Annotated in this window: 53 protein-coding genes (2 of these 53 cut by a window edge); 16 read left to right on the top strand and 37 right to left on the bottom strand. The window is 44.7% G+C overall.

All coding sequences use genetic code 11. The annotated features are described in order from the left end of the window. The 21 genes from rpsD to AC27EZ_RS14785 form a co-directional block, all read right to left on the bottom strand. Window positions 1-495, bottom strand: the 5' portion of a protein-coding gene (gene rpsD, locus AC27EZ_RS14885) for a 30S ribosomal protein S4 (RefSeq protein ID WP_032094884.1). It extends 126 nt beyond the left edge of the window; only the first 495 of its 621 coding nucleotides appear in the window; it begins with the start codon at window positions 493-495; its stop codon lies beyond the left edge, outside the window. Window positions 496-519: 24 nt separating this feature from the next. Then, the gene (rpsK, locus tag AC27EZ_RS14880) at window positions 520-912 is read right to left on the bottom strand and encodes a 30S ribosomal protein S11 (RefSeq protein WP_013786215.1); all 393 of its coding nucleotides are present in this window, start codon (window positions 910-912) and stop codon (window positions 520-522) included. Window positions 913-926: 14 nt separating this feature from the next. Continuing rightward, window positions 927-1283 carry a 30S ribosomal protein S13 gene (gene rpsM, locus AC27EZ_RS14875; RefSeq protein WP_012519216.1) on the bottom strand — a complete coding sequence of 119 codons (357 nt, stop codon included), beginning with the start codon at window positions 1281-1283 and terminating at the stop codon, window positions 927-929. Between the two features lie 173 nt (window positions 1284-1456). Continuing rightward, window positions 1457-1570 carry a 50S ribosomal protein L36 gene (rpmJ, locus tag AC27EZ_RS14870; RefSeq protein WP_013786217.1) on the bottom strand — a complete coding sequence of 38 codons (114 nt, stop codon included), beginning with the start codon at window positions 1568-1570 and terminating at the stop codon, window positions 1457-1459. Between the two features lie 24 nt (window positions 1571-1594). Continuing rightward, window positions 1595-2914, bottom strand: coding sequence for a preprotein translocase subunit SecY (secY, locus tag AC27EZ_RS14865; protein WP_421132589.1), 1320 nt, complete (start codon window positions 2912-2914; stop codon window positions 1595-1597). 5 nt (window positions 2915-2919) lie between these two features. Then, on the bottom strand, window positions 2920-3354 hold the full coding sequence (gene rplO, locus AC27EZ_RS14860; RefSeq protein ID WP_421132590.1) for a 50S ribosomal protein L15: 435 nt from the start codon (window positions 3352-3354) through the stop codon (window positions 2920-2922). Window positions 3355-3358: 4 nt separating this feature from the next. Further along, window positions 3359-3538: a 50S ribosomal protein L30 gene (gene rpmD / locus AC27EZ_RS14855; protein ID WP_487136069.1), complete on the bottom strand. Its 180-nt coding sequence runs from the start codon at window positions 3536-3538 to the stop codon at window positions 3359-3361. A gap of 6 nt (window positions 3539-3544) precedes the next feature. Next, window positions 3545-4045: a 30S ribosomal protein S5 gene (rpsE, locus tag AC27EZ_RS14850; protein WP_487136068.1), complete on the bottom strand. Its 501-nt coding sequence runs from the start codon at window positions 4043-4045 to the stop codon at window positions 3545-3547. Window positions 4046-4054: 9 nt separating this feature from the next. Continuing rightward, on the bottom strand, window positions 4055-4408 hold the full coding sequence (rplR, locus tag AC27EZ_RS14845; RefSeq protein WP_487136067.1) for a 50S ribosomal protein L18: 354 nt from the start codon (window positions 4406-4408) through the stop codon (window positions 4055-4057). Window positions 4409-4420: 12 nt separating this feature from the next. Then, window positions 4421-4954, bottom strand: a complete 534-nt coding sequence (gene rplF, locus AC27EZ_RS14840; protein ID WP_487136066.1) for a 50S ribosomal protein L6 — start codon at window positions 4952-4954, stop codon at window positions 4421-4423. 13 nt (window positions 4955-4967) lie between these two features. After that, window positions 4968-5360 carry a 30S ribosomal protein S8 gene (gene rpsH / locus AC27EZ_RS14835; protein WP_421132595.1) on the bottom strand — a complete coding sequence of 131 codons (393 nt, stop codon included), beginning with the start codon at window positions 5358-5360 and terminating at the stop codon, window positions 4968-4970. 12 nt (window positions 5361-5372) lie between these two features. After that, entirely contained in the window at window positions 5373-5678 is a 306-nt protein-coding gene (gene rpsN, locus AC27EZ_RS14830; RefSeq protein ID WP_044058210.1) for a 30S ribosomal protein S14, read from the bottom strand. A gap of 12 nt (window positions 5679-5690) precedes the next feature. Then, window positions 5691-6230 carry a 50S ribosomal protein L5 gene (rplE, locus tag AC27EZ_RS14825; RefSeq protein WP_032094893.1) on the bottom strand — a complete coding sequence of 180 codons (540 nt, stop codon included), beginning with the start codon at window positions 6228-6230 and terminating at the stop codon, window positions 5691-5693. 17 nt (window positions 6231-6247) lie between these two features. After that, a complete protein-coding gene (gene rplX / locus AC27EZ_RS14820; RefSeq protein ID WP_487136065.1) occupies window positions 6248-6562 on the bottom strand; it encodes a 50S ribosomal protein L24 in 315 nt (104 codons plus the stop codon). A gap of 12 nt (window positions 6563-6574) precedes the next feature. After that, a complete protein-coding gene (gene rplN, locus AC27EZ_RS14815; protein WP_421132597.1) occupies window positions 6575-6943 on the bottom strand; it encodes a 50S ribosomal protein L14 in 369 nt (122 codons plus the stop codon). Window positions 6944-7241: 298 nt separating this feature from the next. Beyond that, on the bottom strand, window positions 7242-9362 hold the full coding sequence (locus tag AC27EZ_RS14810) for a GAF domain-containing hybrid sensor histidine kinase/response regulator (RefSeq protein ID WP_487136064.1): 2121 nt from the start codon (window positions 9360-9362) through the stop codon (window positions 7242-7244). Window positions 9363-9483: 121 nt separating this feature from the next. Then, the gene (locus tag AC27EZ_RS14805) at window positions 9484-10863 is read right to left on the bottom strand and encodes a DUF4397 domain-containing protein (protein ID WP_487136063.1); all 1380 of its coding nucleotides are present in this window, start codon (window positions 10861-10863) and stop codon (window positions 9484-9486) included. A 248-nt stretch (window positions 10864-11111) separates the two neighbouring features. Next, the gene (locus AC27EZ_RS14800; RefSeq protein WP_487136106.1) at window positions 11112-12761 is read right to left on the bottom strand and encodes a S8 family serine peptidase; all 1650 of its coding nucleotides are present in this window, start codon (window positions 12759-12761) and stop codon (window positions 11112-11114) included. A 670-nt stretch (window positions 12762-13431) separates the two neighbouring features. Then, window positions 13432-14172, bottom strand: coding sequence for a 23S rRNA (guanosine(2251)-2'-O)-methyltransferase RlmB (gene rlmB / locus AC27EZ_RS14795; RefSeq protein WP_487136062.1), 741 nt, complete (start codon window positions 14170-14172; stop codon window positions 13432-13434). A 6-nt stretch (window positions 14173-14178) separates the two neighbouring features. After that, on the bottom strand, window positions 14179-16497 hold the full coding sequence (gene rnr / locus AC27EZ_RS14790; RefSeq protein WP_487136061.1) for a ribonuclease R: 2319 nt from the start codon (window positions 16495-16497) through the stop codon (window positions 14179-14181). A gap of 307 nt (window positions 16498-16804) precedes the next feature. After that, the gene (locus AC27EZ_RS14785; RefSeq protein ID WP_487136060.1) at window positions 16805-19168 is read right to left on the bottom strand and encodes a TonB-dependent receptor; all 2364 of its coding nucleotides are present in this window, start codon (window positions 19166-19168) and stop codon (window positions 16805-16807) included. Between the two features lie 268 nt (window positions 19169-19436). On the opposite strand from AC27EZ_RS14785, the gene AC27EZ_RS14780 reads away from it, so the two are divergent. Continuing rightward, complete coding sequence (locus tag AC27EZ_RS14780; RefSeq protein ID WP_487136059.1) at window positions 19437-19721, top strand: PepSY domain-containing protein; 285 nt, start codon at window positions 19437-19439, stop codon at window positions 19719-19721. 80 nt (window positions 19722-19801) lie between these two features. After that, on the top strand, window positions 19802-20341 hold the full coding sequence (locus AC27EZ_RS14775) for a cytochrome b/b6 domain-containing protein (protein ID WP_487136058.1): 540 nt from the start codon (window positions 19802-19804) through the stop codon (window positions 20339-20341). A gap of 19 nt (window positions 20342-20360) precedes the next feature. Here the strand turns inward: AC27EZ_RS14775 and AC27EZ_RS14770 are convergent, their stop codons facing one another. Together AC27EZ_RS14770 and AC27EZ_RS14765 are read right to left on the bottom strand one after the other, a co-directional pair. Continuing rightward, a complete protein-coding gene (locus tag AC27EZ_RS14770) occupies window positions 20361-21008 on the bottom strand; it encodes a tetratricopeptide repeat protein (RefSeq protein WP_487136057.1) in 648 nt (215 codons plus the stop codon). Window positions 21009-21118: 110 nt separating this feature from the next. Continuing rightward, complete coding sequence (locus tag AC27EZ_RS14765) at window positions 21119-21370, bottom strand: TIGR02647 family protein (RefSeq protein ID WP_421132605.1); 252 nt, start codon at window positions 21368-21370, stop codon at window positions 21119-21121. A 241-nt stretch (window positions 21371-21611) separates the two neighbouring features. Here AC27EZ_RS14765 and ubiD point away from each other — a divergent pair, with 241 nt between their 5' ends. From ubiD to AC27EZ_RS14745, 4 genes are all read left to right on the top strand, one after another. Further along, window positions 21612-23099 carry a 4-hydroxy-3-polyprenylbenzoate decarboxylase gene (gene ubiD / locus AC27EZ_RS14760; RefSeq protein ID WP_487136056.1) on the top strand — a complete coding sequence of 496 codons (1488 nt, stop codon included), beginning with the start codon at window positions 21612-21614 and terminating at the stop codon, window positions 23097-23099. Window positions 23100-23122: 23 nt separating this feature from the next. Further along, window positions 23123-23818 (top strand): NAD(P)H-flavin reductase, encoded by a 696-nt coding sequence (gene fre / locus AC27EZ_RS14755; RefSeq protein ID WP_487136055.1) that lies wholly within the window; start codon window positions 23123-23125, stop codon window positions 23816-23818. 170 nt (window positions 23819-23988) lie between these two features. Further along, window positions 23989-25380: a M28 family metallopeptidase gene (locus AC27EZ_RS14750; RefSeq protein WP_487136054.1), complete on the top strand. Its 1392-nt coding sequence runs from the start codon at window positions 23989-23991 to the stop codon at window positions 25378-25380. 236 nt (window positions 25381-25616) lie between these two features. Continuing rightward, entirely contained in the window at window positions 25617-26591 is a 975-nt protein-coding gene (locus AC27EZ_RS14745; protein ID WP_487136053.1) for a substrate-binding periplasmic protein, read from the top strand. Window positions 26592-26627: 36 nt separating this feature from the next. Here the strand turns inward: AC27EZ_RS14745 and AC27EZ_RS14740 are convergent, their stop codons facing one another. Continuing rightward, window positions 26628-29342 (bottom strand): ATP-binding protein, encoded by a 2715-nt coding sequence (locus AC27EZ_RS14740; protein WP_487136052.1) that lies wholly within the window; start codon window positions 29340-29342, stop codon window positions 26628-26630. Between the two features lie 276 nt (window positions 29343-29618). On the opposite strand from AC27EZ_RS14740, the gene AC27EZ_RS14735 reads away from it, so the two are divergent. Genes AC27EZ_RS14735 through AC27EZ_RS14725 form a run of 3 tightly spaced genes read left to right on the top strand, consistent with a single transcriptional unit; the run spans window position 29619 to window position 32564 of the window. Next, window positions 29619-30176 (top strand): GbsR/MarR family transcriptional regulator, encoded by a 558-nt coding sequence (locus AC27EZ_RS14735; RefSeq protein WP_421132611.1) that lies wholly within the window; start codon window positions 29619-29621, stop codon window positions 30174-30176. A gap of 9 nt (window positions 30177-30185) precedes the next feature. Beyond that, window positions 30186-31547: a cytochrome ubiquinol oxidase subunit I gene (locus tag AC27EZ_RS14730; protein WP_487136051.1), complete on the top strand. Its 1362-nt coding sequence runs from the start codon at window positions 30186-30188 to the stop codon at window positions 31545-31547. Between the two features lie 9 nt (window positions 31548-31556). Further along, window positions 31557-32564: a cytochrome d ubiquinol oxidase subunit II gene (locus tag AC27EZ_RS14725; RefSeq protein ID WP_487136050.1), complete on the top strand. Its 1008-nt coding sequence runs from the start codon at window positions 31557-31559 to the stop codon at window positions 32562-32564. A gap of 342 nt (window positions 32565-32906) precedes the next feature. Here the strand turns inward: AC27EZ_RS14725 and AC27EZ_RS14720 are convergent, their stop codons facing one another. The 3 genes from AC27EZ_RS14720 to AC27EZ_RS14710 all read right to left on the bottom strand — a co-directional run bounded on the left by AC27EZ_RS14720 (window position 32907) and on the right by AC27EZ_RS14710 (window position 36469). Beyond that, on the bottom strand, window positions 32907-34496 hold the full coding sequence (locus AC27EZ_RS14720) for a methyl-accepting chemotaxis protein (protein WP_487136049.1): 1590 nt from the start codon (window positions 34494-34496) through the stop codon (window positions 32907-32909). Window positions 34497-34654: 158 nt separating this feature from the next. After that, a complete protein-coding gene (locus tag AC27EZ_RS14715) occupies window positions 34655-35836 on the bottom strand; it encodes an acyl-CoA dehydrogenase (protein ID WP_487136048.1) in 1182 nt (393 codons plus the stop codon). 174 nt (window positions 35837-36010) lie between these two features. Beyond that, the gene (locus AC27EZ_RS14710; protein ID WP_487136047.1) at window positions 36011-36469 is read right to left on the bottom strand and encodes an Lrp/AsnC family transcriptional regulator; all 459 of its coding nucleotides are present in this window, start codon (window positions 36467-36469) and stop codon (window positions 36011-36013) included. Between the two features lie 136 nt (window positions 36470-36605). Here AC27EZ_RS14710 and AC27EZ_RS14705 point away from each other — a divergent pair, with 136 nt between their 5' ends. Continuing rightward, complete coding sequence (locus tag AC27EZ_RS14705) at window positions 36606-37562, top strand: PLP-dependent cysteine synthase family protein (RefSeq protein ID WP_487136046.1); 957 nt, start codon at window positions 36606-36608, stop codon at window positions 37560-37562. A gap of 83 nt (window positions 37563-37645) precedes the next feature. On the opposite strand, the gene AC27EZ_RS14700 is transcribed toward AC27EZ_RS14705, so the two are convergent. From AC27EZ_RS14700 to prlC, 7 genes are all read right to left on the bottom strand, one after another. Next, window positions 37646-38272, bottom strand: a complete 627-nt coding sequence (locus AC27EZ_RS14700; protein ID WP_487136045.1) for a hypothetical protein — start codon at window positions 38270-38272, stop codon at window positions 37646-37648. A gap of 131 nt (window positions 38273-38403) precedes the next feature. After that, window positions 38404-38613, bottom strand: coding sequence for a transcription antiterminator/RNA stability regulator CspE (gene cspE, locus AC27EZ_RS14695; RefSeq protein WP_269520052.1), 210 nt, complete (start codon window positions 38611-38613; stop codon window positions 38404-38406). Between the two features lie 297 nt (window positions 38614-38910). Beyond that, on the bottom strand, window positions 38911-40539 hold the full coding sequence (gene ubiB, locus AC27EZ_RS14690) for a ubiquinone biosynthesis regulatory protein kinase UbiB (protein ID WP_487136044.1): 1629 nt from the start codon (window positions 40537-40539) through the stop codon (window positions 38911-38913). Between the two features lie 9 nt (window positions 40540-40548). After that, entirely contained in the window at window positions 40549-41184 is a 636-nt protein-coding gene (locus AC27EZ_RS14685) for a ubiquinone biosynthesis accessory factor UbiJ (RefSeq protein ID WP_487136043.1), read from the bottom strand. After that, window positions 41184-41969 carry a bifunctional demethylmenaquinone methyltransferase/2-methoxy-6-polyprenyl-1,4-benzoquinol methylase UbiE gene (gene ubiE, locus AC27EZ_RS14680; protein WP_487136042.1) on the bottom strand — a complete coding sequence of 262 codons (786 nt, stop codon included), beginning with the start codon at window positions 41967-41969 and terminating at the stop codon, window positions 41184-41186. The genes AC27EZ_RS14685 and ubiE overlap by 1 nt, the downstream gene beginning before the upstream one ends. Before the next feature lie 120 nt (window positions 41970-42089). After that, window positions 42090-42779, bottom strand: coding sequence for a DNA-3-methyladenine glycosylase I (locus tag AC27EZ_RS14675; RefSeq protein ID WP_487136041.1), 690 nt, complete (start codon window positions 42777-42779; stop codon window positions 42090-42092). Beyond that, window positions 42779-44815, bottom strand: coding sequence for an oligopeptidase A (gene prlC, locus AC27EZ_RS14670; protein WP_487136040.1), 2037 nt, complete (start codon window positions 44813-44815; stop codon window positions 42779-42781). Before prlC ends, AC27EZ_RS14675 begins: the two co-directional genes overlap by 1 nt. A 300-nt stretch (window positions 44816-45115) precedes the next feature. Between prlC and AC27EZ_RS14665 the strand changes: the two genes are divergently transcribed. The 5 genes from AC27EZ_RS14665 (at window position 45116) to gorA (ending at window position 51114) form a co-directional block, all read left to right on the top strand. Then, the gene (locus AC27EZ_RS14665) at window positions 45116-45679 is read left to right on the top strand and encodes a response regulator (RefSeq protein ID WP_487136039.1); all 564 of its coding nucleotides are present in this window, start codon (window positions 45116-45118) and stop codon (window positions 45677-45679) included. 34 nt (window positions 45680-45713) lie between these two features. Beyond that, entirely contained in the window at window positions 45714-46529 is an 816-nt protein-coding gene (locus tag AC27EZ_RS14660; protein WP_487136038.1) for a phosphate/phosphite/phosphonate ABC transporter substrate-binding protein, read from the top strand. Window positions 46530-46540: 11 nt separating this feature from the next. Continuing rightward, entirely contained in the window at window positions 46541-48214 is a 1674-nt protein-coding gene (locus AC27EZ_RS14655) for a sensor histidine kinase (protein ID WP_487136037.1), read from the top strand. A 51-nt stretch (window positions 48215-48265) separates the two neighbouring features. Next, window positions 48266-49567, top strand: coding sequence for a response regulator c-di-GMP phosphodiesterase, NosR family (gene nosR, locus AC27EZ_RS14650; RefSeq protein ID WP_487136036.1), 1302 nt, complete (start codon window positions 48266-48268; stop codon window positions 49565-49567). 197 nt (window positions 49568-49764) lie between these two features. Beyond that, complete coding sequence (gene gorA, locus AC27EZ_RS14645) at window positions 49765-51114, top strand: glutathione-disulfide reductase (protein WP_487136035.1); 1350 nt, start codon at window positions 49765-49767, stop codon at window positions 51112-51114. Between the two features lie 60 nt (window positions 51115-51174). On the opposite strand, the gene AC27EZ_RS14640 is transcribed toward gorA, so the two are convergent. Then, a complete protein-coding gene (locus AC27EZ_RS14640; RefSeq protein WP_487136034.1) occupies window positions 51175-52317 on the bottom strand; it encodes a response regulator in 1143 nt (380 codons plus the stop codon). A 494-nt stretch (window positions 52318-52811) separates the two neighbouring features. Between AC27EZ_RS14640 and AC27EZ_RS14635 the strand changes: the two genes are divergently transcribed. Next, window positions 52812-56132, top strand: coding sequence for an amidohydrolase family protein (locus AC27EZ_RS14635; RefSeq protein ID WP_487136033.1), 3321 nt, complete (start codon window positions 52812-52814; stop codon window positions 56130-56132). Between the two features lie 149 nt (window positions 56133-56281). On the opposite strand, the gene arsB is transcribed toward AC27EZ_RS14635, so the two are convergent. Continuing rightward, entirely contained in the window at window positions 56282-57325 is a 1044-nt protein-coding gene (arsB, locus tag AC27EZ_RS14630) for an ACR3 family arsenite efflux transporter (protein WP_487136032.1), read from the bottom strand. A gap of 59 nt (window positions 57326-57384) precedes the next feature. Then, window positions 57385-57671, bottom strand: the 3' portion of a protein-coding gene (locus AC27EZ_RS14625) for an arsenate reductase ArsC (RefSeq protein WP_487136031.1). It continues 181 nt past the right edge of the window; 287 of the gene's 468 nt are visible here — the last part of the coding sequence; the start codon falls outside the window, past its right edge; the stop codon is at window positions 57385-57387.

Below are 57671 nucleotides of genomic sequence, written 5' to 3'. Positions count from 1 at the left end.
ACGTTGGTCAGCCAGTTCTAAAGCAGCAACGATACGCGCTTGCTTTTTAGCTTTTTCACGAACAGAAACCACGTCTTCGGCAGAAACGTTAAACGATGGAATGTTCACAACTTGACCATTTACCATGATCGCCTTGTGGCTTACTAGCTGACGTGCTTCAGCACGTGTACTAGCAAATCCCATACGATAAACTACGTTATCAAGACGCTGTTCCAAAAGCTGTAACAAGTTTTCACCTGTGTTGCCTTTTAGACGTGCAGCTTCTTTGTAGTAGTTACGGAATTGCTTTTCAAGTACGCCAAACATACGACGAACTTTTTGTTTTTCACGCAACTGAACACCGTAGTCAGACAAACGGCCACGACGGGCACCATGCTGACCAGGCGCAGTATCGATTTTACATTTAGAATCGATTGCGCGAACGCCGCTCTTAAGAAACAAGTCTGTTCCTTCGCGACGGCTAAGTTTGAGTTTTGGACCCAAATATCTTGCCATGATCTTTCTCCAACTGTCCGCAGATTAAACGCGACGTTTTTTCGGTGGACGACAACCGTTGTGAGGAATAGGAGTCACATCGGTAATGTTTGTGATCTTATAACCAGTTGCGTTAAGTGCACGGATCGCAGACTCACGGCCTGGACCTGGACCTTTAACGAAAACTTCAAGGTTCTTAAGACCGTACTCTTGTGCAGCTACACCTGCACGCTCAGCAGCAACCTGTGCAGCAAATGGGGTAGATTTACGTGAACCACGGAAACCTGAACCACCAGATGTCGCCCATGCTAATGCATTGCCTTGACGGTCTGTAATAGTCACAATTGTGTTGTTGAAAGACGCATGGATATGAGCCATACCGTCTGCAACCTGACGTTTAGCGCGCTTACGCGTGCTACGAGCTGGTGCTTTTGCCATAACTTACTCCCCGCTTACTTCTTAATTGGCTTACGAGGACCTTTACGGGTACGCGCATTAGTTTTAGTGCGCTGACCACGTAGAGGCAAGCTACGACGGTGGCGAATACCACGGAAGCAACCCAGGTCCATCAAACGTTTGATGCTCATAGAGACTTCACGACGTAGATCACCTTCAACAGTAAACTTCGCCACTTCGTCACGAAGCTTATCAATTGTCGCTTCGTCTAGCTCTTTGATTTTTGTATTTTCTGCAACACCAGCACCCGCACAAATGCTTTTCGCACGTGTGGGACCAACGCCGTAGATCGCCTGGATAGCGATTACAGCATGCTTGTGCTCAGGAATGTTAATGCCAGCGATACGGGCCATTAACAGCACTCCTCTTGTTTATTTGTCGACGACCTAAAAAGCCCGATAGGATACTTATCCGTCGACCAAATTGCAAATAATAGGTGCAAAATACTTATAAACAAAACTGCAGAACCTGATAAGTATAAGTCAGGTTCTGCTCTTAGCTTTGCAAATATTCTGTACCGCTTAGATTAGCCTTGCCTTTGCTTATGCTTTGGCTCTGTACAAATTACGCGCACAACACCGTTGCGTTTGATAACTTTACAGTTACGGCAAATCTTTTTAACTGATGCACGAACTTTCATTACATCACTCCGTAGTAGGCTAACTTAACGACCGTAGCCTTTAAGGTTAGCTTTCTTCAGAACAGACTCATATTGACTACTCATCAAATGCGTCTGCACCTGTGCCATAAAGTCCATGATAACCACCACAATAATTAGAAGCGACGTACCACCGAAGTAGAACGGCACATTCCAGGCAATTAGCATGAATTCAGGCACCAAACAAATAAAGGTTATGTACAGTGCGCCAGCCAATGTGAGGCGAGTCATTACCTTATCAATGTAACGCGACGTTTGTTCACCCGGACGGATACCTGGGATGAACGCACCAGACTTCTTCAAGTTATCTGCTGTATCACGCGGGTTGAATACCAACGCCGTGTAGAAGAAGCAGAAGAAGATAATAGCTGCTGCATATAACATCACGTACAGCGGCTGACCTGGAGATAGCATTAATGCTACATCCTGCAACCACGCTGTTGATTCATTCTGCCCAAACCATCCTGCGATAGTCCCTGGGAACAGAATAATACTGGAAGCAAAGATTGGTGGAATAACACCAGCAATGTTGACTTTCAGTGGCAAATGCGTGCTTTGCGCAGCAAAAACCTGACGGCCTTGCTGACGTTTTGCGTAGTTTACCACAATTCTGCGCTGTCCGCGCTCTACAAATACAACTAGGTATGTAAGAGCAATGACAATTGCGCCAATCAACAACAAGAACAACAAGTTAATGTCGCCTTGTCTCGCTTGTTCCGCTGTCTGACCTATCGCTGTTGGCAGACCGGCAACAATACCAGCAAAAATCAAGATAGAAATACCGTTGCCGATACCTCGTTCGGTAATTTGCTCACCTAACCACATAAGGAACATAGTTCCTGTGACTAAGCTCACTACTGCCGTAAAGTAGAATCCGAAGCCAGGGTTCAATACCAATCCATTAATTAGGTTTGGCAGACCAGTCGAAATACCAATTGACTGGAAGACAGCCAGTATCAACGTTAAATAACGCGTGTACTGACTAATCTTACGACGACCTGCCTCGCCTTCTTTTTTAAGCTCTACCATCGGTGGGTGAACCACCGAGAGCAACTGCATGATAATGGATGCAGTAATGTATGGCATAATGCCCAAAGCCAGAACGGATGCACGCTCAAGCGCACCACCAGAGAACATGTTAAACATTTCTACAATGGTGCCTTTCTGTTGCTCGAACAAGTCAGCAAGTACAGCTGGATCGATGCCCGGAATAGGAACATATGAACCCAATCTGAAAACAACAATCGCACCAAGTACGAACAACAATCTTGCTTTAAGCTCACTCAAGCCACTTTTTGCGCCTGAATCCAATCCTGGTTTAGCCATCTAGCTTATTCCTCTACTTTACCGCCAGCAGCTTCAATCGCTTCTTTAGCGCCTTTAGTAACCTTTAACCCGCTTACTGTAACAGCACGTGAAACTTCACCGCTCTTGATAACTTTAACGAACTGGATTTCTTTTTTAACAAGACCAGCTGCTTTAAGTGTTTCAAGAGAAGCAGTATCACCATCAACCTTTGCGATTTCTGCAAGTGTTACTTCATCAGTAACAAAGCTCTTGCGTGAAGTGAAACCGAATTTAGGAAGACGACGCTGTAATGGCATCTGACCACCTTCGAATCCTGGCTTAACGCGGCCACCTGAACGGCTTTTTTGACCTTTGTGACCGTGGCCACTCGTTTTACCAAGACCTGAGCCGATACCACGACCAGTACGCTTACCAGATTGTTTAGCTCCTGGTGCAGGAGCAATAGTATTTAAACGCATGTTCTTACTCCTCCACTATCTCAACCATGTAATATACACGGTTGATCATGCCACGGACGCTTGGGGTATCTTCCAGTTCACGAACATGGTTGATTTTACGAAGGCCTAAACCTTTAAGCGTAGCTTTGTGCTTTGGCAAGCGGCCAATCGCACTTTTAGTTTGCTTTACTTTAATCGTTGCCATGTCTGATTACCCCAAAATTTCTGCTACAGACAATCCACGTTTCGCAGCAACTTTCGCTGGAGAATTCATCTCTGTCAGCGCGTTGATTGTTGCACGAACAACGTTGATTGGGTTTGTAGAACCGTAACATTTTGAAAGTACGTTCTGTACACCAGCTACTTCAAGTACTGCACGCATTGCACCGCCGGCGATGATACCGGTACCTTCTGATGCAGGTTGCATGTAAACTTTAGAGCCAGAGTGACGACCTTTAATTGGGTGCTGTAACGTGTGGCCGTTAAGGTCAACGTCAACCATATTGCGACGTGCCTTTTCCATAGCTTTCTGGATTGCAGCAGGCACTTCACGTGCTTTACCGTAACCAAAACCTACGCGACCATTACCGTCACCCACTACTGTCAATGCAGTGAAACTAAAGATACGACCACCTTTAACCACTTTAGATACGCGGTTTACAGCAATCAATTTCTCTAATAGTTCACCGTTCTGAACTTCTTGTTTAGCCATTATAAACTCCTAGAACTGAAGGCCAGCTTCGCGAGCTGCATCAGCTAATGCCTTAACGCGACCGTGGTATTGAAAGCCACTACGATCGAAAGCCACTGCTTTAATGCCTTTCTCAAGAGCGCGTTCTGCGATTGCTTTACCGACTACCGCCGCTGCTTCAGCGTTACCTGTAGATTTAAGATCTTTTGAAAGACCTTGTTCAACAGTTGAAGCCGCCGCTAACACTTCAGAACCGCTAGGAGCGATTAACTGAGCGTAGATGTGGCGAGGTGTACGGTTAACTACCAAGCGATGCGCGGCCAGTTCACGAATTTTTGCGCGTGCGCGTGTTGCGCGGCGAATGCGAGCTGTTTTCTTATCCATCGTATCACCCACCTACTTTTTCTTAGCTTCTTTACGACGTACATTTTCGTCAGCATAACGTACACCTTTGCCTTTGTAAGGCTCTGGTGGACGGTAGCCACGGATGTTCGCCGCAACCTGTCCTACCATCTGCTTATCGGCGCCTTTGACGACGATTTCAGTTTGGCTAGGAGTTTCAACGGTAATGCCTTCAGGCATCTCGTATACTACTGAGTGTGAGAAACCTAGTGTTAGGTTAAGTTTGCTACCTTGTGCTTGTGCACGGTAACCAACACCTAATAACTGAAGCTTTTTCTCAAAACCTTGTGAAACACCTTGAACCATTGCACTAACAAGAGAGCGAGCAGTACCTGCTTGCGCCCAACCGTCAGCGAAACCTTCACGTGGAAGTGCTTTAAGTTGGTTCTCTTCTTGTACAACTTCTACTGCGTCGTTAAGAACGCGAGTCAAAGTGCCTTTACTACCTTTAACAGTAATTTCTTGGCCAGAGATTGTAATTTCTACACCTGATACCAAGTCTACTGGGGCTTTTGCTACTCGTGACATTTCAACTCCTCCGTTATGCTACATAACCGATGATCTCACCGCCCATGCCTGCGTTACGCGCTGCACGGTCAGTCATCACACCTTTTGAAGTTGACACGATAGCAACACCTAAACCACCCATTACTTTTGGAAGCTCATCTTTTTTCTTATAGATGCGCAGACCAGGACGGCTTACACGTTCGATAGTGTCAATTACTTGCTTGCCTTCGAAGTACTTAAGTGTAACTTCTAAAACAGGCTTAACGTCACCAGAAACAGCGAAGTCAGTTACATAACCTTCAGCCTTCAATACTTCACAGATAGAAACGCGAAGCTTAGAAGACGGCATAGTTACAGAAACTTTCTGTGCCATTTGGCCGTTACGGATGCGGGTAAACATATCCGCGATAGGATCTTGCATGCTCATTTCAGCTACTCCTTACCAGCTGGCTTTTTTAAGGCCAGGGACTTCGCCACGCATCGCAGCTTCACGAAGCTTGATACGGCTAAGACCGAATTTGCGTAGGTAACCATGTGGACGACCAGTTACACGACAGCGGTTACGCTGACGAGATGCACTAGAGTCACGTGGCAGTTGTTGTAGCTTCAGAACAGCGTCCCAACGCTCATCTTCAGAAGCGTTAACATCGCTGATAATCGCTTTAAGTGCGGCGCGCTTTTCAGCATACTTAGCTACTAGCTTAGTACGCTTAGCTTCACGTGCCTTCATTGATTCTTTTGCCATAACCCTACACCCCTACTTTTTGAATGGGAAGTTAAACGCGTCCAGCAGGGCACGTGCTTCGTCATTAGAGTTCGCGCTGGTAGTGATAGTAATATCCATACCACGAACCTTATCCACTTTATCGAAATCGATTTCAGGGAAAATGATTTGCTCACGCACGCCCATGCTGTAGTTACCACGACCGTCGAATGATTTTGGATTCAAACCACGGAAATCGCGAATACGCGGGATAGCGATTGAAATCAAACGCTCTAGGAATTCCCACATACGCTCGCCACGTAGGGTTACTTTACAGCCAATCGGATAACCTTCACGGATTTTAAAGCCCGCTACTGATTTTCTTGCAACTGTGACAATCGGCTTCTGACCGGCGATAGCCGTCATGTCAGCTTGAGCATTCTCAAGCACCTTCTTGTCAGCAACTGCTTCACCTAAACCCATGTTTAGAGTGATTTTTTCAATCCGAGGGACTTGCATGACGCTTTTGTATCCGAACTGCTTAGCAAGTTCAGCTACTACTGTTTCTTTATAGAAATCATGCAGTTTCGCCATCGTACTCTCCAATATAATTAAACAAGTTCGCCGTTAGATTTGAAGAAACGAACTTTCTTCTCATCTTCAATACGGAAACCAACGCGATCTGCTTTGCCCGTTGCCGGGTTAACAATCGCAACATTAGAAACGTGAATAGAAGCTTCTTTCTCAACAATACCACCAGCAACACCCAATTGAGGGTTAGGCTTAGTGTGTTTCTTGACGAGATTAACGCCTTCTATAATTACACGGTCATCAGCCATAAGCACACGAAGGACTTTGCCTTGTTTGCCTTTGTCTTTACCCGCTAATACGACTACTTCATCATCACGACGAATTTTATTAGCCATTATCGTGACTCCTTATAGTACCTCTGGGGCCAATGAGATGATTTTCATGAAGTTTTCACTTCTCAACTCACGGGTTACCGGGCCAAAGATACGCGTACCAATTGGTTGCTTGTTTGCATTAAGCAAAACAGCCGCGTTACCGTCAAAACGAATGGTAGAACCATCTGCACGACGAACGCCTTTTCTAGTACGCACCACCACTGCATTCAGTACGTCACCTTTTTTAACTTTACCGCGAGGAATTGCTTCCTTAACAGTAACTTTGATGATGTCACCGATACCTGCATAACGGCGATGCGAGCCACCAAGAACCTTAATACACTGAACCCTGCGAGCGCCGCTGTTGTCTGCAACGTCCAGGTTAGTTTGCATTTGGATCATGTTAGTGCTCCGCTCTAAAAATTAAGACTCTCCCGAGTCGTTAGTGCTGCTAAAAACAACTGGATATCGTTGCTTTTATATACATACCCCCATAAAAAGGGCGCGAAACTATAACAGAAAAACTGGGGAAGAGATAGCAGTAAATTGAATTAATTTTAGACGATGGCAATGTTTTTTACGTACGGACGGAAATAACCGCAGCAGTGAGCACAAAAGGCCACTTGAGGTCCGTCATACTAACATAGGTTGCATAAAAAAGCCCCAGTTAAAAAACTGGGGCCGATAACCACGTTAGGGGTTATCTAGCAGGACCGGTACTTTGCATTAAAAATGGGTTTAATCGGCGTTTTTTAGCTGCTATATGATGAAGAATACATTGCTTTAACTTTTTTGCGCCTACCGGCTTTGACATAAAATCATTCATTCCTGCGCTTAAACAGCGCTCTTTTTCGCCATTTAGCGCGTTAGCGGTAAGTGCAACTATGGGTAAGTCTTTAATACTGTCATGTTCAATGGCACGAATGTGCTTTACGGCGGTTAAACCGTCCATGACTGGCATTTGGCAATCCATAAACACCATGTCGAACTCTGCCTTTTTGGTAATAGACTGTTTTATCGCGTCTACCCCTTCTTGCCCATTGTTGGCCAATTCACATCGAATGCCCATGTCGGACAACTGTTCTTTAATTACTATCTGGTTTATTTCATTATCTTCGACAACCAGTATGTACCGCCCCTCTAACTGTTCTTTATTGAATGCATAGTTATTAAGCGATGCAACAGACACCTCTCGTTTCTCGGCAACTGCATTTGGTAATGTTAAGGAAATAACGAATCTCGACCCTTCGCCGGGCTCGCTTGCGACTGCAATATTACCGCCGTAGTGATTGACGATACTTTTTACGATAGCGAGCCCTAGCCCCGTTCCCCCGAACCGGCGTTGGGTTGACTCTTCAGCTTGCAGAAACGGCGCAAAAATCACGTCACGCTGTTCTTCATTCATGCCGATGCCCGTATCTGCAACGATAATTTTCACTGTACTTTCGTCGCGCTCTAAAGGGCTCACGCGCGCCGAAATACGCACACCACCATGGGCAGTGAATTTTAGCGCGTTATTCACAAGGTTCATGACGATTTGATTAATACGAAGACTGTCTCCTAAAAAGAGTTTACCTTCTAATGCGCTAGTATCGCTTTCTAAGTAAAGACCCTTGTTGCTCGCCATACGGAAGAACATGGGCAGTTGCTGCTGAATGATTTCATCGATATCAATGGCCTTGGACTCATAATGCATCAAACCCGCATCAATTTTCGAGAAATCAAGGATATCGTTAACCACACCAAGTAACGATTCCGCGCTTTTCATCGCTACTCGGGTATATTCACTTTGCTTGGTGGTTAGCGATGTAGTGCTGAGTGACTCCAACATACCTTGAACACCGTGAATGGGGGTTCTAATTTCATGGCTCATATTAGCAAGGAAGTCGCTTCGCGCTTTTAATGCGCGTTCGGCAATCTCGGTTTTATCTTTTAACGTTTGGGTTGTCTCGATGATACGGGTAATATCGCGAGTCGCGCCTATTATCTTCACACATTTCCCATCATGATAAAGTGGGTGAGCTCGGCTCTCTACCCAAAGGTGTTGTCCATTCTTTGTTGTTACTTCAAGCTCATATGCCCAATCGTTACCCGTTCTAATAATGTCTTTAAATTCTTCAACAAATCGAACCTTTTCTTCTGACCGAAGGATATAGCTCACGACAATATCAACAGACACCATAGATTGCGCGTCTAACCCGAACATATCTTTGAGCTTATTAGACCACTGTAATGATCCTGTGGTGATGTCTAATTCCCACGTACCAATGCCGGCTAACTCGGCAATTTGATTTAAAAGTACGTTTCGTTCTTCAATTTCATCTCGCTGCGCTTTTAACTCAGCTATTTGCTCGTGCTTTGATAGCGTTGTTGATATCCAACCGGCAACGCTATAAACGTAGTCTACCTCTTCATCAGAAAAAGGCAGATTTCGGGGTTCAAGCGACGAGAAGTTCAATGTTCCATACGTTTCTCCATTAACTTCTAGAGGCAGAGAAAAGTAACTTCGCATTGGGTATTTTTCGTAACAGGGGTGCGCTGCACCAGGGTGTTCGTTAATATTGTGATACATCAACGCATCACTTTTTCTTAAGGCGTCTACGCAGTAGGTATCGGCAAGTGAAAATTGCGCACCCTTAACAATATCAGGATTTGGAGAAACGACATGGGCAACGGTGTAAGTGTTATCGGTGACCCGACTTACAATGGCAGTTTCAAGGTTAAGCTTTTCAGTACCTATCTTGAGAAACGCGGCGACTTTTTGGTCAAACGTTAATTGCCTGTTAGTTGAGACTGTATACAACTCTTTTACCGCACTCATCGACATTCCTTCAATAGTGAATAGACAGGGTAACGTTGCAGCTACCCCTGTCTAAAAGACTACTCTAGATTTTCAATAAAGAAAGAAAACAGCCCTTATTAATTAGTCTAAAAACGGCGCCCTAGGGTAATATATTCACCTCATACCCGGTTGGTGTATTGGCGGGTTCTACCGTGACAATATAGTTTTTATCTTCAACAAAGCCGTGTAAAGCAGTACGGTCTAACAGTACTTGCTCGTTGTTATCATCTTCGTACACCGCAATAACTTCATAATAATCTGCGGGTAAAACTTCGTCGGCGCTTTCTGCAAAAGTGAGGTTTTGCACGTCGTACTCGGCGGTATCTATCGTTTCATCGTTTCGAACCAGATAAAAATCTACATCGTCAAAATCGGGAACCAAATTAATAAAGTTAACCGTTTTGTCGTAAGCCTGAGGTAAGCCACTTTCAACAAAGGTAGCAGCACCTAACTGGCCATCTTTTTCGTATACTAAAATAGCTTTGCTTTCACCCTGATTTAGCGTGATGAGCTTATTGTTAAGCGATAAGGCCTCACCACTGCTATCACTGACTGTTACACGGTAATCGCCGTACCTGATTGCAGAGAATGCTGATATTTCACCTTCACCTAATGTAAAAGACACATCGTCTTCATCGGTGTTGCCACCGAACGTAACGGTTAAAGGCGTACTAATGTCAGTAGCATTATAAATGCGATATTGCGCATCAGCCTCTACATCGGTAAGTGCGGTTACTGAAGAGGAATTTAGAATGGTGTCTACGATAAGCCCGTCTTGTATGGCGCCACTGACATCGCGAAGCGTTAATAGGTATTCGGTTGAATAGATAAAGTTTAGGGTTTGCGATTCGAAAACAACATCACTTGTACCTGGGTGCGTAAGATAGATAGTGTATTCACCTTGGTCAAAATCATCGCTGTCGTCATCGGCATCCCAATAATCGAATGCCACCATGCCATCAGCGGTCACCGAGCCAAGGAAGTGCGCTGCTTCAAACGGGTCGCCTGATTCGCTGAGATAAAAATCATATGCGCTGTTATCCACGGTCACCGACAAACCAAACAGCCTAAAATGATCCTCTAAGGTTTCTCGCTCATAACTGTATTCTGTGATAATTGGATTAGCGAAGTCACCGCTCATGACTACAATGGTTTTGTGCCCTGTTGTTAACGTGACCGAGTACGTATCGATGTACACTTCCTGATCATCTGCGTCGGTGCGAATAAACTCAAGCTCAAGCGTACCAGACTCCATTGAGTACATTGATGTAGTGTCACCAAACTGCGCGAAACCGAAACTGTCACCATCGACTTCTCGCATTTCTACATTTGCACCGTTTGGTGATGCATTGTAAAACTGTATATAAGCAAATTCGTAGTCAGACTCCGTGCTATCTGACCCACCACACGCTGTTATTCCTAACAGAACAAATACCACCAAGAATATACTTCTGAGGTAGACCGAAAATCTAAATTGCATATGCTAACTATCCTTTACGTATTTTTTAATAATGCAGATGTATGGCTGGGCGATTGGCCCGACTGGCGCACACGGTACGTGGATATGGCTAGCAATATAATAAACAGTTCACGCCTTTACACATTCTTTGCATTTATTTTGCAAAACTGACAAATAGGCTGGCGAACACTAATAAAATTCATGTGAGTTAGCATTAAAAAAGCCCGCTTATGCGGGCTTTACGTCAGGAAGAATAGTATTTACTTTGTTTATTCGTAACCGTAATTAAGCGTTACACCACTGTAAGTAGAATAAGCTCGGATACCAATGTGCCATGTGCCCGCAGCGGGTGCTTCTAAGGTACACACTTCACTGTTTCCATTTCGATAAGGACGACAATCGAAGCTATTTGTCTCAGGTTGTGAACCAAACTTCATGTACAAGTCAGCATCACCCGAACCGCCACCAATGCTTACCGTCATTGTGGTTACGCCTTCAGGCACCGACCAGGTATAGCGATTCCAGTTATTACGTGAGGCCGACAACCCCGTTAACTGTCCAGACACAGGTTCAACGCCTGGGTCTGTACCTGGGTTTCCACCACCGTTACCATCACATCCGTTGTTGTTAAGGTAGCTGTAGGTGTCAGCAAGCTGCATAAGCCCGTGACCGTAGAAGTTATCTTTACCTGCCGCGCCTTTATCTTCAGCGGTAGCCGTAAGTGCACTTCTAATTTGTGTATTAGTACATTGTGGGAAGTAGCTCCATACCAACGCCGCACCGCCAGCAACATGCGGTGTAGCCATAGACGTACCGCTTAACGATGCATAAGTATTAGTAGGGTACGTTGATTGAACCGCACTGCCAGGCGCAGCAATTTCAACTTGGTCATTATATTGGCTGTAGCTAGCACGGTTTTCGTTGGCGTCTACCGCTGCAACCGACATGACTGCATCATAGGAAGCAGGATACGATTTCGCGCTGTTACCGTCATTACCCGCGGCGGCAACTAAAAGCATGCCCGCATCGGTGAAACTTTGCATGGCGTTGCGCTCAGTGGTTGAAGCACTTCCACCACCTAAGCTCATGTTTACTACATTAGAGCCTGCATTCTGACACTGCGAAATGGCGTCAATAAGATCAGAGGCATACGTCCACTGCCCATTGTCATTGAATATTTTAACGATATGGAGGTCTACGCCTGGATAAACACCAATTACGCCATCGTTGTTATCATAGGCTGCGATAGTGCCGGCCACGTGTGTACCGTGTCCATTGCCGTCGTTATACCAATTCCCCACTGCTGAGTTGTTTGCATTTCCAGTTACCCCATCGTTGGTACCTGGAAGGTCAGGGTGACCGAGGTTGTAACCAGTATCGATAACGCAGACTTTGCGAGCGGTGGTGTCGGCTTGAGCAAACTGATTTGCCTGAACCATGGTGTAACCATATGGCGTAGTTTGTGCCATAGGTTTACGCTTAGCATCAATTTCAATGCTCTCTACGTTAGGGTTATTACGCAATGCATTCAGTGCTTTGCGATCGAGTTGCGCAGCCATAATACGATGCTTATTAAGCGCCTTTTTAACACTCCCCCCTGCGCGCGTAATATCATTTTTTGCCGCTTGAACGTTGAACGCTTTTTTCTGTTTGCCAAATTTCAATGCGCCACGGCCGCTAAGTGTTGCTTCACCCGGCGCGCCCATCAATGCATCTGAGGTCATTTCACTTTTAAATTTGACGATATAGCGCTGACTGTCGCTAAGTTCGATAGTTCCCCGACCAATACTACCGAAACGCTTAGCAAATGCTGAAGCAAAAGACTGCTTTTTCGTTTCAACTTTTACAGGTGCATTGTCTTGTGCAATGGCTGTTTGACTTGTAAATGCCATAGATACGGCTAATGCTGCCGCTGTCATACATGTGTGTTTTTTATTCAAAATTTATTTCCTGTTTCTTCTGTCTTGTTGTGTTTCAGTACTTTTTTCTGGTCTTTACGCCAACGTACTTTGAAACGCTTTTTTATAAATCGACATACAGGTTAACCGTACTTCTTACGAAATATCTCTTCCTTGGCTGCATCCGCAAACCGCTTACCCACTTGCCAGGTAACGTAGAAGCAGTGCTAGGAACACTGCAACCACAACGCCCATAATAAGAGAGTTATCAATAATTTAAGTATGCTACAGCGTTACATTCATACATATTTGATACGTATAAATGGCGTATGCACTGCGCGGTTTTACCTCTAACTCTTGTCACACTTAGGGTATGGACGCATTCATACTAGGAATAAATATTGATAATTTATATGAATCGAGCTTGTCAATTTGTAAGCAAATGTAAAAAGTAAGTTTATTTTTTCTTAATTTTGTATGAGGAGATGGGGCATGGAACACACCACTAAAGGCTTCGCCTTGGGTGTGGGAAAAATTGAATAAATCTATGGCGAGAAATAAATACTAAAGGAAAAGATAACAAATAACGTTATTTTTTGAGTGTGATTAGTTAGCGAATGGTATCAACAATACAAAAATAAAAAACGGGCGTTTGTGCCACGCCCGTTTTTATTATTTCAAAGACTTCGGATTACAGCCCACGTTGTCTCACTATCTCATAAAGGCACACACCGGTGGCGACCGATACGTTTAAGCTACTTACACTGCCGGCCATTGGAAGTTTAACCAACTCGTCGCAATTTTCTTTTGTTAGCCTACGCATGCCTTTGCCCTCTGCGCCCATAACTAGCGCGGTTGGCCCGTCTAGTTTTATGTCGTAAAGGGTTTTATCGGTTTCCCCTGCCGTCCCTACTACCCACACCCCTTTATCTTGAAGGTGTTTAAGCGTACGAGACAAGTTAGTGACTTGAATCAGTGGGATAACCTCAGCGGCGCCGCAAGCGACTTTACTTACCGTACCGTTTAAGCTGGCAGATTTGTCTTTAGGCACCACAACAGCGTGAACACCTGCACCGTCAGCGGTGCGAAGGCATGCTCCCAAATTGTGCGGGTCGGTGATCCCATCAAGGACTAACAGAAGCGGCGATGACTGTTTCTCTAGAATAAGATCTAAGTCAGATTCATCACGCACGCGGCCTGGTTTTGCGCGGGCAACTACACCTTGGTGTTGCTCGCCATTCACCTTTTCATCCAGCACTTTGCGATGACAAAATTGCACCGAAATGCCAAAACGACGGGCTTGGTTAATAATATTCGTTAACCTATCGTCATTTCGCCCTTTTAATACCAATACCTCGATTACACGCTCGGGTTCATTTTCAATAACCGACTGCATGGCATGAAGACCATATAACCATTCTTGCTGTGCCATAACCGCCTACCTCTTTTTACCGCGTTGTTTGGACTTCTTATCAGTGGCTTGTTTATCCGCAGGTGCACCTGCTTTACCACTGCGTCTTGGCTTACTTGCCGCCTTTTTGATGGTTTTTACTTTCACTTTTTTACCACCGGGGGCGCGCAGCATAGACTTATCCAATAATAAATCAATCTTTCTTTCATCGAGATTAACCGCGGCTACTTTTACTTCTACCGTATCACCTAATCTAAATTGGCGATGACCGGATTCGCCAACCAATGCTTGTTTAACATCGTCATAGCGGTAGTAATCATCATCAAGGGACGTAATATGTACCAGCCCATCAATATGGTATTCCGTAATACGGATAAACAACCCAAAGTTTGTTACCGAGCTTACAACGCCCTCGAACGTATCGCCTACGTGGTCAAGCATGAACTCGCATTTAAGCCAATCTGCCACGTCGCGTGTTGCATCGTCGGCACGGCGCTCCGTCATTGAGCACTGCTCACCTAACTGCTCAATCTCTGCGACTGAATATTGTTTAGCACCTGATACCGCTTTCTTCCCTTGTTGTTTTGCAATGATGCCTTTTAAGGCACGATGCACAACTAAATCAGGATAGCGGCGAATAGGAGAAGTAAAGTGTGCGTAAGCTTGCAGCGCTAGCCCGAAGTGCCCCACATTCTCACCATCATAAATAGCTTGCTTCATCGAGCGAAGTAACATGGTTTGAATAAGCTCTTCGTCAACCCGCCCTCGCGTTTTTAACACCACGTCGGTGAAGGCTGAAGGCTCTGCGTCATCAGTAATACGGTGAGGGATACCAATTTCACTTAAATAACTGGTAAATGACGTAAGACGATCGGCATCTGGCTTGTCGTGCACGCGGTACAATGCTGGCGCTTCATGCTTTTCAAGCATAAGGGCAGCACTAACATTCGCCATGATCATGCATTCTTCAATGAGCTTATGCGCATCGTTTCTCACTAACGGCACAATGTTTTCAATTTTACGCTGCGCGTTGAAAACAAACTTCACTTCTTGGGTTTCGAACTCGATGGCACCGCGCTGTTGGCGTGCTTTTTTAAGACCACGATACAAATCGTGTAAGTTACGTAAGTGTGGCACATGTGCTTCGTAGCGCTGGTGAAGCTCTTTATCGCCTTGAAGTATATTCCACACTTTATTGTAGGTCAGTCGTGCATGCGAGTTCATGACCGCTTCGTAAAACTGATATTCTTCTAACTGACCTTGTGCAGAAATCGTCATCTCACATACCATACACAAACGGTCAACTTCTGGGTTCAATGAACACAAGCCGTTTGATAATACTTCAGGCAACATGGGAATAACTTGGTCAGGGAAATACACTGAGTTTCCGCGCTTTTGCGCTTCATCATCCAGCGCAGAGCCAGTTCTTACGTAGTGGCTAACGTCGGCAATGGCTACCCACAATTGCCAACCGCCATCGTCTAATGGCTCGCAATACACCGCATCATCAAAATCTCTGGCATCTTCACCATCAATAGTAACAAGGGGAAGCTGACGTAAATCTATACGGCCTGCTTTAGCGTCTTCTGGCACTGACTCAGATAGCGTTTCAATTTGCTTAGTAACGCCTTTTGGCCACTCATGAGGAATATCAAATGTGCGAAGCGCCATTTCAATTTCCATACCCGGCGCCATATGTTCGCCAAGCACTTCCACTATTTTGCCTACTGGGCTCATTTTTCTGCGTGGGCGCTGTGTTAGCTCAACCACAACAACTTGGCCCATTCGCGCGCCGTTTGTGCTTTCTGGCGGTATGACAATTTCGTGCTGAAGACGGCTGTCATCAGGCACCACCATGCCAAAGCCTTGCTCTACAAAGTAGCGCCCAACAATTGGCTCGCTTCTTGGTTCGACAACTTGCGTCACAAACGCTTCTTTTCGACCACGTCGGTCTGTACCGCTTATTCTTGCTTCTACCACGTCATCGTGAAGAAACAAATTCATTTGCCCGCCACTAATAAATAAATCACCGCTTCTATCTTCAGGGCGCAGAAAACCAAAGCCGTCACGATGGCCAATAATGCGGCCTTTTACTAATTCATCGCGGTCTTGCAGAATGTACTTTTTCTGCTTGGTGAATTGCACTTGCCCTTCTCGCTCCATGGCGCGAAGTCGGCGTTGAATACCAATTCGTGCATCTTCACTTGTGGCATTCACTATTCCACAAATATCTAAGAAGGAAAGGGGTTTACCTTCCTCCTTCAGTACATCCATTAAGAACTCTCGGCTTGCTACCGGGTTTTCGTATTTTTCTTTCTCACGCTGAAAATGCGGATCGTCACTCATGTATTTGTAATTTACCTTTTGTTTTTTAAATATATTAGCCGAAGCTACTATCAACAGCGCATGTAAACTGCCGCTGCCAATATCATCAATACTGCTTATTGATAAGATTCATTGTTCAACCCTATGCGTTAAAAAAACACTAGATGGTTGTTTGCTGCACAGTATAACAGCAATTGCATTAAAACATTACGTTATAAAAGCGACATAGTTGTGTAACACGCCACCAGTTATCGATGGCAAAAAAAAACCGCTATGTCTTAATAAACAAAGCGGCTTGGTTGTGTCGAATCATTGCGCTACGCGTTAGTTAAAAGTCGTAGTACAAACGCACTCCGGCAATCCGCGGCATACCTCGAACAAAAGTCGGAATACCCAAACCGCCTCCCGTGTTGCCAGCATCAATCAAATAGTCTTTATCAAGCAGGTTATTTACATAAACCTCGAACGCCACACGACTATTCTCTTGATGAAGCTTCAATGACACATCGGTGAGCGAGTATGTATCTTGCGACATACCTGGGTAATTACTGCTTTCAAAAAATACTTCTGATTGGAAGCTAGTCAGCCAGTTTACGTCGACAACCCAGTCATTAACGTTAAACACTTTGTTTATATTGAACGCCCCACTTACCTCAGGCGCTAATCGGAATTTGTTACCCCCATATTGGAAGGGTGAGCCATCTGCCGTATTGTCAGAAAATTCTGCATCTAAGAAGCCAAGACTTGCAGTTAGCGTCAAGCTATCGCTGTAATTGTACGTCGCCATCCCCTCAATACCCGACATAGTAGAATCGCCCACGGTGACCGTGATGGACTGCAAGGTGTCCTGATCGGTGTAGCTTTGCTGATAGTCGCTGTATTCATAAGTAAAAATAGCACCTGAGAATATGAAGTTGGCACTTTGATATTTTACGCCTATATCGTAGCTATCGACCATTTCAGCTTTGGTAATATTCACACCACCTGCGTCGGCATTGACCACTGGCGAACGACGCCCCTTTGCATAGTTCGCATATACATTCCAGTTATTACCCACATCATAACTTATCGCAACGCGCGGAAGCGTATCATCAAAGTCACCTTCTCCCTCAAACACAAAGGTGCCTGCCGGCAGTGTGTATGTGTTACGGGTATAACGCGTTTCATCTATATAACGTACACCAGCGGTAATATTGATATCATCGGTGATAAAATATGATGCCTCTGCAACATAAGAAGCAATATCTAGCTCTGCTTCAAAAATATAGGGACCTTGAATAAGAATAGGTGGCAAGTCAGGGTTTGATATTGGTGAGCCATCGGCATTGAAAAGCGACGACACCAATATACTACGTAATGCCTGAATCTCCTCAAGCGATGCATCGGTCGCAATATTTTGATTAAGAGGAATATCTGATGTGGCTTCAAGTTGTGACCTTACTGCGTCGAAAGTACCTCGAATAAACGGGTCTACCATTATGTAATACGGCAAAATAGAATCATCTTTCGAGTAAGACGCACCTATAAACCCAGCAAACTTGTCACCTGAGTCATACACTAAGCGCATTGAGCCGCCACTCAATTTCGCGTCGTTATTAAAATAGGCGTCCTGAATTCGAAGTGCACTGCCGTCGGCATCAAACCCTTCACTAACTTCAACGTCTTTGTAATACGCGTCGGCATGAAGACTTAGCATATCATTAACGCTGTAATTAACGGCTATATCGTAGGCCTGTAATGTACGCTCAATACCAAGCTCACTGCCAAGGCTGAACTCAGCAGCGGTGTAAGGACTTGTATTGCCATTATTAGGTGCAATAGAGCCTGACTTAAACGCAATACCTGGCTGGTCATTGTACTCAAGCGATGCGCGGCCTATCACTTCTACGTTGTCATACTCTGCTTTCCATGTGGCGCGAAGCGCTTGCACAGATACACCCTGTAAGTCTTCGCTGTTACACGGCACGCTGTTACCAAGATGGTCGTACATATTTACGTTGCCATAGTACGAATCATCACTGCACGCATTGTTTTCAACAATACCGTCCATTTCACGATAAAGCCCTGCTATGCGAACACTATGGTTATCATTCAAAGGCCTGTTATACATGAACTCGACTTCCTTGCCTTGTTCACTGTTGTAGCCTACTTGTACCTTTCCTTCTTGTATGTCGGAAGGCAGTTGAGAATGAATACTAATTGCACCATTCGCGGCTGCCACACCAAATAAGGTTGGCTGCGGACCTTTCAGCACCTCAACGCGTGCAATATCATAAAGTGCCACACTCGCTACCGTTTTCTTACTAATATCGAAACCATCTTGATACACCGAAATGCGCGGAGTAGCTGACACTGCCGATACATCATCGGTTACACCTCGAATATTGAATGACGGTAAGCTAACGGCCTGTTCTTGAATTTGAACGTTAGGAAGTATGCGCGACAATTCGTCTAACTCCATAATATTGGTGCGCTCTAGAAACTCGCTGCCTATAACATCCATAGTAACCGGCACATCCATCACCGACTGCTCACGCATTTGTGCAGTCACCGTGATTTCTTCAATGTAATCGTTAGCGTTATTACCGGCGTCAGGCGTAGTGACATCGTCGGCATTTGCTGTGCTTTGGGCGAAAGAAGACGTAGCGAGAGCGCATAGAACCGCGCTTGCTATAAACGAGCGAGTGTACATTAGTGTATTCCTTTAAGTGTGTGCAAAGATAAAACTCGCAGCGCTTTAGTCGTTTTATTACTGCGAAGTGGCACAAAAGGTAGAGGGAGAATGCGACGTTTCAATGACGTAACGGTGACAAATAAAAGGCACTTAAATGACAGTTTGATTATCAATAAAAACCATTGATATCAGCGCATTACATTCATATATAGTACTGACATATAAAAGCGTGTTACGCTGTTGATAACACACGCGAAATACCTAAAACATGCCGAAGGAGAAAGAAATGAAAAAAGCGATCATGCTTTTCACTGCCATGGGTGCAGCAACGTTACTAAGCGCGTGCAGTGCTGAGCACGGTACCACACAGTGCACCACCGCGCCGCAATCTGAATGGCAAAACCAAGACGCGTTTCAAGCGCAACTGCTTGCCAAGGGTTACAAAATTAATGAATTTAAAGTGACCGATGGTAACTGCTATGAAATCTATGGCTTTGATATGAAAGAAAACAAAGTTGAAATTTACTTTAACCCAGTAGATGGAAGCATTGTTAAAGAAGAAAGCCATTAGCTAGTGACGCTACCGCGCGGTGACATCGCAGCGTGGTAGCGCCTTTTTATTTGCCATTTAAAACACGTTAAGAACGAACAATGAACTCCAACCCGCCACTGTATATTTGGGATAGCATAGTAAGGCTTTGCCACTGGGGCGTTGTAGTATGCTTTGTTGTTAACTATTTTATCGTTGAACCCGGCAGGCTTATTCACGAAATTGCAGGCTATGGTGCAGTGGCGCTGCTTACCTTAAGAATAGTATGGGGGGTTACTCGCCCGGCGAGCTCTTTTGCTAGCCTGAAACACATCGACCTTTCTCGTCACGCATTTAAAACCCACCTAACGCATATCAAACACCGTAGTACACCGGTTCACTCTGGCCATAACCCATTGGGATGGTTAATGGTTATGTTGGTGGTAGTGCTTTTCGTTATTTTAGGCGTAACGGGGTTTATGATGGAGGAGATAGACGCCTTCTTTGGCAACAGCACACTTGACCAAATTCATAGCGTTACCGCCGATATTTTGTATGGTGCGGCGTGCATACACGTTCTTGCGGTTTTAATCGTACAGTGGCGAGGTAATATTTCGCTTATCAAACCCATGATATCGGGCAAACGCTTCCCACCACGATAACGCAGTAATGCGCTGGTAACTAACTGTCTAAGGGGCGTTTCGCTTCGCGCACTGCTCTTGGATGCATCAGCTTTTCAAGTTCTACTAGTTGCGACGCAATTTTTTTATGCTGCGCTTTATCATTAGTAATGGCGTTATACAGCCAGTGATATGCATCTTCATAGTCGTAGGGGCTGCCGTGCCCTTCCAGGAAAAGTTCCACTAATTGAATTTGTGCTTTTAAGCTTTGCAAGGCCGATGCTTCTCGCAAGTACACCACGGCCCGCGCTTTGTCCTGCTGGACTAACGTGCCCGATGCATAATATCGGCCTAACTGTTCAAGAGCTGCGGGTAACCCTTGGCTAGCGGCATCTTCCATATAGCCAATGCCACGTGATGGCTCGGCATCAATGCATACTCCCCACGCTAACATGTCGCCCCACAAAAACTGATACGCAGGCACTTTTAACACGTCGGCGCGGGCTTCAATATCTTGTACCAGCTGACACCGGTCTGCCACAACCTGATCAAGGTGAGTGTTTTCGTTAATCATCTTTATAAGGGCGTCTTGGCTATACAATTGAACCGCGCGGATTTCATCAAGGGTTTCCCCTTCTAGCGCGACAGCACTTTTTAGCGAAAAAGCACTCAGTAATACGGTAAAAATGAAAAATGAAAAGTGTTTCATAGCCGGTGATCTTCGTAACGCATGAAAAGGATTAGTAATGATATCGGCGGCGGTACGAATAACTTAACCCGTACTGCCGCGTCTTTAACTTTTAACCCGTAATGTTGCGTTTAGTGGCTACCGTTATGGCTGCCTAACGCAGATTGAATATGACGGGCATGGTCGGCTAAATCAATCCCAAGGTCAGTAAGATAACCTCCATCAGGCTGAGTAATTAAGCCTTTTGCATAAAGCCTTGATGCCGCATTAACCGTGGATTGGCTAGCGTCATGATGAATTTTTAAACCTTGAAGCAAACTATCTGATGGAAATTTAAGCAATAAATTTAATTCGTCGAGCATCTCGTGATCGAATGTCGTCATATACCCACCTTAGGCAAAGGGTTGTTGTTATGGCGCGATAGCGTTCTTTGTGTTTCATCACCAATATCACATTTAATTAACATTGCTGTCCAGTTCAAATTGCGCTTAGCGGTTAGTTAACACCTTATCCTGCATTTGCTGGCACACGTTTCGTCTACTTTCATTGTTGGAATTGATCGGACTTTGCCAACAAATAGTATACTCTTGCCATAACTGTAGTTTGTGGATACCCCCTGTTCAAATGAAGTATAAAGATTTACGTGACTTTATTCGCCAATTGGAAGCCAAAGGTGAGTTGGTACGCATTACCCAGCCCATCGATACCGATTTGGAAATGACAGAAATTGCTGACAGAACCTTGCGTGCTGGCGGCCCCGCACTGTTGTTCGAAAACCCCAAAAACCATGACATGCCGGTGCTAGCCAACTTATTTGGTACCCCCCAACGTGTGGCTATGGGCATGGGTCAAGACTCGGTTGAAGCGCTGCGAGAAGTCGGAAAGTTATTGGCTTACTTAAAAGAGCCAGAGCCACCAAAAGGGCTTAAAGATTTATGGAGCAAGCTGCCTGTATTTAAGCAGGTGCTCAACATGCCCGCCAAGGTACTGAAAAAAGCGCCCTGCCAAGAAGTCATATTAACAGGTGATGACGTAGATTTATCAAAAATTCCGGTTCAGCGCTGCTGGCCGGGTGATGCTGCCCCCTTAGTCACGTGGGGATTGAGCGTCACTCGCGGGCCGCACAAAAAACGTCAGAATTTAGGTATTTATCGCCAACAGGTGATTGGCAAGAATAAGCTCATTATGCGCTGGTTATCTCACCGTGGTGGAGCCCTTGATTTCAGAGAGTGGTGTCAAACCCACCCTGGCGAGCCTTATCCTGTATCGGTAGCGTTAGGGGCAGACCCAGCCACCATATTAGGTGCTGTTACGCCAGTACCCGACACACTGTCAGAGTATGCATTTGCTGGCCTACTTCGCGGTGACAAAACAGAAGTGGTCAAATCGATTAGCAATGATTTACAAGTACCAGCAAGTGCTGAAATTGTATTGGAAGGCTATATTGCACAAGATGAAGTGGCGCCTGAAGGGCCTTATGGCGATCATACCGGTTATTACAACGAAGTAGACGACTTCCCTGTATTTACCGTCACTCACATTACGCACAGAAAAGACCCAATTTATCATTCTACGTATACCGGCCGTCCACCTGATGAGCCGGCAATTTTGGGCGTTGCGCTTAATGAAGTTTTTGTGCCTATCTTGCAAAAGCAATTCCCAGAGATCGTCGACTTTTATTTACCTCCCGAGGGCTGCTCTTACCGTATGGCCGTGGTGACCATGAAGAAGCAATACCCTGGGCATGCAAAACGCGTGATGATGGGAGTATGGTCTTTCCTTCGCCAGTTCATGTACACAAAGTTTGTTATTGTGTGCGATGACGATGTGAATGCACGAGATTGGAACGATGTCATTTGGGCTATTACCACCCGTATGGACCCTGCTCGCGATACGGTGATGATTGAAAACACCCCTATTGATTATCTTGATTTCGCATCACCCGTTTCTGGCCTTGGTTCGAAAATGGGTATGGATGCCACAAACAAAATGCCTGGTGAGACCGACCGTGAATGGGGTGTACCCATTGTCATGGATGAAGACGTGAAAAAACGGGTAGATGATATCTGGGACGAACTTGGTATTATGGACATACCAAAGGCGACACGCTAAAACCAAAAGGTAATAAAAAATACATGTCAGAATTAAAATGTCAGGTTGCAAGCATCACGCCTTTAACCGATGTAATACACAAAGTTGAACTTACGCTACCTACTGCCGTTTCATTTAAGGCAGGCCAATATGCCATGGTAGTCATGGGCGAAAAAGATTTGCGCCCTTTCTCTATCGCAAACGCGGCGTTTGATAATACGCGCATTGAACTTCATATTGGTGCAGAGCCCGGTAACAGCTATGCCGGTGAAGTATTAGCGCGTATGCAAGACGAGAAAGAGATAACCCTAAACATTGGCCACGGCGATGCCTTTTTACAAAGTAATGGGTTGCCGATGATATTAATCGCAGGCGGTACGGGTTTCTCGTACACCTATTCTATTTTGCAAGAACACCTTAAAAATGGTGATAGCACCCCTCTTACGCTTTACTGGGGGGCTAAACACGCATCAGATTTGTATTTGGCTGACACATTACAGGCACTGGCCGATACTAACGACCACTTTACCTTTGTTCCTGTTGTTGAATTTGCCGCAGACGATTGGACAGGCAGAACCGGATGGGTGCACCATGCTGTAATGGCAGACCACGCCGACTTTGCTCAACTGCAAGTGTATGTTGCAGGGCGCTTCGAAATGGCGAAAACCGTTCGTGATGATTTTACCGCTCGCGGTTTGCAGGCAACTAATCTCTTTGGTGATGCCTTCGCATTTATTTAACAGCCACGCGTGCTGATAAAGGGCTTTCTTCGGAAGGCCTTTTTTCTTTCAGATAGCGCCGTTGGTTGAATAGGCGGGGTTATTCGATAACTAACGTTTCGGTGCGTTTACTCTAATTGTTCATGCTCTTCGTATTGGTTATGGTGAAAAGATAACCATTGGAGAGAATAATGATAAGACAATTACCCGCCACATTAAAAACACTCAGTGTTACGGCCTTGTCGCTAACGGTTTTTGCAAGCCCTGCAGCGAATGCTGACGAGACAGAACAAAAAGCGGCACTGTACGATATTGCTGAGGCTATTTCCCCTAAACGAATTGAAAGTGACATTACCACGTTAGTTAATTTCGGTACGCGACATACTTTATCCGAAACCGAGTCAGACACACGCGGTATTGGTGCTGCCCGCCGTTGGATAAAGGCCGAGTTTGATAAGATTTCAGCCGAGTGTGGCGGTTGTTTAGAGGTGTACTATCAATCAGAAATCATCAGCGGGGAAAAGCGTATTCCCGACCCTGTTGAAGTGGTAAGCGTTATTGCCATTCAGCGAGGAAGTACCGATCCTGGCCGATATGTGATCATGTCTGGCGATATTGATTCTCGCGTATCAGACGTAATGGATTTCACCTCTGACTCACCTGGCGCTAACGACAACGCGTCGGGCGTAGCCGGTACTCTGGAAGCGGCGCGCGTATTATCTAAATACAAATTCAACGGCAGTATAGTGTATGCCGCCCTCGCTGGTGAAGAACAAGGGCTATTTGGCGGGCGCATTATGGCTAACCAAGCCAAAAAAGACGGATGGCGCATAAAGGCAGTGCTAAACAACGACATGATTGGCAATATCGAAGGCGTTAACGGGGTGATAAACAACACTACTGCCCGTATATTTGCTGAAGGTACACGCGTGACCGAAACAGAAAAAGAAGCTCGCAGCCGACGTTTTACGGGAGGTGAGGTAGACTCGCCTAGCCGAAACCTTGCACGCTATATAGATAGCATTGCCGACCAATACATTGAAAACCTCGATACCATGGTTATTTACCGGTTAGACCGTTTTGGTCGCGGCGGACACCACCGCCCGTTTAACGACCTGGGTTACCCAGGTATTCGCATTATGGAAACCAACGAGAACTATACACGCCAACATCAAGACTTACGCGTGGAAGACGGTATTCAATATGGCGATACGCTAGATGGAGTCAACTTTGACTATGCGGCAAAGCTAACGGGCTTAAACGCGGTTACGTTGGCTTCGATGGCTTGGGCACCAAACCCACCCGCTAATGTTTCAATAAAGGGCGCGGTTCAACCCTCAACCACACTCAGTTGGAATGCGTTAGATACGACCCAGAACCCTCAACTTAAAGGGTATAAACTATATTGGCGTCACACCGATGCACCTCAGTGGGAGTTCAGTAAGTTTGTGGGTAATGTCACACAAGCAACGTTAGAGAATATTGTTATCGATAACTACTTCTTTGGCGTGGCTAGCGTGAATGATAACGGCCTAGAAAGTGTCGTGGTATACCCTGGCGCGGCCGGCAGCTTTGGCGAATAAGCTTTCGGATTGTTGCATGTCGCTTGCTTCCCACAACAGTAATAGTGGTTCGGCACAGTCTTAAGGCTGTGCCGCTTGCCTTTTTGGCGTTTAATGTACCTAAAACGGTTCGCCACGACGGCGTTCATTGACACGAATAAAGTATTCTTCATACTTAAGTAAACCATTGTAATATTCATTAGCGTACCTATCGCAACACAGCATACGCTTTTTATTGTGTAAACGAGGTCACTCCATTGCTTTTGAAATTAACGTTACCTATTGCCAGCTTACTCTTTTCAACTTGTCTTTTCGCTCAACCCGTTTCTTTAGTGGCATCGTCTTTTTCCACTTTTGTCGACAACGAAGGTGAACCTGCACGACTTAATGCCATTGTCGCTGAAGCCTTTTCACTCATGAAGAAAGACGTAGATTTAGCCGTCATGCGGCAAGCGTTTCTAGGCAGTGAACTAAGAGCAAGACGCGCAGATGGCGAATTTGCTTACCTCGACTTAGGCGATAGAGACAGCGAATATTACTATTCAAAAGCGTATTTGCCTTTACACCTCTATGTCGCCAGTAAAAAGCCAATCGCTGAAAATATTAAGCTGTTGCCGCACCTAAACGATAAACGGGTAGCCATAGAGAATCGTTTTGCCAATACGCCTACCTTTAGACGATTGAAAGAGATTAAGTGGTCTAGAAACCCCAGTAGTTACGACGCATTTAAGCAAATTGCCGACGACCGAGCACCATTGCTGCTAAGTAGCCGACTACTGATTGATGAGCTAAATCGACTGGTTCAGGACGACAATGAAGAAATTCTGTTTCTCTCCCCGGTGCCGCTGTTGAAGACAGGGGTTCATCTATCACTGCATAAAGATACCAGCAATGCCAAAGCACTCATCGACGGCTTCGAAGACGCTATCGACAGTATGCAATATACAGGGCGCTTTAATGTATTGTTGGGCTTGTCGTGGCTTACCAAAGATATAAACGGCGATGGGGTTGCCGACTTTATTGGCAGTAAAACCACCACCTCACAAGCCTCGTTAACGTTGTCAGCGCATCCGCTCGATAAGTATGCAACGTCGGAACAAAGCCTATACGTTATTGATGGTGTTGAATATACCTCACTTGATGAGGCCAACCGTGCATTACCTGAAAACTTGCCCAACCGAGCAAGTTTTCTAGACCCCGAAGTGTACAAACGTATTCTTCAGCGTTGGTAACGTGCGCAAAGGTTTAAATAGCGCACAAATGAGACGTTAATCTGGCAAGTACATTTCTATAATAGTAAGAATTTCCTCACCGTCTACCGGTTTAGATACATAGTTATTGAAGCCGGCCTTCAGGGCTTTTACCCTGTCAGACGTATAGGCGTAGGCGGTAAGCGCTACCGCATTAATTTGTTCAATATTGGGGTTGGCGCTAGCGCGTATCTTAGTTATTAGCCCTAACCCGTCTAGTTCTGGCATGCCGATATCTGACAACACGACGTCGAATGCATCAGGTGCATCGTTCAGTCGCTTCCATGCAAGCAAACCGTTTTTCGCCACGACCACGTTTGCTCCATTTGACTCTAAGAACAACTGAATAAAGTTACGAGAATCTTCTTCATCTTCAGCCACCAGAATACGCAGGTTTTGCAATCTCAGCGATGACGTTAAATTAGAGGTAACAACATTATTTTGCATGTCATCTAGCGAGCCTTGTTTCACGGGCGCAATAGGAATAGACACAGTGAATGCAGTACCGCTATTCAGGCCGTCACTTTTGGCCTTTATGGTCCCGCCGTGCATTTCAACAAGGTTTTTCACAATGGAAAGCCCTAAACCTAGCCCATGACGATTATGCTCGTTCATTCCTTGATAAAATCGGTCAAAAACATGCGTAAGCTGCTCTTTTGTCATGCCTTTGCCGTTATCTTGTACCGTGAACACATAGTTGGAATGGTGTCGCGCACCACTCACCTCAACCGTACCGCCTTTCTGGGTAAATTTAAGCGCGTTACTTAATAAGTTACTGACCACTTGTTTGATGCGTAATTCATCGCCTAATATTTGCGTGCTTTCGCTTTCAAACTTTAATGACAGTTTAATTTTCTTTGCGGTGAAGCCCGCTTCAAACGATTTCGCTACTTCTGAAATAGAGGAGGATATTTTTAGCGTATGAGTGCTTAGCTTCATGGTTCCTGAAATAATTCTCGATAAGTCGAGAATATCGTTAATCAATGAGGCCTGTGTGGATGCAGCACGCTTAATTACGCCGAGTGCATCTGTCATACGCTCAACATTATTCATGTCCATTAATGCTAAGTCGGTCCACCCAACAATTGAATTAAGTGGAGAACGCAACTCGTGCGAGATGCTGGCCAAAAAGTGATCTTTCGCTTTATCTAGCTCTTCAAGTTTGACAATTTGCTTATCTAGCGATGCCTTCAGACTTAATGCATAAGGAATGAAAAGATGATCAAACCCTTCAATAATAAGTTTGTCGTCTTCTGACCAGGCAACCGACTCGTCGGCAATACTTTGCAAATACAAATCAAAAGAATGTCGTGGAGTCAGTGATGTACCAATGTCTTTTGAGGCAGCATCTCTGCCCGCCCAGCGAATGAGTTTATCTCGTTGCTCTCTAAACCATATGGTGTAATAGCCCAAGGCTGGCGACACACAAGAAATATAAATACCGCGAACACCGTTTAAATCAAGGGTTTCTGTAATATCGTCGCCTAACTTACTTATCGCTACCGCTAACTCAGCCTTCTTATCTGAAAACGTTTCCAGCAGGGTTTCTATTGCGGGCTCAGAGGGCGTTCGTCCGATTGTGTAGTTTCCTGATGGCGTTATAACCACAAGCCCGCAGGTATCGGTGACTTGGAGCAATTCTTCTTCTTTGCTCGCAATGGCCTCAAGTGGATTGGCATATGTCGTTAGTTTGTGTACAACATTGTTCAATGTTCGCTGGCGCTGTTGAAATTGCTCTTTCTTTTCGTGAAGCGATTTAGTGTGTAACTGCCATGCATACATGTGGCCTAATGACTCACACACCAATCGCTTTTTCTGGTCAATATAGACAGGCTCACTATTGTGGCAGGCAATTAACCCCCACAATTTATCTTCGTACATCAGTGACACTGAAAACGACGATCTAACACCCATATTTCTCATATACTGCAAATGCATAGGCGACACAGAACGAACCATCGACATAGACAGGTCTAGTGGTAACCTATTTTTATTTGCAATCTTGGGTAATAAACCGACAGCTGGCTCTTCAGTGTCATAAACACAACGCACTCGGTTCTTTTTGTAAAGCTCGCGCGCTTGACTTGGAATATCAGACGCGGGGAAAACAAGCCCTTTAAATGAACGCTTATCTCTTTCTTTCGCTTCGCCTACCACTTCACCGCAGAAGTTTTCATCAAAGCGATAAATCATTACCGATTCAAAGCCAATATAGCGTTTAAATACGCTGGCAATGCTATCTGCTACATCTAATACCGAGTTACAGTTTTGAAGATTTGGCAGCAAGGTTCTAATATCAGTATCGACGGGAAGCCACTTTTGCGCCGCTTCATAGCTTAGCTGAGGAGACGGTTCAAACTCGATAACGAGCAAGCCATTTGATTCAAATGCAACGCCACTTCCTTCTTTGTCCCAGTTTTTAATATGCAGCGCGTTTTCTACAAACTTCCACTGATAAGCATGACGTAATCCATTATTTTTGACGTCAGCATAAATCGTACTAAAGGTGTGAGATTCGGGCGAAGGAATAGCGATTAATTCGGTGATTAATGTTTCACCCGGGACGATATCTTTACTAAAAAGCAGCCCGATATTCTCACTCACCACCTCGACAATTTTACTTTCAGGGTTTATCGCTAACAAAAAACCAAAGCTTTGTACGCTTTCAATAAGGTGAAGTTTTTCGTCTTCGCAATTAGCTAAGGTGGAAGTTTCATGGCGCAGGGTAGTCATTGTGGTTCCTAAAGCGTTTTTACACGTCTTGTTGTTATAAGTAAAATCGCATGAACCTAACCATGCCTCCCCATTATTACATTTATTTAATAATTTTGGCGACCTAATTGCCCAATTAATAATTGTTTCCGCTAGGGTTTTGATGGCTTTCGCGCGCTATGTCCCTGCGCCTACTCTGTGTAACTTTCAAACGTACTTCCCTATTAACTTTGTTGATCTATATCAAACAATATATTAAACTTTCAGTAATTTCTGAAACTTCCACAGGTCACGCAAATGAAAATGACACCACTTATTACTTCTGCCGTAATGCACTTTGGAGAAATGGGAAGTCGATGGGGATTTAACAGAACGGTAGGTCAAATTCTTGCATTAATTGTGTTGAACGACGAGCCCATATCAGCGCAGGAAATTGCAGATGCGCTGAATATTTCTCGAGGGAATACCAGCATGGGCCTTAAAGAATTGCAGTCCTGGCGGTTGATAAAACAACATCTTATCCCGGGTGAAAGAAAAGAGTTCTTTGTAGCGGGTGGCGATATTTGGACGCTTGCCAACAGGGTGTTCGATGAAAGACGAAAGCGCGAAATCGACCCGACGATGAGCTTACTTAGGGATCTTTTACTTGATGCACCCGCAAATAGTGCAGAGGCAAACGCGCAAGCGAAACTTAACGACATACATGACTTATTAGAATCGGTCACCGCGTGGTCACAGGAACTGCAAAGCTTAGGGCCTGAAAAACTTAATACTTTGATGAAATTAGGATCTGGTGTGGGTCGCATGCTCGAGTTGAAAGACAAACTTATTCCTAAAAAAGGCACGATTAACTAGGAGATACCTGTGGATGCATTCTTGCTGTCGCGTTTACAATTTGCGTTAAATATAAGCTTTCATATTTTATTCCCTACCATCACGATGGCAATGGGATGGTTTCTTTTCTACTTTAAATTACGCTCAAATATTACCGGTCACCCAGTATGGATGCGCATTTACCGTTTTTGGGTACGCGTATTCGCGTTAAGTTTTGCCCTAGGGGTAGTAAGCGGCGTGACTATGTCGTTCCAATTTGGTACCAACTGGCCGGGTTTTATGGAAAAAGTCGGGAACGTTGCTGGGCCGCTTCTTGGCTACGAAGTCCTTACTGCCTTCTTTTTAGAAGCGACATTTTTAGGCATTGTGTTATTTGGCATTCGCCGAGTACCTAATTGGGTGCATACCTTGTCAACACTGATTGTTGCCCTTGGCACCACGGCGTCTGCATTTTGGATTTTATCACTAAACAGCTGGATGCAAACGCCACAAGGTCATGAGGTTATTGACGGTGTGGTGTACGCCAAAGATTGGGCGGCGATTATTTTCAATCCTTCTTTCCCGTATCGGTTTGCTCATATGATGTTGGCCTCTGGCCTTACTGCTAGTTTCTTAATTGCAGGGCTTTCAGCCTATCGAATGTTAAAAGGCGACGATAAGTTAGCACCAAAGCTGTCGTTTAAAACCGCGACCTACGCGGCAGCAATATTGATTCCGCTTCAGATTTTTGCCGGCGACATGCATGGGCTAAACACCCTAGAACACCAACCGCAGAAAATCGCTGCAATGGAAGGGCTATGGGAAACCACAGAGGGGGCGCCGCTATTACTGTTTGCCATTCCCGATGAAGAAACACGTGAAAATCACTTTGAGATCCCTATCCCTTATGCTGCTAGCCTTATTCTGACGCATCAACTTGAGGGTGAAATTAAGGGATTAAACGAGTTTGAAGGCGAACATCCTCCCGTTGCACCTGTGTTCTATGCGTTCAGAGTCATGGTGGGCATGGGTATGTTGATGCTAGTTGTGTCATGGTTGGGCAGCGGTTATTTGCTGCGAAATAAAGCGGTACCTACGTGGCTTAATCGCGTATTTGCGGGTATGGCATTTAGTGGCTGGGTAGCAACACTCGCCGGTTGGTATGTTACGGAAATTGGCAGGCAACCTTACTTGGTGAGTGGCGTGTTGAAAACGCATGACGCAGTGACCAACATTGCGCCTAGCAATGTTGCCTTTAGCTTTACCCTTTATGCCGTCATTTATTCTGTCTTGTTAGTCGCTTATCTAGGTACATTAATGCTGATGTGTCGCCGGGCTGTTGAGATTGAGGAAATTTCGACAGAAGAGCGTGAAATGGCTAAAGCCAGTAAAATGTCACCCGCAACGGTGTAGGAGATAAATATGTTTGATCATGTTACACCAGAAATGTTGGGAAATATCTATGTGGGGCTATTAGGCCTGGCCGTACTGATGTATGCCGTATTAGATGGTTACGATTTGGGGGTTGGGGTACTGCTTCCTCCCCGTAACGAGGCCTTTCGCGATGATATGATAGCGTCGATTGGGCCCTACTGGGATGCAAACGAAACCTGGTTGGTACTCGCGATAGGTTTACTTCTTATCGCCTTTCCAGCTGCCCACAGTGAAGTGCTGCAGGCACTATACATTCCCGCGACCATAATGTTACTAGGTTTGATATTGCGGGGCGTCTCGTTCGATTTTAGAGCTAAAGTGGTTCAGGTTAAAAAACGTAAATGGGATTTTGCCTTTAAATATGGTTCGTTGATAACCACCCTTGCACAGGGTTATATGCTGGGTATTTATGTAACGGGGCTACGAACCGACTTATGGTCGCAAGGCTTTGCTTTACTCTCTGCGTTCGGTGTTACTGCTGCCTATGTCTTTATTGGCGCATGTTGGCTCATACTGAAAACAGAAAATGAGCTTCAACAGAAAGCTATTTATTGGGCAAAACGTGGGCTGTTAGTTTTATCGCTAGGCATTGTAGGGGTTAGCATTGCCAACCTTACCCTTCACGAAGAGGTTCGAGCCTTATGGCTTTCTGCACCGTGGGGCGTAATATTAATGGCGATACCTGTTGCGTGCTTTGCCCTGTTATTGCTATGCGGCGTGGTATTGAAGCGCCTACCCGAAGCACAAGGAAAGGGCGAATGGCTGCCGTTTGTCATTGCACTATTGGTTTTTTTACTGTGCTTCGCCGCCTTCGGTATAAGCTATTACCCCTTTGTTATTCCAGGCAAGCTTACGGTTATGGACGCGTTAAGCAGCGCTGACTCCTTACGGTTTTTATTGGTTGGCGTTGTCATCGTTGTACCTTGCATTCTTGCCTACACGGTAATGGTTTACAGGATTTTCTCTGGAAAAACTGAAAAGCTGAGTTATTACTAACACAATGGGTTTTGAGTGCCATTTTTGGAAAACGCGAGCAATTGTTCGCGTTTTCTTTATATGCTCATAAATAAAAAGAATATTGACATCATACTGTAATATTACTATATTGTGTGTGGGGAATTTTTTTAAAGAAGGAGCCAAAAATGATAAACGTACTACAACCACTATCTAGGTTCTTCAAACGTGCACACCCCTATACTGTAGCCCATTATTTGGGGCGAAAGAACACGCAACGTATTTTAGGATGTAAAATAAAAAAGAAGTCCAAAATCTTTGCTGAAGAGCAAATTGAAGAACAAAATCATTAATACTTAGGCCCTTATTTTAAGGGCCTTTTTTTTACGATAACGTAAAGTGGTTAGCATTGTTACTTAACGCGTTAGACAGATGTGACAGTTCCAGTGCGGCCGTCGCAACGTCTTTATTCGTCTTATCAATTTTTTCCCCTAACGTTTCGAAATAGCTGACCTGGGCTTTTGCGTCACGCTCTTTTTCTTGGGCTGCGCTAACCAAGCGCGCAGCATCCTCGCTCACGTCAACCAGCGACAGCATTTGTCTTCGCCCTTCTTCTAACGTACTGACAACATCATTTGCCAAATACACCGATGCATTCGCTTTGTCTCTATTGGCACTCATGGTATCAACCGCATCTTGAATTGAAGTAACAATCCTTTCAAGCATGGTATTTATCTCGACCGTAGATTGATGCGTTCTTACCGCAAGAGTTCTTACTTCATCGGCAACCACGGCAAAACCACGCCCAGACTCTCCAGCTCGTGCAGCTTCGATAGCGGCGTTCAACGCCAACAGATTCGTTTGTGCAGCAATATCTGCAATTGTTTTTACCACGCCCGACACATTTGATCCCTCGCTTTGTAATGTTTCAAGTGTCCTAGACGTTTGTTCGATATCCTTTGCCAAATCTGAAATTGCATTGGCTGACTGCTGCACTTGACACTGGCCTTCATCAACCTTCATTGCGCTTTCTTTTGCAGATGTAGCGGCAAACTGTGAGCGTAATAAGCTCTGCTCCATGTCGGCTGATAGAGAATCCATTCGGGTGACGAGCGTTGTAATTTCAGTATTAAGCTCATTAACCGATGCATCAGAATGCCGTGTAGATTCAGTAAGAACGAGTGTTGCACCATCTATTTGCTCTACCGCACTACGTACTTTTATCATCCCGTCACGAAAAACATCCAATAGGCCCGCCATGCTACTACGCACGTTTTCTAATTCTATGGTTTGCTGATGCGGGAACGTGGCTACCAAGTTTCTCGACTCTGCAACCATATTTAGTTGTGAAGCAAATGTGCTAATAGGCGCTGCGATTTGCTTTTTCGATAGCAGCCAACCAAGCAGTACAACGCTTGTCAGCACTGCAACAAGTGCGTAAATAATTTGCTGGCTGGTATTCATTTGTTCTGCAATATGATTTGCGCGCTTACTGGCAGCCATGGCAACAGCTTTTCTTTCTTTGAACAGCGACTGCTGAAAGGCATCGGCTGCAGCAGTAATTGCTTGTAGATTATTACGCGCTGTATCCCAACTGATAACATCAGAAGACATCGTCGCGCTTAAAGCGCTTACAGCGTTATTTAGCTGATTGAAATGGTCAGCAAGGCTACTCTCGATGGAAATACGGGGAAGTGTGGCATTAATATCTTCTATGAGCGCACCTTGCAAAGGAGAAAATGCTTCGCTAGACAGTGTGGTGCCATACAGCGAATAGCTAATTAGCACGAGCTCTTTACTTTTTCGCTGTACAGCGTCAATTTTCTCGAGCATTGGAAGGGTGTCGGTTACATAGGCATCGACTTGCATCGATACCTTCGAATTATTCAGCGTTAATACTGCGGCAACCAGAAGCGTTACAAGTAATATACTTGCATAGCCCACCAAAATGCGTGCTTTTATCGTGTTAAGCATTGTAACCACCCTCATTGTCATTATCGGGTGAATTGAGATCCCGACGCCACAACAACTAAGACCCGAGTAAGGTTACAAAGCTTTCAATATATTTAACCCAACAATAAGAAGGTTGTGTGAAGGTGCGCAAATAGTGCCGACAATGCTCTTCGCACCTACTAAAAGAACGCTTGCAGGCCTGTTTGCGCGCGCCCTAATATCAGTCCATGCACATCATAAGTTCCCTCATAGGTATTCACCGTTTCTAAGTTAATCATATGGCGCATAATGTGAAATTCGTCTGATATACCATTCCCTCCATGCATATCTCTGGATAACCTCGCAATATGCAGCGCTTTTTGGCAATTATTACGTTTCATCATAGATATCATTGCTGGGTCGTATTGGTTGTCATCAATAAGCCGGCCTAGTCGCAATGATCCCTGAAGCCCTAATGTGATTTCGGTTTGCATATCGGCTAGCTTAGTTTGAAATAGTTGTGTTTGGGCTAACGGTCGATTGAACTGGTGTCGGTCTAACCCATATTGACGTGCCGCATGCCAGCAAAATTCGGCAGCCCCCATACTTCCCCATGAAATGCCGTAGCGTGCCATGTTTAAACAGCTAAATGGCCCCTTAAGCCCTTTTACGTTTGGCAACATATTGTCTTGGGGCACAAACACTTTATCCATTACAATTTCACCGGTTATCGAAGCTTTAAGTGAAAGCTTACCTTTAATCTCTGGCGCAGACAGCCCAGTGAAGCCTTTCTCTAAAATGAAACCACGGATAGCATTGTCTTCTGATACGCTTTTGGCCCATACGACAAACACATCAGCAATTGGCGAATTCGTGATCCACATCTTAGCCCCGGTCAGCTGATACCCACCATCGACTTTTTCAGCGCGTGTTTTCATTGCAGCAGGATCTGACCCTGCGTCAGGCTCAGTTAATCCAAAGCAACCTATCCACTCACCTGAGGCGAGTTTCGGCAGGTATTTCTCTTTTTGTGCTTCGCTGCCAAAGGTATTTATAGGGTGCATAACAAGAGACGACTGTACGCTCATCGCACTACGGTAGCCACTATCTACACGCTCTACCTCTCTGGCGATTAAGCCGTACGAAACATAATTGACACCTGAGCATCCATAACCTTGAATGGTTGACCCCAACAGGCCCATTTCACCAAACTGCCGCATTATCTCAGGGTTAAAACGCCCTTCTCTATTGGCATGTAAAATAGTTGGCATAAGTGTCTGCTGACAAAAGTCACGCGCACTATGGCTTATCATCCGTTCTTCATCAGTAAGCTGCTCGTCTAGCTTGAGCATATCGTCCCACTGCGGGTTAACCTGGGTCATATCAACTCCATTGCGTAAATTGGTAAAAAAGACGCCATCTATATCTATCGTCAAAAAGCATTTTCGACACCGACACTACCAAGCATGCCCCTTTTCTTTTTTTGGTACAATCTTGCTGTGTCAGTCTTTGTTGTGCGTGTGTACATTGCACTACACAGCAAAGTGCTAAAAGGGTTATAAGTGATGTAAGGGTAGTGCAGTGGTGTATTTAAGTTGTTCCATAGCGAAACTAGATGTGACATCGTTCAAATCAATCCCGCTGACTAAACGTTTATAGAAATGATCAAAGCTATCCATGTCAGTTACTAGCACTTTCAGTAAATAGTCGAACTCACCCGACATACGATAAAACTCAACGATCTCTTCAAATGAGGAGGCATGTTCAGCGAAGGCTGCCAACCACTTGCCATCGTGTCTGGCTGCTTTTACCTGCACGAAAACGGTCATGGTTAACCCTAACGACCGCGCTTTTAATAACGCAACACGTTTGTTGATAATGCCATCCGCTTCTAGCTTTTGTATACGCCGCCAACATGGGGTTGCCGTCAGCCCAACTTGCTCCGCTATATCGTTAACGGAAATATCTGACGACTGCTGTAACAAGCCCAATATCGCTTTATCCAGCTTATCCATAGAAAAATACCCCACCAAATTAGTTATAAATAGAATTTTATTCTAGCATACAGCGTAAATAGGGTGCCAAATAGAAAATACATTCACGCTAGCATGTCACTATAACTCTATGACTTTTCAATAAACGCTAGCCGATATGTTAAACACCCAGACACATGTAAATGCCAACATCATCAATAACATCGCTGAGACCATTGGTAATACGCCTTTGGTAAGACTGTCTAACATTCGGACTTTGTTTGGTTTAGAGACCGATATTCTTGCAAAACTTGAAAGCGCAAACCCAGGCGGTTCAAGTAAAGATCGCCCTGCCCTAGCCATGCTAACCGCCCTAATGAACAGCGAACGATTTAATAATAACACCGAGGTGGTCGAAGCGTCGTCGGGTAATAGCGGTGTTGCTCTGGCATGCTTATGCGCAAGTTTTGGTATTAAGCTAACAGTATGTATGCCTGAACACATGAGCATTGAGCGCCGCCTGATGATGAAGCACTACGGTGCGAACGTTGTGCTTACCCCAAAAGCTGAAGGTATTGCTGGTGCGATGGCTATGGCTGATAAGCTGACACAAGCATGCGAGCATAGAATTGGGCTCGACCAATTCTCAAATCTGGCTAATAGCGCCGCCCATGCCACCACTACGGCGAAAGAGATATTACGTGACACTGGCGGTGACCTTGACGCATTCATTACCGGCGTGGGCACGGGCGGTACGCTTTCAGGTATCGCCCATACGTTTCGTCATGCCGACTGCAAAGCAAAAATAATTGCCGTAGAGCCTACATCCTGTGCCACATTAAGCAAAGGTGAGAAAGGGAGCCATGCTATTCAAGGAATAAGCATTGGCCATATTCCTGCGCTGCTCAATATTGACGATATTGATTCTGTGGTTACCGTTAGCGATAACGACGCCATAACCATGGCACGAGAGGTTGCAAAACACGAAGGGATCGCAATTGGCATCTCATCTGGTGCTGCTCTTGCCGCTGCCGTTGCGCTTAGTAAAACCTGTGCATATAAAGGGAAGCGCATTGTGGTGATGTTTGCTGACAGCGCAGAGCGTTACTTTTCAACGGCGCTATTTGAACAATAGAACGGTTCGCTTTGCCACAGCACGTTTGGCAATGCCTTGTGTACTTGCTTAATTAACGCCGTGCTACCTTGTGATTAACAGCCCTACTTAGCCCACCACGGGCTACTAAAGTCGACATTTTCTGGGGCTACTTCAAAGCGAAACGGAGGTTCAAAGGTTTCCCAAAATCGAGCCTTTGCATCGGGGTCTAGAATAATGAAACTCCCCTTTTCTTTATACTGGGTAAGTAACGCTTTGTATGCATCAATTGGCGTGAGCGGATTAGTCTGTTGAAATATCACTCGCCCACCGAACGCTTCGAACATGGCCTTCTCGGCTTGCCATTGCAACACATTCTTTTCTGCAATCTGCATAATCTCTTGCGCTGATTTATCACTTAGCGTACCTGCGAATGTGCGTTTAAAACGCTCTGTCAACGCTGAATCAATGACGATGTCTTGCGTTTGGGCGTAATCGGCAAGCACTGCATCTATTATTTTATTTGTCAGGTTAGCCAACATGACCTCACCTAATGCAGCACGAAACCCGTCGCCCATATCTTCTTCCATCTCACGTAACGTGGCGTCGTCTGGTTTTACGTCAGAGAGGTAAAGCGCGTTACCGAATAAGGTAGCAATATGATTATCGTCATCATCAGCCAATACGGTTTGGCTTAATAGAAGGGTAAATAACGTGAAGAGAAAAAAAGAGAGATAAGAACGTTGTCCCATGCGTGCTTTCCTTGATTGAAACTCACCAACACTATGTTGAGATTACAGTAGCAACTAAGGCAGTAATTGGACAACTAAATTTTTAGATAGATAGAAAAACGGCGGTCATAATGACCGCCGTTTTTAAATTCTTAGATGGCTTGCACGTTAGCAGCTTGAAGACCTTTTTGACCTTCTTCAACTTCAAATTCTACGCGCTGACCTTCTGGAAGAGTTTTATAACCTTCAGAAACAATTGCACGGAAATGAACGAATACGTCCTTACCGCCGTTATCTTGAGTTAGAAAACCATAACCTTTATCAGCGTTAAACCACTTAACGGTGCCTGTAACTTTAGACATGTCGTATAGACCTCAAATATCATATTAAATTGCGCAATAGGCGCGTGTAACTATATCTTTAAATTGACGGAGTTATTGGGTCTTACTTACGAATGGACAAACAACTTACAACAAATTACAGGGTAACTCGAGCGGTTTAACATATAGCAAATAATACAAACATCACGTCTATTTAAAGACTTCGGGCTTAGAGCCAAATGCACTATACCATTCTTCGGGACGATTAATATACAAATTAATCGCTAATTTAAAAATTTTCTAAAAACTTCAAATTAGAAAGCAAATGCGACTAAGCCATCATTGCCCATTACGCCACGCAAGGTACCAACAGCATGCCCCTACCGCGCCGCTAAGCGCAGCGAAGTACCATTGAATGTCATACATAGGTAGCACCGCACATAACAACACAAAAGTGCCACCCACCACACTGTAATGAATGGTTTGGGTCGTTTTCTTTTGCGCCGCTAATAGCGCTTTCGATGCTTGCTGTTGTTGAAACGGAAGGCGTTTCATTTGCTGCATACTGTCGTAAAGCAAATCTGGCATTTCGGGTAATTTCTCTGACCAGAAAGGAAGATTATCTTTCACTTTTCCTAACATGGCAGCAAACCCGATTTGTTCTTTCATCCAGTTCTCTAAGAACGGCTTCGCGGTTTTCCATAAATCAAGCTGCGGATATAACTGACGCCCCAGCCCTTCAACATACAGTAGCGTTTTCTGTAGCAAAACCAATTGCGGCTGCACCACCATATTAAACCGCCGGGCGGTGTTAAATAACTGAAGCAACACGTTTCCAAATGATATTTCAGCCAGTGGCTTTTGAAAAATCGGCTCGCACACCGTGCGAATAGCCATTTCGAATTCGTCAATATTGGTGTCGTTCGGTACCCAGCCTGAATCGGCATGTAACTGCGCCACCTTGCGGTAATCTCGATTAAAAAACGCAATAAAGTTTTCTGCTAGATAGCGTTTATCTTCTCGGTTCAACGTTCCCACAATGCCGAAGTCGATGGCAATATATTGGGGGTTCTCTGGGTGTTCCGTCGATACAAAAATATTGCCAGGATGCATGTCTGCATGAAAAAAGCTGTCGCGAAATACTTGGGTAAAAAAGACTTCTACGCCGCGTTCAGCTAGCACTTTCATATTAGTATTTTGTGCAAGTAGTGAATCTATATTAGAAACAGGGATGCCGTAAATGCGCTCCATCACTAATACATTATGCCGACAATGATCGCTGTATATCTTAGGCACATACAACGCGTCAGAACGCTCAAAGTTTCGCCCTAACTGAATACCGTTTGCCGATTCACGCAACAGGTCTAATTCGTCAACAATGGTTTTTCGATACTCAACAACAACCTCAACAGGCCGTAAACGCTTGCCATCGGGTAGCCACCGCTGGAGTACGTTAGCAATACTAAACAACAGCTCCATATCAGCTTCTATGATGTCCCGAATATCGGGGCGAAGCACCTTAACCACTACATCTTCATTGTTTGCTTTTAATGTCGCGGCATGTACCTGCGCGATAGATGCAGAGGCTAGCGGTTCAGCATGAAATTCGCTGAACAAAACAGATAAGGATGGGATCCCAAGCGACGCTTTTATGATGTCTTGTGCCGCTTCTGTTGAAAATGGGGGCACTTTATCTTGTAGCCGAGCCAGTTCATTCGCTATCGCGGGCGGTAACAAATCTCGACGGGTAGACATCATCTGCCCAAATTTAATAAACACTGGCCCTAGCGTTTGTAAAGCGAGGGTAATACGTTCGCCTTCTGACTTGTCTTTGTGCTTATTGCGTATCCAAAAAATACCGTGGCGCATTACCCTGGCATACCAAGGCAACCACTTGGCGGGAATTAAATTATCAAGCCCATGCTCAAGCAGTACTTTACCAATTTTATACAACCTTACTATGCGCATGACGGTCTCTTAGTTCTCTGTGTCTTCTAGTTGCTTCAAGCGAGCTTCCAATCGTGCGGTGTCGTCACGCAATGCGTTAACTTCATCGCTGAAATGCATCACGGCTAATCTATGCGCTGCTACAGGCTTTTCTTCCACCATAACATTACCGAGGTTTCGCGCCAGCGCTGCAAATGCTTTCGACGCTTTTTCTTGAACCGCTTTAACGGTTTTTATCGATTCGTGCGCAAATACATCACTGGTTTTTTCAGCAATAATTTCTTCAACATCAATGTCAAGTTGCTGAAACAATGCACTCACTTTTTGAGCCACTGCAAGTTCGCCTTCAACATTAAGCTTATTTTGTTGAATTAAGCGCGTTAATTGATTGGTTTCTTTCAATTGCGGTAATGTTTGAATCGATGTACTGATACAACAATCGAGCGGCGATAAATTTGCCACCGTTTCATCAAAAGTGTCATAAACCGAAAGCACATCTACACGTTCACTAAACACCAACATAAACGCATTAGGAAGGGGCTCAAGGTAGACAATTAGTCTCGCCCCTTTCAACGAAGCAAGGCGTGCTGCGCTCGCCTCATCTAAGCTCAAAAGTTTATTGATACTACCTTCGATAAGCGCAGATGCTAATGCAGAGGTAGGCATTAAAACTTATAACCTCTGTGTAACGCCACGATGCCACCCGTCAAATTTTGATAATCACACTGATCGAAGCCCGCCGTTTCAAACATCCCTTTCAATGTTTCTTGGTCAGGGTGCATGCGAATACTCTCAGCCAAATACTGATAACTTTCAGCGTCGTTAGCGACTAATTGGCCCATTCTTGGCAAAATGTGAAACGAATAGACATCGTAGAGTTTGCTTAGCTGCTCGCTAGTGGGTTTTGAGAACTCAAGTACTAGCAACCTGCCACCGGGCTTCAATACGCGATAAATAGAGTTAAGCGCATTCTGTTTTTCCGTTACGTTGCGAAGGCCAAATGCCATCGTAACAACGTCAAAATGATTATCTGGAAAAGGAAGCGCCTCTGCATCGGCTTGCACATAGTCGATGTTGCCAACCAAGCCACGATCGCGCAGCTTATCTCTGCCCACCTCTAGCATCGACAAATTAATGTCCGCTAAGGTTACGCGCCCGGTAGGGCCAACTAAGCGTGAGAACTTTGCCGTTAAATCGCCAGTTCCACCCGCGATATCTAACACTTTTTGCCCCGCTCGTACGCCAGAGCAATCAATGGTGTAACGCTTCCATAAGCGGTGAACGCCCATCGACATCAGGTCATTCATCACATCATATTTAGCGGCAACAGAATCAAATACGTTGGCGACCATTGATGCCTTTTGGTTTTTGTCTACTTGCTTGAAACCAAAGTGAGTTGTCGGCGCTGATGATGCCTCAACCGATGAAGAGGTATTTTGGTTGTCGCTCATGGCATTCCCATATAGTTACATTTTATAAAATCAGAAGTGTATAGGATTGTTGCGGCAAGCAACAGCGATTGCCGCAAAAAACGTGGGCATTTTGTGTAGAAAACGCGAGGGTAAAAACCGTTACCGCAGAGGTTGGTTGGTACCCCAACTAAACGCAAGAATAGTACTAATTTCCTGCAACGTTCGACCACTTTCCTGGTGCCATTGCATGAACGCTTCGTTTGCCGCTGCGAGCGTTTTCTTTGATGTAAGCCCGCCATCAATAATGTCGTTTTTTCTCAGATAGTCTTCTACATCTTGCGAGAACAAAAAGGTGTCGACTCCCAAGGATCGCAACATGTAAGGGCCGGTATTACCCCCTAACCGTGCTCCATGCCGTTTAAGGTACAACCATAGTTCAGTAATATTACTCGCGTCGAACGAGGTAACAAACTGACCAAAACTACCGTGTTGTCGCGCCACATCTTTTATCATGATTGCATTGTCGCGCACCGTAAGTACTTTTTTGTAGTTTCTGACAATACGCTTATCTGTCGCTTTCTGTTCTAACATTTCATCGGGCATCAATAGCACTTTGTCTACATCAAAGCCAAAGAACACGTCTTCAAAGTCGGGCCACTTTTGCCTTATAACACGCCACACAAAGCCAGATTGAAACACCTTCATGGTCATGGCCGCTAAAAACCTGTCATCAGGGATAGCAGCCACGTCACTCGGTGATAGTGCAGGGCTGAGCATGCTTTCTAGTGCTGATTTGCTTCCTTTACGCTTTACAGCCCGCGCATAAATAGAAGAAAACGACTCGTTCATTATCCGGTAATTCCGTTGTGACGAAGTAACGCATCAACGTTAGGCTCCCGCCCTCTAAACGCAACGAACAGTTCCATTGGCTCTCTGCTACCGCCCATCTCTAGTATGTTATTTAGAAACGACTTGCCCGTTTCGCGATTGAAAATCCCGTCTTCTTCAAACTTACTATACGCATCAGCCGATAGGACTTCGGCCCATTTGTAGCTGTAATATCCAGCAGCATAGCCACCTGCAAAGATGTGACCAAAGCTATTTTGGAAGCGGTTGAACGAAGGGGGGACGACTACGGCCACTTCATCGCGTACCGCATCTAGCGTACCTTGCACATCTGCAGCTTCACCTTTTTGGCTGTACAACAGAAAATCAAACAGACTGAATTCTAGCTGCCTCACCATTTGCATAGCGGCTTGATAATCACGTGCCGCTAACATGCGCTCTAGCAGATCAGCGGGTAAAGGTTCACCGGTTTCGTAATGCCCCGAAATGAAATTCAGTGCATCTTCTTCCCAACACCAGTTTTCTAAAAACTGACTTGGCAATTCAACCGCGTCCCAAGGCACGCCGTTAATTCCTGACACGCCGGCGACAGACATTTTGGTTAGCATATGATGAATGCCATGCCCAAACTCGTGGAACAATGTTACCACCTCATCATGGGTAAACAATGCAGGTTTATCACCCACTGGGGCGTTAAAGTTGCACGTTAGGTATGCAACCGGTAATTGCAACTCGCCGTTAACGCGTTCACGTCTTACTCTGCATTCATCCATCCATGCGCCGCCTCGCTTCTTCGCACGGGCATACAAATCAAGGTAGAAGCTTCCGCGCATAACGTCAGCGCTATCGGTAATAGTGAAATAACGAACGTCTTTGTGCCACGTATCTACGCCAGGTTGTTCAATAATAGTTAACCCATATAAACGGTGAACAACGTCAAATAACCCCGAGAGTACTTTGTCCTCTGGAAAATAGGGTCGCAGCATTTCATCAGAGATGGTATATCGCTCTTGCTTTAACTTTTCGCTGTAATAAGGCACATCCCATGCTGCTAATTCGTCAACATTATGATTCGCTTTAGCATAAGCTTTAACTTCTTCAAACTCGCGAGCTGCCTGTGGTTTAGACTTATCAGCTAAATCACGTAAAAATGATACGACTTGCTGGCTAGATTCTGCCATTTTTGTTGCTAGCGAACGTTCAGCATAATTATCAAAGCCTAATAGCTCTGCCATTTCAGTTTTAAGCACTAAGGTTTGCTTGATAATATCTGTATTGTCCCACTGACCTTCGCTTGGCCCTTGCTCAGAGGCTTTCGTAGCATAGGCCCGGTACATTTCTTCACGCAGTTCTCGATTATCTGCATACAACATAACGGGAAGATAAGAGGGAATATCCAAGGTAAACAAATACCCTTCTAGTTCTTTTTCGCTAGCGGCTTGTGCGGCAGCTTCTTTTGCTGACTCAGGCATACCTGACAACAGGCTTTCATCTGTCACATGTTTGGTCCACCCCATGGTGGCATCCATCACGTTGTTTGAGAACGTAGAAGAAAGCTCGCTTAAACGCGCCTGAATATCGGCAAAGCGTTTTTTCTTTTCGCCAGATAACGCAACGCCTGATAGCGTAAAGTCGCGCACCGCATTATCAATAACCTTCTGACGCTGTTCGTCTAATTCGAGATATTCGTCCGACTGTTTAAGTGATACATAAGCGTTATAGAGTCCTTCGTGCTGCCCCACCCACGTACCGTATTCAGACAAGAGTGGTAAACAACTGTCGTGTGCGTCTCGCAAGCCGTCACTGCTTACCACTGAGTTCATGTGAGAAACAGGTGACCACATTTTGCTTAACGTGTCGTCTACCTCTTCCAACCTCGCGACTACATTTGCATAAGAGTAATCTTGCGACGCGACGACGTCTTCAATCTCTTGCTTACATGCGCTAATTGCCTTTTCAATCGCGGGCTTAATGTCTTCATGCTTGATGGCAGAAAAAATCGGTAGACCTTCTACCATTTCAATCGCGGGCACAGTCATAAATAAAATTCTCTTCGTTGCGTATTGATTCTAACGATGGGGGTTTAACGCAGTAAAAACAAGTCAAACACACTTCACTATTGTCAGCAAAATTTACGATATACCCTACACTTACAACAATAAGAAGCCATCAGGATCATATTTGGGTTTAATTTTGCTTGCAGAAAATGCCAAGCACTTGCCTTTAAAAAAGCCCAGAAACAACGGATGTCATAAATGTCGCGATATAGCCTTATGTCTAAATTGTCACCATTAGCATAAGTGATATACTTCAGTCGCGCACAAAATATAGGCGAAAAAATGAAAACACTTACGTCAGGTGAAATTGCAACGTATTGCGATGTAAACCTTCGAACGGTAATCAGATGGATAGAAAGTGGCAAACTTAAAGGCTTCAAGCTGCCTGGTAGAGGGAATAACCGCGTGCTTGTTGAAGACTTTATCGCGTTTTTAGAAAGACATGATATGCCGGTTCCAGACAAACTGAAATCAGACGTAATACCGTCGTTGCTGATAGTGGACGACGAAATGCCCGTGGCTAAATCTATTCAACGAGTCGCCAGACGAGCGGGCTTTGAAAGCTATATCGCCACGGGAGGGTTTCAAGCCGGTATTATGCTAAGTCAGCACAACCCGAGAATGATGACGCTAGATTTAAGTATGCCGGGCATGGATGGGTATAGCGTTATTCAGTTCACGCGCGAGCAACCTCAATATAAAGATTTGAAAATTCTGGTGATTTCAGCTCTTGATGATGAAAGCTTATCGCGCGCGCTAGCGTTAGGTGCAAATGCGACCCTTCAAAAACCGTTTTCAAATCACGACTTAACGTTAGTTCTAGAACAATTTATGCACGATGAATAAGGCATCATCAACATAGGAAAAAATGGGAGTGATCATGATCCGTTGGATTTTACTTTTAGTTTTTGCGACGTCTTTTTCTAAGTCATATGCTCGCGAGCCTCTAGTGTTTGGTGTCGTGCCGCAACAAACGCCAAAAATACTTGCTGAGCGTTGGCAGCCATTCATTGATTACATGAATCGTGAAACTGGGCTAACGATAAAATTCGAAACTGCAAAAGACATCCCTACGTTTGAAAGCCGCTTAGCTGACGGTGCATACGATATTGCATACATGAACCCATTTCATTTTGTGGTGTTCAATGAAAAAGGCGGCTATCGCGCGCTCGCTCGAGAAAACGACAAGCAACTTGAGGGCATCATTGCGGTACCGACAGCCAGCGGTATTACCTCGGTCGAGCAACTACAGGGAATGGAAATGGCGTTTCCAGCACCAGCTGCTTTTGCTGCCACAATAATCCCCCTTTCATATCTTCAACAACAGGGCGTCTCGGTAATACCTCGCTATGTGCATTCACACGACTCTGTCTATCTTAATCTTGCGAGAGGTTTTTTTGTGGCTGGCGGTGGCATTGTTAGGACACTAAACGCAGCGCCAAAAGATGTCGAATCTGCTCTTACGGTTTTATGGAAAAGTAATGGCTATACGCCTCACGCGTTCGCTGCTCATTCAAATGTGGCAGATTCTGATGTAGCCACTATTCTTAAATCACTGGATTTATTATCTAACGATATAAAAAATAAAGAGGTTTTAAGTAATTTGGGATTCAATAAAATCATACCTGCTGTCGATAGCGATTGGGACGATGTTCGCGCTCTAGGGATAACCTCCCTATCTCGGCCTCATTTGTAAGTCTCACCACTATGCGTCTATCCTTGCAAACGAAGACCATCGCGGGAATTGCATCAATAGCAACTCTGCTGTTACTGGTGCTTATTGCAACGGTACTCAACCTACTGAATACACTCGTTGATGACAGCGTTAAAAAAACAGCGAACACCACGGCGTCTTTGTTTGTGTCGACCACCAAGAATGCCTTTTTAAGTTATGATCTTGCCTCATTAGAAGCTGATGCCACCGAAGTTCTGAGTAATCCACACATTGCATACGTTAGGATCCTCGATACTAACGCTAACGTTTTTCTTGAGCAGGGTGAGTCTACTGCACTCGCGAGACCTTTTGAGGCGGATGAGCGCGTCACCCATGCAACAGATGGCATTTATGATGTGTCTGCGCCAATTAAAGTACAAGACACGGTTTACGGGCAGGTTGAATTAGGCCTCAACATCTCATCAGTCAACGACTCGGTAGCACATATTAGAAATTGGACGCTGTCGTTAGCCGCCATAGAGCTCATACTTATTGCGCTGTGCTCTTACACATTGGGTAGGTTTCTAATGGCACAAATACTCCAATTACGCTCAGGCACACGTCATTTAGCAAAAGCAGTAAAAGACAAAAACTATAAAGACATTACTGTAAAAGTACGCGGACGGGATGAGTTAAGTGAGCTGGCTGATGCATTTAATCATCTAGTAACTCTGCTTAAAGAAGAGAACACCCATCGCCAACGGGTGGAAGACGAACTTAAAGAGCTTAATGGTTTGTTAGAGCAAAAGGTGCACGACCGTACCGCGTTACTTAATCAGAAAAAATACCAACTTGAAAGTGCGAATAAAGATTTAAAAGATGCACAAGTTCAACTGTTGCAGGCTGAAAAAATGGCGTCGATAGGCCAATTGGCTGCCGGTGTAGCGCATGAAATAAATAACCCCGTGGGCTTTGTAAGTAGCAATATTGACACCTTGTGTGAATATGTCTCCACTTACCAACTCTTATTTGCACAACTAGAGAAAGCCCAAGCCCAACCGTCGTTAGAAGAAAAAGAAAATGCGTACCAAGAACTTACTCAGCTGTTGTCACAGCAAAATATTGCTTTCATCAATGACGACATCGGTGATTTACTAGAAGATTCTAAAGAAGGGCTTCATCGCGTTGCAGAAATCGTGAAAGGGTTAAAGCTGTTCTCCCGCATCGACAGTGATGATATGCAGCTACATAATATTAATGAATGTGTAAAAACCACACTGGCCATGGTGAATAATCAACTTAAATATACTTGTTCAATCGAATCGCATTTAGGGAACGTACCCAATGTAAATATGAACGTTGGTAAAATATCGCAAGTGGTAACTAACCTACTTATCAATGCAGGACAAGCCATTGAAAGTACAGGAAAAAATGGAAAAATAGTCATTACCACCTGTGTTATGGATAACATGTTGGAACTGCGTGTAGAAGATACAGGAACAGGAATATCGCCAAGTCATTTAGACAAACTTTTTAATCCGTTCTTTACAACAAAACCCGAAGGACAAGGCACAGGGCTTGGGCTATCTATATCTTTTGGCATTGCACAAGAGCATGGTGGAACACTGACTGCGACAAGCAAAGAGGGAGAAGGAAGTACGTTTATTTTGGCACTTCCTATCAATATCGAAAAGAACGATGACCCCAAAGCAAATGACTCGAACTGAATGTTGCAAACCGCAACGATAAACAAGGGATTGAGCACAGGATAAAGTAATATGACTACGAATACCGCACAGAAAAACGATGTATACACCGTGTTGTTCGTTGATGACGAACCCAACATTCTGCGTGCGATAAAACGAGCACTCTTCACGCTTGATATCAACATGTTGCTGGCTGATAGTGGAATGAAAGCGCTTGAACTCATGGAGCAGCAAGACGTACATGTTGTGATTTCTGATATGAAAATGCCACAGATGTCAGGTGCTGAACTACTTGAACAAGTGGCCACGCGCTATCCTGATACGTTTCGTGTTGTATTAACGGGTTATGCTGATATTGAGTCAACGATCAAAGCGGTAAATCAAGGAAAAATCCATCGGTATCTACAAAAGCCATGGGATAATCAAGAGCTTATTTCCGTTGTAGAAGAAGGGCTTGAGCGGGTAAAGCTGAAAACAGAAAACACCCGTTTACAAACGTTAACCCGCATGCAAAATCGCAAACTAAAAGATGTCAATGCTACGCTTGAGCAAGTGGTACAAAGACGTACTCGACAGATAAAAGCAGCGCTGAATAAAATTGAAAAACACAACCTTGCAATGGAGCAAGTGCTTTTCAACGTTATAAGTATTAACCCCGATATTAACGGCAAGTTTGCGATAGAAGTCAGTGAGCTAGCAACGAAGCTAGCGCGTATGGCAAAACTTGAACGTGATGAAGTTAAACGTATTCGTTATGCTGGTCTTATTTGCGAAATTGGTTTGCTCGGCCTTGATAATGACGATTTTGCAGGTCCTTTTGCTAAGCTAAATTACCAGCAACAACAAAACTATTTACAGCAAACGACTAAAGCGTCCCTTATCTTGGCGCCTGCTCACGAGCTTGCTCCAGTTTCAGATATCATCGAATACCAATTTGAACATTACAATGGCAGCGGTTTAAATAAGAAAGTCGCTAAGGAAATTCCAATTGGGTCGCGTATTTTAGCCGTAGCCCGTGATTATTGGCGTCTTATTACCGGCCGATTAAGCGGTATCGAAATGTCTTCTCGCGATGCTAAAATAGAATTAAAGAAACACACTAATACACGTTATGACGGCGAAATCATCGACCTACTGCTTCAGGCTGAAGACGTCACGACGTCGAAGTTGCTTCATACCAGTAGCAAGGCAACCCAACTGAAACCTGGCATGATCCTAGCTAAAAACCTCTATAACGATAGCCATATTTTAATTCTCCCTGAAGGTCATGTGTTGACAGAAACCACTATTCAAAAGCTGATTAAATTTGAGCAAGATAGAGGTAAGGCATTCGATATTCAAATTGAACCTCCAACGCCAGAGAAAGAAGATTAAGATAGCGCAAAGTAAATGCTAAAATGATCTAGCCGCGTTACTCATCGTAAATAAACTTTATTGCTTATCAGCGTTGTATTGTGAAAGATAATCCTTCATGGAGAGGTCTTTTACAATGCGTACGCACTGTGCCTTCCACACAATTCGTGTAACAATAACCTCACAAGTCAGTCGAACGGACAACAAGGCTAACCTATATGAAACATTTTGATTATATTGCTATTGGCGGCGGAAGCGGTGGTATCGCATCAGCAAATCGAGCAGCAAAACACGGCAAAAAAGTCGCTATCGTCGAAGCCAAAGATATCGGCGGCACCTGCGTTAATGTGGGGTGTGTTCCTAAAAAAGCCATGTGGTATGGTGCGCAGGTAGCAGAAGCTATTCACCGCTATGCACCTGAGTACGGTTTTGATCTTTCGCTTAATCATTTTAGTTGGGATAGTTTAGTTGCAAGCAGGCAAGCCTATATCGAGCGTATCCATGCCTCTTATGACCGCGTAATAACCGCTAACGACATTACTCTCATCAAAGGCTTCGCTTCCTTTGTCGATAATAATACCATTGAAGTAAATGGCGAGCAGTACACGGCTGACCATATTACGATTGCCACTGGCGGTCGTCCCGTTATCCCTGATTTACCAGGTGCGCAGCACGGTATAAATTCAGACGGTTTCTTCGCATTAAAAGAACAACCTAAGCGTGCTGTTGTTGTGGGTGCTGGCTATATTGGTGTTGAGCTTGCTGGCGTACTACATAGTTTGGGTACAGACAGTCATTTAGTAGTACGTAAACACGCGCCGCTACGTAATTTCGACCCCATCATTCACGAAACGCTGGTAGACATTATCCATGCAGAAGGTTGCACATTGCATAACCACACGAGCGTAGAGAAAGTAGAAAAGCATGACGACAATTCGTTAACTGTTTACTTAACTAATGGCGAAGCGCTAGATACAGATTGCCTTATTTGGGCGATTGGTCGAGAGCCCGCAACTGATGTTATTAAGATCGAAAACACCGATGTGGAATTAAATGATGATGGAACAGTTAAAGTAGACAAATATCAAAATACCACAGCAAAAGGTATCTATGCTGTTGGCGATATTACCGGTGAGGCGGAACTCACTCCTGTTGCCGTAAAAGCTGGGCGTTTACTAAGTGAGCGCTTATTTAATGGTCAAGACGACGCACATATGGATTATTCGATGATCCCTACTGTTGTGTTTAGTCACCCTCCTATTGGTACGATAGGAATGACAGAGGCCGAAGCCATTGAGGCACATGGTGAAGACAACGTTAAAGTTTATACGTCTAGTTTTGCATCAATGTACACCGCGGTTACCCGATACCGTCAAATGACAAAGATGAAGCTAGTATGCGCCGGCAACGACGAAAAAGTTGTTGGACTTCACGGTATTGGCCACGGTATGGACGAAATTCTGCAAGGGTTCGCAGTAGCTATTAAAATGGGCGCAACAAAATCAGACTTTGATGCGTGTGTAGCCATACACCCCACAAGCGCTGAAGAATTTGTGACGATGACATAAATACCATACAAAAAAGCCCAATGTTGTCTTTAACATTGGGCTTTTAATTTGTGTTATCCGCTAAAAAAACTCTACGTCTAAATACTCTTCTTCATCGCTATGATTGACCGCTTCTGACACTCGGGCTTTCAACGTTTCCGAAATTTCAGTTAGCATGGTATCTATGGTGATGAGCTCATCATTATCTTCACGAGACTCTAACTCTTTCTCGATCAAATCAATAAAGAAGGCCTCTTGCTCTTCGGTCATTTCTAAGGCATGAAAGCTGGTCTTTATTCGGCTAGACACATCACTGATAATTTGCATTTTTTCTGCACCCACCTTACGAATACATTGCTGTACTCTCTCAAGCACATTATTTAAGTCAGTATTCAGTGTTACCAGTGTGTTTTGTTGTAACACACTTTCGTAACGCGCATTTATCGCAGGCACTAACTTAGCCCCCATGTCTAAAATAGCGTCGTAGAGTACCGGATCTTCTTTCGCTATATTTTTAACAAGCAAGGACACCGACTCGTCGTTCAGCATAAGTCGTCGCCCAAAGCGGTAGATTCGCCCTTGATCATGAAGCACCTGAAAAACTTTATCTGTGGTTTTATCACAAGGTGCCAAATCGGTATCGATGTTGGTTATTTCCTCGCCGTCTCTGAACTGGATGGCGGCATGCACACCATTTAACCTAAGTGTAGTCAGCACTTTTTTAGCCATCACTTCAATAGTGCTACACGTATTCAGCGAAGAAACAATTTCCATTCCTGTACCATAAATAGCCGCTTGGCTTAGCGCCGTTTTTGCCGTCTCCCGGCTTCTGGAGTTATCAGTCTCCATTTGCGTTAATGTTTCAATTTGGTGCTTAGAATTGATAACCGTTTCAGTCAGCAATATAACGTTATAGGGCTTTGTAATATAATGGGACACGCCTGAATGAAAAGCTTTTCTCATTGTTTCGTCAGAACTATCGCCTGACACTACGATGATAAGAGGCGCTTTATTTCCCTTCATTTCGGTTTCAGCGCTTCCAAAAATTGCCGCCGTCGAATCACCGATGCACCAATCAGAAATCACAACGCTAATTTCGTTTTCTTTGAGCGCTTTAAGCGCGGCGGTTTTAGAATCAACCTGAATAACGTCAAATTCATCTTCAAGTGACAGCTTGTATATCTCGGCCTGTGTCGCGTCCTGCTCTACAATGAGAAGTTTCATTGTCTCTCCCCCTATTACGTTTATTTACGTGGAAAATGACCGTAGCTAAAAAACTTGAACGTTCTGAAATGCCAACGTTTGGGACTTAAACATCATTTTTAGCCGAACTAAAAATATAGTCGCGGATATCTTTTTTAGCGAATTTTGCGTTAATAAATAAATAGCGTGTGAGGCAGAACAAAAAACAAGTAGAACTGACCCATAAAAGAATGCAAATAACTTGTCGCTGGGCAGAGGGAGTGTGTAAAGAGATTTCCGTATTTACAGGCAATACCGGATTGTATTCCCACCTTCCTTTTAATTCCGTCATAAAAAGCGTAAAAATATCAGTAGCAGGCATTCGTCACAAATTGAAAACGACTAGTCGCGTAATGGTAATGTGCTAACGCTGTCTTGACGTATGATTAAATGACAAGCATTGCGCCGCTGCTTCGACTTTTGCGCCGCAATAAAATAATAACTAACGACAAACAACAAGCCGGAATACAAAGATAATGAAAAAGATATCACTGTCGCTGATTGCTTCAGCTCTACTGGCCTCTGGCGTAGCTTACGCTCAAGACGCCGAGCCTACCGAAACGACGGGTTATGATGTAGAAAACTGGGAAGTAGACGCTCCGCCCTTTGCTTTGAACGAAGTCACTATAAAAACTAATGAGACAACGTGGTCGAGCTTAGATATAGCACCAAATGGCAAGTTTATGGTGTTTGATATGTTAGGTGACCTATACAAAGTTAATATCGATGGTGGCGACGCCGAGCCATTAACGCAAGATTTCGCGTGGAACCTTCACCCGTCAATTTCTCCAGACGGCAAGCAAGTCGCATTTATTTCTGATAAAGACGGCCTCAGCAATGTATGGGTAATGAACATCGACGGCACAAACCTTCATCAGGTTACGAAAGAAAAGAAAAACCTTATTCACGCACCAAAGTGGAGCCCAGACGGCCAATATATTGTGGTAACAAAAGGCATTATGTCTAGCCGCAGTATTCCTGCCGGTGAAATTTGGATGTATCACAAATCTGGTGGTGATGGCTTACAGATTAAAGCGCGTAACAGTGGTAAACGCGACCAGCAAAACATTGCAGACCCAGTATTTTCTCACGACGGAAAATATATTTATTTTACTGAAAATACCGTACCGGGCAGCCGCTTTGAATACAACCGCGACCCGTTGGAAGGTATTTTTGCAATTACCCGTTTTGATAGAGAAACTGGCGAAGATAGTCGTTACATAAGTGGTACCGGTGGCGCAGTGGTTCCAACGCCTTCGCCAGACGGCAAATTCATTGCTTTTGTTCGCCGCGTTAAAGACAGAACAGCGTTATTTATAAAAGACATTAAGACCGGTATAGAAACGCCACTCACGCTTGAGCTTGAGCGTGATATGCAAGAAGGGTTTGGCTCGGAAGGCTATTTTGCTTACTTCGACTGGATGCCTGACTCATCAAAAATCATGTATTGGACAGGCGGTAAATTTCATACCATAGACGTGAAGAGCAAAGCGATTGAAACCATTAATGTCAACATTGAAGCGACGGTAAAATATGCCGACGCGCTGCGTTTTAATGTAGACGTTGCACCCGATAAATTTGATGTGAAAATGATTCGTTGGTCGCAGATGTCACCAAATGGAAAAACCATCTTATTCCAGGCCTTGGGCAAACTTTATGTTCGCGACGTAAAATCAGGAAAAATTAAGCGCCTGACTAAGCAAAACGATCACGATGAGTATTACCCACGCTTTTCTAACGACGGGAAATCGATTGTTTATACCACGTGGGATGATCAAGACTTAGGGTCGGTTCGCGTTGTGTCAGCACGAGGAGGGCGCGGAAAAGCTATAACTACACAACCAGGGCATTACATTGAACCTTCGTTCTCCAGTGACGGCGAAAAAGTAGTCTTCCGTAAATTTACCGGTGGCTATTTACTAGACCCTAAATATTCGGTTGAACCCGGCGTGTACGTAGCCGACTTAGAAGAGGATACGGTTACTAAAATTTCCGATGGCGGGTATAACGCACACTTCGCGGGTAACGACGAACGTGTCTACTTCACTGAATCTGCCGGCGGAGACGCGTATTACGAAACGCAACTATCAAGCGTAAATTTAAATGGGAATGACAAACGCACTCATCTATACGGAGCTGACAAAGTAAGTGAGTACAAACTATCTCACGATAAGAAGTGGGTTGCGTTTGTTTATCAGTTTAAAACGTTTGTCGCGCCATTTGTTGATAATGGTAAGAAAGTGACGATTGGTCCCAACATGACATCGTTGCCGGTAACGCAACTATCATCACGCGCTGGCGAGTACCTAACGTGGTCGCCAGACAACAAAACCGTAAGCTGGTTTAATGGGCCTACCTTGTACCAACGTTCACTTGATGAAGCCTTTGCCTTTGTTGACGGTGCACCAGAAACGCTCCCTGAACCGGTTGCTGACGGTGTGGATTTGTCGTTTACCACCGAAGCGGATAAGCCGTCGGGTTATAAAGCGTTAGTAGGCGGAAAGGTGGTGACAATGCGTGACGCAAACAATACGCAAGAAATCATTGAAGATGGTGTGGTATTGATTAAAGACAATCGCATTGAGGCAGTAGGCAAACGCGGTGATGTTCAAATTCCAGATGACACAATGCAGATTGATATTGCAGGCAAGACCGTTATTCCTGGTTTAGTCGATGCCCATGCCCATGGTTCTCAGGGTAGAAATGAAATTATACCTGAGCAAAACTGGAGCCAATACTCTAACGTTGCGTTTGGTGTAACCACTATTCACGATCCTTCAAACGACACGACAGAAATTATGGCCGCCGCAGAATTGCAGCGTAAAGGCAAAATTGTTGCCCCGCGTATCTATTCTACCGGTACCATCTTATATGGTGCAGAAGGGCTGGGCTACAAGGCAATCATCAACGATTATGAAGATGCGTACTTCCATGTTGAGCGTTTAAAAGAAGCCGGGGCGATATCAGTAAAAAGCTATAACCAGCCGCGTCGTGATCAACGTCAACAGGTGCTATGGGCTGCGAAAAATCAAGATATGATGGTTGTGCCAGAGGGCGGTGGTAAATTCCAACAAAACCTAACCATGCTGGTCGACGGGCATACTGGCCTCGAGCACAGTATTCCTGTTGAGCGTGGCTACAGCGACGTCACACAATTATGGAAAGCAACTGAATTCGGCTACACCCCAACATTTGTTGTATCGTATGGCGGCATGATGGGCGAAGAGTACTGGTACGATAAAACCGATGTGTGGAAAAACCCTCGTCTTCTTCGTTACACGCCTTCTACTATTCTTGACCGCCGTGCAATAAGACGTCCGTCAGCACCAGAGAACCAATATAACCATCAGAATGTTGCGGCCTACGCAAAAGAACTGCGTGACAATGGTGTGAGTGTTCACATTGGTGCGCATGGCCAACGCGAAGGCTTAGCCGCGCATTGGGAGCTATGGATAATGCAGCAAGGTGGTTTTACACCGTGGGAAGCACTCCGTGGCGGTACTATCGATGGTGCAACGCACTTGGGAATGGGTGATGACCTAGGCAGTATCGAAAAAGGGAAATTGGCTGACCTCGTCGTTATCGATGGTGATGTACTCAACGATATTCGTAAAAGCGAATATGTAGAATATACGGTGCTAAATGGCCGTATTTATGAAGCCGCCACCATGAATGAAGTTGGCAGTAAGAAAAAGCGTGCACCTTTCTTCTTTGAAGAAAACAATGCCACCTTTATGCCTCAAGAAACCGCCGACGCGGTAGAAGCAAAAGCACATCATTTCCATTGGGAACATTAATTCCTAATAACTAATGTGTAAGACAACAAAGCCGATGAACGTTAATGTTCATCGGCTTTTTTTGTTCTAAGTTTATCACCGTGCCCACACATCGGCTGTTATCATGCTCACGATTTTTCGACGCCCGCAGCGTCGATAGTCTACCTCGCCTAATCAAACCAGTAACGTGTTCTGTTGGCAAACCACACCAGCGAGAGCATAACCGGTACTTCTACCAACACGCCTACTACGGTAGCCAGTGCCGCTCCGCTGTGCAAACCGAACAATGAGATTGCCACCGCCACGGCAAGCTCGAAAAAATTCGATGTACCAATCATACTCGCAGGCGCAGCAATAGTATGAGGCAACTTCATACGTTTAGCGGCGAAATAGGCAATGGCAAAAATACCATAGGTTTGAATGAGCAGTGGTATTGCTATAAGCACAATGTCCTGTGGTTTTGATAAAATCGTTTCAGCTTGCAGACCAAACAAAATAACAATGGTTAGTAGTAAACCGATAACGGAAAATGGTTTAAACGTGTTGACTAACGCATCAATTGTATTGGTATCTTTTGCTAAATTCGCATTGTACGGATCATTATTACTTTCTAAACGTCGACGGGTAAGATAACCGGCTACTAGCGGTAAAACTACGTAAAGTGCTACCGAAAGAAGTAGCGTATCCCACGGAACCGATATATCAGTAACGCCAAGCAACATGGCGGTAAGCGGCGCAAACGCCACAACCATAATCAGGTCGTTTATTGAAACCTGTACCAATGTATAGTTTGCATCGCCTTTTGTCAGATGACTCCATACAAACACCATTGCGGTACATGGCGCGACACCGAGTAAGATCATACCCGCAATGTATTCGCTGGCGGTTTGCGGGTCTACCCAGTCTGCAAAAATGCCTTTGAAAAATAACCAGCCTAAAAGGGCCATAGTGAAGGGTTTAATTAGCCAGTTCACAATGAGCGTTAGAACAAGACCTTTTGGCTTTTTACCTACATCTTTAATTGAGCTGAAATCTATTTGTACCATCATTGGGTAAATCATTAGCCAAATCAGTACCGCTACCACAAGGTTAACGTGGGCGTATTCAAGCGCTGCAATATACTCAAATACTCCTGGGGCAACATAGCCCAAACCCACCCCCGCAATAATACACAGGCCTACCCAAACCGATAAATAACGTTCAAAGAATCCCATTTCGTTCACCCTATATTAAATAATCACCGTAAAGTCGACGCTTAATACACGCTTTTGCATCACTTGGCGCCTAACTTTAACAGCGCCTCTTTAAGTGCGGCTTTATCTAGTTGCTTTTTAGAAAGCGTTGATAATGCTGCAACACGTTTTTCAATAATATCTATCGTCTTGTTAAACGCATCAGCCATTTCTTGCTCTGTGCCTTCACGTTTTGAAGGGTCTTCCAAGCCCCAGTGTACTTTGAGTGATTTACCGAAGAACACAGGGCATGTTTCGCCTGCGGCTGAATCGCATACTGTTACCACTAAATCAGCATTAAAACCTTCAAACTCATTCCATGACTGAC

This window comes from Alteromonas sp. 4NH20-0056 (assembly GCF_057539655.1).
The sequence above is the reverse complement of the archived record's forward strand: the minus strand, read 5'-3'. Positions and strand labels throughout refer to the sequence as shown.

What these genes read in the sequence shown, in the direction of transcription:
- AC27EZ_RS14805 (WP_487136063.1), bottom strand. Translation starts at nt 10,863, where the DNA reads ATGCAATTTAGATTTTCGGTCTACCTCAGAAGTATATTCTTGGTGGTA.
- rplF (WP_487136066.1), bottom strand. Translation starts at nt 4,954, where the DNA reads ATGTCACGAGTAGCAAAAGCCCCAGTAGACTTGGTATCAGGTGTAGAA.
- rpsN (WP_044058210.1), bottom strand. Translation starts at nt 5,678, where the DNA reads ATGGCAAAAGAATCAATGAAGGCACGTGAAGCTAAGCGTACTAAGCTA.
- AC27EZ_RS14675 (WP_487136041.1), bottom strand. Translation starts at nt 42,779, where the DNA reads ATGAACGAGTCGTTTTCTTCTATTTATGCGCGGGCTGTAAAGCGTAAA.
- AC27EZ_RS14775 (WP_487136058.1), top strand. Translation starts at nt 19,802, where the DNA reads ATGAACTCCAACCCGCCACTGTATATTTGGGATAGCATAGTAAGGCTT.
- AC27EZ_RS14655 (WP_487136037.1), top strand. Translation starts at nt 46,541, where the DNA reads ATGCGTCTATCCTTGCAAACGAAGACCATCGCGGGAATTGCATCAATA.
- AC27EZ_RS14750 (WP_487136054.1), top strand. Translation starts at nt 23,989, where the DNA reads ATGATAAGACAATTACCCGCCACATTAAAAACACTCAGTGTTACGGCC.
- rpsK (WP_013786215.1), bottom strand. Translation starts at nt 912, where the DNA reads ATGGCAAAAGCACCAGCTCGTAGCACGCGTAAGCGCGCTAAACGTCAG.
- rplX (WP_487136065.1), bottom strand. Translation starts at nt 6,562, where the DNA reads ATGGCTAATAAAATTCGTCGTGATGATGAAGTAGTCGTATTAGCGGGT.
- AC27EZ_RS14785 (WP_487136060.1), bottom strand. Translation starts at nt 19,168, where the DNA reads ATGTACACTCGCTCGTTTATAGCAAGCGCGGTTCTATGCGCTCTCGCT.
- AC27EZ_RS14780 (WP_487136059.1), top strand. Translation starts at nt 19,437, where the DNA reads ATGAAAAAAGCGATCATGCTTTTCACTGCCATGGGTGCAGCAACGTTA.
- ubiB (WP_487136044.1), bottom strand. Translation starts at nt 40,539, where the DNA reads ATGCGCATAGTAAGGTTGTATAAAATTGGTAAAGTACTGCTTGAGCAT.
- rnr (WP_487136061.1), bottom strand. Translation starts at nt 16,497, where the DNA reads ATGAGTGACGATCCGCATTTTCAGCGTGAGAAAGAAAAATACGAAAAC.
- prlC (WP_487136040.1), bottom strand. Translation starts at nt 44,815, where the DNA reads ATGACTGTGCCCGCGATTGAAATGGTAGAAGGTCTACCGATTTTTTCT.
- rpsM (WP_012519216.1), bottom strand. Translation starts at nt 1,283, where the DNA reads ATGGCCCGTATCGCTGGCATTAACATTCCTGAGCACAAGCATGCTGTA.
- AC27EZ_RS14715 (WP_487136048.1), bottom strand. Translation starts at nt 35,836, where the DNA reads ATGACCCAGGTTAACCCGCAGTGGGACGATATGCTCAAGCTAGACGAG.
- rplO (WP_421132590.1), bottom strand. Translation starts at nt 3,354, where the DNA reads ATGCGTTTAAATACTATTGCTCCTGCACCAGGAGCTAAACAATCTGGT.
- AC27EZ_RS14725 (WP_487136050.1), top strand. Translation starts at nt 31,557, where the DNA reads ATGTTTGATCATGTTACACCAGAAATGTTGGGAAATATCTATGTGGGG.
- AC27EZ_RS14800 (WP_487136106.1), bottom strand. Translation starts at nt 12,761, where the DNA reads ATGACAGCGGCAGCATTAGCCGTATCTATGGCATTTACAAGTCAAACA.
- AC27EZ_RS14685 (WP_487136043.1), bottom strand. Translation starts at nt 41,184, where the DNA reads ATGCCTACCTCTGCATTAGCATCTGCGCTTATCGAAGGTAGTATCAAT.
- ubiE (WP_487136042.1), bottom strand. Translation starts at nt 41,969, where the DNA reads ATGAGCGACAACCAAAATACCTCTTCATCGGTTGAGGCATCATCAGCG.
- AC27EZ_RS14660 (WP_487136038.1), top strand. Translation starts at nt 45,714, where the DNA reads ATGATCCGTTGGATTTTACTTTTAGTTTTTGCGACGTCTTTTTCTAAG.
- AC27EZ_RS14740 (WP_487136052.1), bottom strand. Translation starts at nt 29,342, where the DNA reads ATGACTACCCTGCGCCATGAAACTTCCACCTTAGCTAATTGCGAAGAC.
- cspE (WP_269520052.1), bottom strand. Translation starts at nt 38,613, where the DNA reads ATGTCTAAAGTTACAGGCACCGTTAAGTGGTTTAACGCTGATAAAGGT.
- AC27EZ_RS14665 (WP_487136039.1), top strand. Translation starts at nt 45,116, where the DNA reads ATGAAAACACTTACGTCAGGTGAAATTGCAACGTATTGCGATGTAAAC.
- secY (WP_421132589.1), bottom strand. Translation starts at nt 2,914, where the DNA reads ATGGCTAAACCAGGATTGGATTCAGGCGCAAAAAGTGGCTTGAGTGAG.
- AC27EZ_RS14810 (WP_487136064.1), bottom strand. Translation starts at nt 9,362, where the DNA reads ATGAGTGCGGTAAAAGAGTTGTATACAGTCTCAACTAACAGGCAATTA.
- ubiD (WP_487136056.1), top strand. Translation starts at nt 21,612, where the DNA reads ATGAAGTATAAAGATTTACGTGACTTTATTCGCCAATTGGAAGCCAAA.
- rpsH (WP_421132595.1), bottom strand. Translation starts at nt 5,360, where the DNA reads ATGAGCATGCAAGATCCTATCGCGGATATGTTTACCCGCATCCGTAAC.
- AC27EZ_RS14770 (WP_487136057.1), bottom strand. Translation starts at nt 21,008, where the DNA reads ATGAAACACTTTTCATTTTTCATTTTTACCGTATTACTGAGTGCTTTT.
- rpmJ (WP_013786217.1), bottom strand. Translation starts at nt 1,570, where the DNA reads ATGAAAGTTCGTGCATCAGTTAAAAAGATTTGCCGTAACTGTAAAGTT.
- rplN (WP_421132597.1), bottom strand. Translation starts at nt 6,943, where the DNA reads ATGATCCAAATGCAAACTAACCTGGACGTTGCAGACAACAGCGGCGCT.
- AC27EZ_RS14720 (WP_487136049.1), bottom strand. Translation starts at nt 34,496, where the DNA reads ATGCTTAACACGATAAAAGCACGCATTTTGGTGGGCTATGCAAGTATA.
- AC27EZ_RS14635 (WP_487136033.1), top strand. Translation starts at nt 52,812, where the DNA reads ATGAAAAAGATATCACTGTCGCTGATTGCTTCAGCTCTACTGGCCTCT.
- gorA (WP_487136035.1), top strand. Translation starts at nt 49,765, where the DNA reads ATGAAACATTTTGATTATATTGCTATTGGCGGCGGAAGCGGTGGTATC.
- rpmD (WP_487136069.1), bottom strand. Translation starts at nt 3,538, where the DNA reads ATGGCAACGATTAAAGTAAAGCAAACTAAAAGTGCGATTGGCCGCTTG.
- AC27EZ_RS14705 (WP_487136046.1), top strand. Translation starts at nt 36,606, where the DNA reads ATGTTAAACACCCAGACACATGTAAATGCCAACATCATCAATAACATC.
- AC27EZ_RS14765 (WP_421132605.1), bottom strand. Translation starts at nt 21,370, where the DNA reads ATGACGACATTCGATCACGAGATGCTCGACGAATTAAATTTATTGCTT.
- fre (WP_487136055.1), top strand. Translation starts at nt 23,123, where the DNA reads ATGTCAGAATTAAAATGTCAGGTTGCAAGCATCACGCCTTTAACCGAT.
- nosR (WP_487136036.1), top strand. Translation starts at nt 48,266, where the DNA reads ATGACTACGAATACCGCACAGAAAAACGATGTATACACCGTGTTGTTC.
- rlmB (WP_487136062.1), bottom strand. Translation starts at nt 14,172, where the DNA reads ATGGCACAGCAAGAATGGTTATATGGTCTTCATGCCATGCAGTCGGTT.
- rplR (WP_487136067.1), bottom strand. Translation starts at nt 4,408, where the DNA reads ATGGATAAGAAAACAGCTCGCATTCGCCGCGCAACACGCGCACGCGCA.
- rpsE (WP_487136068.1), bottom strand. Translation starts at nt 4,045, where the DNA reads ATGGCTAAACAAGAAGTTCAGAACGGTGAACTATTAGAGAAATTGATT.
- arsB (WP_487136032.1), bottom strand. Translation starts at nt 57,325, where the DNA reads ATGGGATTCTTTGAACGTTATTTATCGGTTTGGGTAGGCCTGTGTATT.
- AC27EZ_RS14710 (WP_487136047.1), bottom strand. Translation starts at nt 36,469, where the DNA reads ATGGATAAGCTGGATAAAGCGATATTGGGCTTGTTACAGCAGTCGTCA.
- AC27EZ_RS14700 (WP_487136045.1), bottom strand. Translation starts at nt 38,272, where the DNA reads ATGGGACAACGTTCTTATCTCTCTTTTTTTCTCTTCACGTTATTTACC.
- AC27EZ_RS14735 (WP_421132611.1), top strand. Translation starts at nt 29,619, where the DNA reads ATGAAAATGACACCACTTATTACTTCTGCCGTAATGCACTTTGGAGAA.
- AC27EZ_RS14640 (WP_487136034.1), bottom strand. Translation starts at nt 52,317, where the DNA reads ATGAAACTTCTCATTGTAGAGCAGGACGCGACACAGGCCGAGATATAC.
- rplE (WP_032094893.1), bottom strand. Translation starts at nt 6,230, where the DNA reads ATGGCGAAACTGCATGATTTCTATAAAGAAACAGTAGTAGCTGAACTT.